Raw genomic sequence first — 53,058 nt, forward strand, 5'->3', positions numbered from 1 at the left:
TTACGCTTGCAAGAAACGCAAGAAAGGCGGTTGCGACAAGTCGCGCGAAAATAAGGACGATTTGGAAAGGCGCGTTACGCAACAAGTCTATGATTTTTTGAGCAACCGAAAGAACGCCGAGAAAGCCGCGAACGACACAATAGCGTATTACGAAAAGCGCACGGGCGACGACGGACTGAAAAGCATTGACACACGCATAGCCCAAGCGCAAGCACAAGTCGAAGATTTGACGAACGCATTTATAGAAGCGAAAAGCCCGCTTTTGCGTGCGGGCATTGAAAAGAAAATGTCGGACTATGAGATTATGCTTGCCGACCTACAAAAGAGCCGCGCGCAAATATTGTTAGAGCGCGGGCGCAAAGTAACCGCGAAAGACATTTTGCTGTTTATCGCCGATTTGCTCAAAGGCAACCCCGACGACAAAGAATACCAGCGGAAAATCATTGACAACCTTGTTTCAATGGTGTATATTTATGACGACGACAAAATAAAGACGGTCGGCTATCTTGATTTCGGCGTTGACGAGAGTATTGAAAAGATACGGCTTGACGAAACAAACGCTGTCGTGGAGCGGCTAAAAGCGTGTTCAAACTCTAACACCCATACTCCACCACCTAAAACCTAAAACGAACCGCTAATTAAAGTGTTCGGGTTAGGTTTTTTCTTTGCCGTTATTCGATCTCTGCGTGTAGCGGCGCGTTAAGCACCCGTCACAGCGCCATATCTAATTTTCCTGTCCGATACACTTGAAAAAATTGTTCTTTTGTGTTATAGTTTATTTGCTTAATAAAGCTATAAACAGCTATTTAGCGAGGGAAATGGGGCAGTATGAAAGTAGTTACTTTATGTGGCAGTATGAAATTTGCAAAACAAATGCAAGAAATTGCGAGGGAACTCGAAGTTAAACACGGGTATTGTGTTCTCACGCCGGTTGGAGGAGAAAAATTGAGTCAATTAGGCAAAATAGAAATAGAAAAATTAGCACAGGCACATTTCAAGAAAATTAAAATGTCCGATGCTGTTTATATCGTAAACATAGGCGGATATATAGGCGAGTCGGTTTTAAGAGAATTGCACTATGCTAAAGAGCATAATAAGGAAATTTTTTATCACGAAAATTGATTTTAAGCAAAAGCGGTGAGAACGCACGGCAATGCGGTTTAAATATTGATTGACAAAGTCTTGTTTTTGTTTTATATTATTTTCGATGTAAATATAAAAAATATTGCGTTGAGAAATGCGCGTATTAAATATTTGTTTAAAGGAGTTTGAATGGTTATAGCGGTTATAGGAGAGAATTGCAGCGGCAAATCTACTCTTGCAAACGAAATACAACAAGCAATCGGTGCGGAAATAATCACGGGTAAAGATTATATCAGATTGGCTAAATCGGAAAGCGAAGCCGAGCGGTTGTTTGTGGCAAAGTTAAAGAACGCCATTGACGGAGGAAATATTATTTATGTTATTTCCGAAAAGAATCAATTGGATTTTCTTCCCGACGGGGCGGTCAAAATACTTGTCAAGGCGGATATAGAAACTATTAAAGAACGGTTTAAGAAAAGAATGCGCGGAAACTTGCCTGCGCCCGTCGAACAGATGCTTATAGCCAAACACGGCATGTTTGATAACGGTACTTATGATTTTACGTTCGACGGCTCGTCGTCGGATTATGTCGAAATTTGCGACGCGATAAAGCGGTTATAGTAGTTTAAAAAAATCTATAATAACGGAGGGAATTATGGACGTTTACAAGGATTGTCCGAAGTTTGAGAATGATAGATACATACTGCGGTTGACCGTGCGCGGCGACTGTGACGGGTTATTAAAAGTGTATTCGGATAAAAAAGCCGTGCCGTTTTTTAACAGCGACAACTGTCACGGCGACGATTTTTATTACACGACTGCGGATCGCATGCTTCAAGCGTTGGACTTTTGGGAGGAGGCGTACTCCAAGGGTTGGTTTGTGCGTTGGTCTATAATAGACAAGGCGACGGGCGAGGCGGTAGGCACTATCGAGGAGTTTCACCGCGACGCAGACGATTACTTTACAAATTGCGGTCTGCTTCGGCTGGATTTGCGCAGTGATTACGAAAAGGCGGCGGACATTAAAAGCATACTTGCGCTAATCGTGCGTCCGTCGTTCGATCTGTTCGGTTGCTCTATGGTCGCTACGAAAGCCGTTCCGTTCGCGGTCGAGCGCGTCGCCGCGCTCACTGGCTTGGGTTTTACCGCGCGCGACGAAAAGCTGAAAGGTTTTGACGGCACGCTTTACGGCGATTATTACGCGCTGGATAAATAGTAAATAAAGTCTTTGATTTTTTAAGCGTTTAGTGATATAATGTTAGCGGATCATGAACGTCGGCGATATAATAGAAACGGAAATAATATCCAACGGTATGGACGGCGAGGGCGTTGCGCGCGAGGACGGCAAGGTCGTGTTTATACCGTATACGCTTAAAGGCGAGCGAGTGCGAGCGGTCGTTAAACAGGTTAAAAAGAAGTACGCCGCGGCTTCGGTCGTCAAGATTTTATCGCCGTCGGCTCAACGAGTCAAGCCGGACTGTCCGCATTATTACAAGTGCGGCGGGTGCGATATGGGGCACGTGTCCTCGCAATTTCGGCGCGAAGCGTTGCTATGCGATTTGGAAAACAACATCAAAAAGATAGCGAAAATCGATTATACGCCGCGCGAATTTGTCGCTTGCGACGGCGGCGGCGCGTGCCGTAATAAGCTGTCTATGCCGTTCGGGTTTGCGGACGGTTCGGTTGTTTTGGGGCTTTACAGGCACAATACGCACGTTGTAGAGCCTGTTGAGTGCGCAATGTCGGGCGCGCTCGCGCGTTCGGTCGCTCAAACCGTGTGCAAATTCGCCAACGCCGCGCGGCTTTCCGTGTACGACGAAAAGAGCGGCAACGGACTTTTGCGGCACCTTGTAGTGCGCGAAATATCGGGGCGCGCGTCCGTTACGCTTGTCGTAAATTCAGACCGCACCGCGGTGTGGGAAAAGGATCTTGCGAAACAACTGCCCGACGCTGTTGACTTTTTTATAAGCCCCAATACGCGTCGCAATAACGTGATAATGGGCGATAGCGTCAGGCTTGTCAAGGGCAACGCGCGGCTCGCCGTGGATGTGCTCGGCGTAAAAGCCGAGTTGTCGCCGCTGTCGTTTTTTCAGGTCAACGACGAAATGCGCGACAAACTTTACAGAGCGGCAATATCCGAAGTGCAGTCGGACACGCTTATAGACCTGTACAGCGGCATAGGCATTACGAGCAATCTCGCCGCAAAAAAATGCAATCGCATTATAGCAGTCGAGTGCGTTCCGCAAGCCGTAAAGGACGCGGACTTCACGGCGCGGCTTAACGGCAACTCTCATAAAATAAAAAACGTGTGCGGAAAGGTCGAGGACGTTTTGTCGGAATTGCGCGACGAAATTCGCGGCGCGGACGTGCTTATCGACCCGCCGCGGAAGGGTTGCGGCGCGGACGTCGCGGCGAGCATTGCGGCGGTGCGCCCCAACAAGCTGATATACATTTCTTGCAATCATGCTACCATGTGTCGGGATATTCGCGCGTTTTTGGACGTTGCGCCCGAATACAAATTGGCGGACTGCCGCATATTCGACATGTTCCCGAATACGCACCATACCGAAACGCTTGCGGTTTTGGTTAAAAAGAACGGTTGAAATAAACACAATAGGAGGTTTAAAATATGTACCTCAACGACGAAAAAATAAATTGCCGCTACGACAGAGGTGACGACAGATTTTCGTACCGCGTGGGCGCGATCATCATCGAGGACGGCGCGGCGCTTTTAGCCACTAACGACAGTGCGGACTATTACTATTCAATAGGCGGCGGCGTGCACTTCGGCGAAACGTCGCGCGACGCGGTGTTGCGCGAGGTCAAGGAGGAAACGGGCGTCGATTACGAAATAGACAGGCTCGCTTTCGTTCATGAAAACTTTTTCACGGAAAAGTGCGGCATGCACAAGGGTAAGCGTTTTCACGAACTGTCCTTATATTATCTTATGAAACCGCGCGGTACGCGCGTCATTGACTCCGACAGCTATTGTTCGGACGGCAGGGAGTACTTGGAATGGGTACCGTTGGAAAAAATCAAATCTCTTAAAGTGTTTCCCGACTTTTATGCCGAAAAATTAGGCAATCTTCCCAAAGACGTGCAAGCGCTTGTTTCGCGCGATGTTGACTGATACGTTGTTGCGCATTATAAATTGTATCGATTTATTGTTACATGGAATTGTCGGGGTGGGATAACCGATATTCGCGACGGTCAAACGATTGACAATATTGTCGAATTACTATAAAATTATTAGCGGTGGGCGCACGTATTGCGGCTGCCGCTAATATATTTTCGGGCGGAAGTTTTATGGACGTTTACGAAAAGTCTTTGCAAAAGCATTACGATTGGGCGGGCAAGCTCGAAGTTAAACTTCGCGCGCCTATCGAAACACTGGACGATCTTGCGTTGTGCTACACCCCCGGGGTGTCGCGCGCGTGTACCGTTATTGCGGAAGATCGCGATAAGGTTTTCGATCTTACGCGGCGGCACAACACGGTCGCGGTAATCACCGACGGCACGGCGGTTTTGGGCTTGGGCGACATCGGACCGGAAGCGGCTATGCCCGTTATGGAAGGGAAATGCGCGCTGTTTAAGGCGTTTGCGGACATTGATGCTACGCCCGTTTGCCTCGACACCAAGGACGCGGACGAAATCGTCAAAGTGGTTGCGGCAATTTCCAAGAGCTACGGCGGAATTAACCTCGAAGACATTTCCGCGCCGCGCTGTTTTGAAATAGAGCGGCGATTGAAAGAAATTTGCGATATTCCCGTATTTCACGACGATCAGCACGGCACTGCGATTGTCGCGGGCGCGGCGCTCATCAACGCTTTGCGGGTGGTGGGCAAGAACATTGCGGACGTGCGTATCGTCATTAACGGCGCGGGGAGCGCGGGCATAGCGATAGCAAAGTTTTTCCTTGCGCTCGGCGCGGGCGACGTTGTGTGCGTGGATAAGTGCGGCGCGCTGTGCGATGGCGAAAGTTATTCCAATCCCGCGCATGCGGAAATTTCCAAGCTGACCAACAAGAACAAACTGCGCGGCGCGCTTGCGGACGTTATTCGCGGCGCGGACGTGTTTTTGGGCGTGAGCGCGCCCAAGATTGTCACGGGCGAAATGATTAAAAGCATGGCGAAAGACCCTATTGTATTTCCGCTTGCCAATCCCGTGCCCGAAATAACGCGCGACGAAGCTATTGCCGCGGGCGCGGCGGTGGTCGGCACGGGCGCGTCCAATCAACCCAATCAGATTAACAACGTGTTGATGTTTCCCGGGATTTTCCGCGGCGCGCTCGACGTTAGGGCAAGCGACATCAACGAGCAAATGAAACTTGCGGCGGCGAACGCTTTGTCGTCGCTTGTTTCCGACGACGAGCTGTCGGCAAACTACATACTGCCCAATCCGCTCGACAAGCGGGTCGTTAAGGCTGTTGCGGCGGCGGTGAGCAAAGCGGCAAAGTCCGGCGGCGTGGCGCGCAAGTAGCGGAACGATAGGAGAAATTATGAAAGCGGTACTGTTCGATCTCGACGGCACGTTGTTGCCCATGGATCAAGACGTATTTAACAAAGCGTACTTCGGCGCGTTGTCAAAAAAACTTGCGCCGCGAGGGTATGAACCTAAATCGTTTATCGACTCGGTTTGGGCGGGCGTTATCGCTATGCTTCGAAACGACGGGAAATATACCAACGAGCAGGTTTTTTGGCGGACATTCGCGGGTTTGCTCGGCGATCGCGTTTTAGCCGATAAAAAATACTTCGACGAGTTTTATAGCGTCGATTTCAATAATCTTAAATCGGCGTGCGGGTTTAATCCCCAAGCGGGCGCGACTGTAAAGGCAATTAAGGCGCGCGGATATAAGATTATAATTGCGACAAATCCCGTTTTTCCGCGGATAGCGCAGGAAAACCGTTTGCGGTTTGCGGGCGTCGATTTGAACGACGTCGATTACATAACGTCTTACGAGCAATCGCATTACGGCAAGCCGAATCCTGAATATTATGCGGAAATTTTGCGGCATATGGATTTGCGCGCCGACGAATGTTTGATGGCGGGCAACGACATGACTGACGATATGGTTGCCGAAGATGTCGGCTTTAAAGTGTTCCTTTTGACCGATTGTCTTATAAACCACGACGGGAAAGATATTTCGCGCTACGCACGCGGCGGCTTTGACGATCTTTTGAAATTCGTCGATACTCTGTGACGGGTTTGCCTGCGGTGTGCGCATGATTAAGCGGGGAATCAAGAACTATTTTGTCAGCCTCAAATATGTGTTTACGCCGCTCGGTGCGTTTGCGCTCGGTATTGTTTTGGGGTTGAGTATTTTTGTGCCTTGCGTTATTTCCGCGGTGTCCGCGCTTTGCGACGACGTTGTCGAGATAGTCGGGGCGGTGGAAGTCGATTTCGATTCTATGTGGGCTTATATCGTTTCGGCGGTGCGCGCTCTCGATTGGAGCAATCCGCTCGAAGCGTTGAACACTGTTTTTACGGAGAAGTGGTTGACCGACACGCTTAACGGGTGTTTGGATAAGCTGTTGGGCGGAAAAACGGCTGTCGAGGCGCAAATTGCGGAAGCGGTAAGCGTGTGTCTGTCGTCAGTTCTGCTCGGCGCGATTGCGTTTGCGGCGTTTTCGGTTTTGGGGCTTGTCGGCGGGTTTTGGTTCACCAAATGGATTATTCGCCGAAATATAGCCAAACGCGGTATTTGGAAGTTTGTGCTTATGACGCTTGCGGACGCCGTTCTGTCCGCGGCGTTGATTGTAATAACGGCATGGCTTGCCGCCATGTGGTGGGCGAGCGCGTTTATTTCCGCGGTGGCGACCGTGCTGTTGGTGGGCGCGTTCGCGCTTGTCGAGGCGTATTTTGTTCACGGCAGAAACAAAGTGCCGTTTAAACAGGTTGTTAATTTTAAAAATCTGTTTAAATTGTTGCTGACAAACGTTATTGTTTTTTCGATTGCGTTTATAATTACAATCGTGTTGGTCGCTTTTAATGCCGTCGCGGGAATTTTTATAGGCGTGGCGTTTATTGCGATTGCGTTTATCGTTACGGGGCTTAACGCCGAGTCGTATGTCAAGGCGATCGCAGTCGAGGCGGCTGAAGCGGACGAAGAAGTCGATAAAAAAGTCGCGGCATAGCCGTTAGGCAACGGGTAAAGACTTGCCTGTCAAACAGTTGTAATTTTTCGACCGATGTGTTATACTTATTATCAGTCAGGTGGAAATTATGGATAACAAAGTAATTTACGACGCAGAAGATACGCAGTTGATTCAACCTGTAAAGACTTACAAAATGATCGCTTTCCGCGGGAAAGTGGTTTTCCCGGGGCAGGCGGTGCATTTCGATTTGGTACGCGACAAGTCGTATACCGCGATTAGTCAAGCCGTCGAGTCGGGGGAAAGCGTGTTTTTGGTCGCGCAAAAACGGGCGACTATGGTCAATCCCGCGCCGCAGGATATTTACCGCGTGGGCGTGCTTGCTACCATCAAACAGGTTCAACGCTTGCCGGGCGACGCTATGCGCGTCGTGTTTATCGCGGGTCGGCGCATGCAGATTGACAGCTACGTTTCGCTTAATCCGTACTTCGAGGTCACTCTTAAAGAATACGATTACGACCCCGACGAACCCGTTTACTTCGAGGCGATAAAACGTCGGCTCGACGAACAGTTTAAAGAGTACCGCCGTATCGATACAAAGATGCCGGGGGATGTTTTGAGTTCGCTCTCGGTTGACGACGGCGAGAAGTTTGTGTCCACGATTGCGAGCTATATTTTCTCGTCGGACAGCGAAAAACAGAACGTGTTGCAGACCAAAACTCTGTCGGCGCAGTACGAGCTGATTTTGACCTCTCTTGCCAAGGAAACGGAAATACGCGCCATGGAGAAGCGTATTACCGCGCGCGTGCGGCAGAACATAGATAAAAACCAAAAGGAATACTATATCCGCGAGCAAATTCGCGTGCTTAAAGAGGAGCTGGGCGAGGATGCGGACGAAATAGACGAACTGCGCGAAAAACTGCGCGGCATGAAAGACGAAATGCCGCAGACCGCTTACGAAAAAGCCGAAAAGGAAATTTCGCGGCTGGAAAAAATGAGTTCTTCAACGCCCGAAGCGAGCGTCGCTCGGTCGTATATAGAACTTCTTTTAGACATGCCGTGGCAAAAGTCTACCGTTGACGATATTTCTTTGGACTTCGCGCGAAAGGTGCTTGCCGAAGATCATTACGGTTTGGAAAAGGTCAAAGGTCGCATACTCGAATATCTTGCGGTCTTTAAGTTGACGCAGAACCTCAAAGCCCCCGTGCTGTGCTTTGTCGGTCCGCCCGGAGTGGGTAAGACGTCCATTGTGCGGTCGATTGCTCGCGCGGCGGGCAAGGAACTTGTTACAATGTCGCTCGGCGGTATTCACGACGAGGCGGAAATTCGCGGACACCGCAGGACTTACGTTGCGGCTATGCCGGGGCGGATTATCAACGGCATACGTCAAGCAAAGGTCAATAATCCCGTGTTCCTGTTGGATGAAATAGACAAGATGACGGCGGATATTCACGGCGACCCCGCATCCGCGCTCTTGGAAGTTTTGGATCCCAACCAGAACAATAATTTTAAAGACAACTACCTCGACATGCCGTTCGATTTGAGCAAGGTCATGTTTGTCACTACCGCCAATTCGCTCGACCCGTTGCCCGCGGCGCTCTTGGACAGACTGGAAGTTATCGAGCTGTCGGGCTATACTTACGAGGAGAAACTGCAAATCGCAAAGCGGTACTTAAAGCCCAAAGAAGTAAAAGCCAACGGACTGTCGGACGTTAAGGTCGATATGAGCGACGCGGTTATTTCGCATATTATTTCGTCGTACACGCGTGAGAGCGGCGTGCGCAATCTCGAACGGGAAATTGCGACCGTCATGCGCAAGATCGCGCTTAAAGTGGTGGAACAGGATCAAATCCCCGCGACGTTTAAAGTAAGCAAAAAGGACATAGCGGAATTTTTGGGTCCCGCAAAATACAAAGAAACTTCCGCCGTCGAAACCGACGAAGTCGGCGCGGCGACGGGGCTTGCTTGGACGAGCGTGGGCGGCGTTACGCTGTCTATCGAGGCGGCTATTATTTCGGGCGGCAAGGGCGAATTAAAGCTGACCGGCAGTCTGGGCGACGTTATGAAAGAATCGTGCCTCGCGGCGCTGTCGCTTGTTCGATCGCGCGCTGCGGAATACGGCGTTAAAGAAACGGCGTTTTCGGAGAACGACGTGCACTTGCATTTCCCCGAGGGCGCGACGCCAAAGGACGGACCGAGTGCGGGTATTACCATTGCTACCGCGCTGATGTCGGCTTTTTCCAAAAAGGCGGTTGCGCACGACGTAGCTATGACGGGCGAAGTCACGCTTCGCGGCAAGGTGTTAGCGATAGGCGGGCTTAAAGAAAAATCGCTCGCGGCGTTCCGCGCGGGGTATAAACGCTTGATAATCCCCAAAGAGAACGAAAAGGATTTGACCGACGTGCCCGACGAGGTCAAACAAAAAGTCAATATTATTACGGTCGAAAATATCGACCAAGTTTTTGCGGCTGTGCTCAAATGAGGGTTAAATCCGCAAGGTTTGTAAAAAGTTGCGCCGACCCGTCTGCGGCGGGCGAGTTTGCGCCGCAGATTTGCGTTGCGGGCAGGTCGAATTGCGGAAAATCGACTTTGCTTAATATGCTCATGGGCGCGCGGCTGTGCAAGACGAGCCAAACCCCCGGGCGCACTCGGCTTATCAATATTTTCGAGGTGACGGCGGATATTCCGTTCTTTTTTGTCGATCTTCCGGGGTATGGTTACAGCAAGGCGCACCGCAGTCTGTCCGATGAGTGGAACGAGCGCACCGATAAATATTTTAAGTGCGGTAACGACATTGCGCAAGTGCTTTGCCTTATGGACATAAGGCGGGAAGAACCGTCCGACCTCGACAAGGTTTTAATAAACTACTTGCGCGATTTGGGTTTGCCGTTTACGGTCGTGTTGACCAAGGCGGATAAGTTGAGCCGCGCGCAGACGGGTAAAGCTGTTATCAAGATAGCCGCCGCGCTCGGGTTGGCGCGCGACAATCTTATAGTCACGAGCGGCGAGAGCGGCGCAGGCAAGGACGCTTTGCTCGATCGTATACGTAGCGTTTTGGAAGTCAATCAACCTTTGTAAGTTTGTTTATGTTACATATTCGATAATTTATCGAGAGTGCGGTTAAGTTCCGCGCTCTTTTTTTGCTTATCTGCAATAATTCAACTAACGGTAAAGCGTATTCAACCGATAGTTGAGTTTAGGATATATAAGCGAACTTTACGATTGCCGCAACGGGAAAATGCTCGGTAAGTGCGCCGCGGCGAGAGTGACGCTCACGTCAAGACAACGTCACGGTTGATTCGATTATAGCGTTTATAGGCGAGGCAGTCAAGTTCGACTGATATTGCAAACGCGAATATTACAGGACACATAACGGCAACCGTTTGCATATATATTGTATAGCAAAATTGTATGCGGAGGCGGTATGGCGGTTAAAGCGGGTTGCGACGGGAATTTTCAGGACGGACTGTGCTGTCGCATGGTCATAGAAACCAAGCGCGTGTTTGACGGTTGCGCGTTTACGGACGAAAACGTTTCGTTGGCGTTGACCACCGAACAGCAAATTCCGCAACAGGCGGTGTTTGTGTCGGCGCGCGTTATCGACAGCGAGCTTATCGACTATGTCGTCACCAACGGCGCAGACGGGTGTTGCAGGGTGTGCGGCGATATTGTTACGCGTTTTGCCGTTACATATTCGGTCAACGGCGTGCTAACCACCGTGCAGGCGGTACACCGCGCAAGCAGGGAAGTATTATTGCATTTGCCGAGCGCCGATTCGCTCGTGCCGTATTCGATAGAGGTCAAGTCGTATATGTCGGTTGCGAGCGGCGCGATTATCGGTCCCAATGCAGTCGGCATTTCGGGCTGTCTGTTACAGATTATAAAAGTCACCGCGCCCGTCGATATTCTTGTGCCGACTTACGGATATTGTAAATATCCGCCTTGCACCGGTTGCGTTTGTCAAGGCATAAGAACGCGCATGTTCCCCTCGTTCGACGGTAACGATTGACGCAGTCCGCAAAAAGTCGCACGGCGCGATTTTGCGGCGGCGCGGCGGCGTTTTGCGGTTGTTCGATTGACTTTGCGCGCGCAAGGTGATATAATGCGCGTATGAATATTTACGCAATTTCCGACTTGCATTTGTCGATTAACAATCCCAAGCCAATGGATATATTCGGCGCGGTTTGGGATAACTATTTGGACGATATAGAAAAGTCGCTCGACGGAGTTCAGCCCGACGATCTCGTTTTAATCGCGGGCGATTTAAGCTGGGCAATGACGCTCGACGCGGCTGTGCCCGATCTTAAATACATAGGCGGAATTTCGGCGGGCAAAAAGATTATCACGCGCGGCAACCACGATTATTGGTGGAAGGGTATTAACGCCGTTCGCGCCGCGTTGCCCGAAAACGTGTTTGCTATTCAAAACGACTGTATGAAGTTCGGCGACGTTATAGTGTGCGGCAGTCGAGGTTGGAGCGCCGACGACAAGTCGGAGGACGGCAAACGCCTGTACGCGCGCGAACTGTTGCGCATGGAGATGTCGCTTCAAGCCATGAAAAAAATGCGCGGCGAGGGCGATCGCGTTATTTTTATGATTCACTATCCGCCGTTCAACGTGCGGTTCGAGGACACACCCGTCACCGAACTTTTTGAAAAGTACGGCGTGGACGCCGTCGTTTACGGGCATTTGCACGGCAAAAACTGTTACGCCAAAAAACTGATAGACAAACACGGCATTAAATACTATCTTACGTCATGCGACCAAGTGGCTAACCGCGCGGTCAAAATAGAGGTTTGATTGCATTTAATTACGCCGTTTACGGTACGAGGAGCTTTTATGAAAGAAAAGGACAAAAAACTCACCGACATTATTGACGGAATGTCGCTCGAAGATAAAGCGTTGATGCTTACGCAATATCCGATTGACAGCATTTGCGGCAACAAGGAAATTGTGACGGGCTGTTGGGATATGGACGGCATGACGAACGACATGATTATGCGCGTCGGCACGGTCTTGAACGTGGCTAACGGCGAAACAGCCGATCGTATTCGCGCTATCCGCAAAGAAAACGGAATAGACGATCCGCTCATGTTTATGCTCGACGTTATTCACGGCTACCGCACGATTTTTCCTATTCCGCTTGCCATGGCGTGCAGTTTCGACACGGAACTTGTGGAGGAGTGCGCGCGCATTGCCGCGGTCGAGGCGGCGGCGGACGGCGTGGACGCGACGTTTTCACCCATGGTGGACCTTGCGCGCGACGCGCGGTGGGGGCGCGTTATGGAAACTGCGGGCGAGGATCCGTATCTCGGCGGAGAAATGGGCAAAGCCTATATTCGCGGTTATCACAACGGCGGGCTTGCGTGTTGCGTCAAGCATTTTGCGGCTTACGGCGCGGCGGAGGGCGGCAGGGATTACGACACGACCGACGTTTCGGAGAGAAATCTTAACGAATACTATTTGCGCGCGTACTGCGAGTGCGTTAAAGAAAAGCCGGAAATGTTTATGTCGTCGTTCAATCTTCTCAACGGCAAACCGCTGTTGGCTCACCCCGAACTCACCGTAGACAAGCTACGCGACGAATGGGGGTTTGACGGCGTGCTCATATCCGACTACAACGCGGTGCGGGAACTCAACGTTCACGGCTATGCGGCTACGCCGCGCGACTGCGCTTTGACAGCGTTCAATGCCGAGCTTGATATAGAAATGTGTTCGCCGTGCTATGCGAACAATTTGCCCGACCTTGTGCGCGAGGGCGTTGTTGACGAAAAGTCGCTCGACGAAAAAGTTTATCGCGTATTAAAGATGAAAGACCGTTGCGGGCTGTACGACATCGATAAATCGACCGACACCCAAAAACGCGATAAAATTACGCTGTGCGAGGAGTTTCGCGCCGCGGCGAAAAAAGCGGAGGAGCGGTCGTGCGTTTTGCTCAAAAACGACGGCGTTTTGCCGTTGAAAAAGAGCGCGAATATCGCGCTCGTCGGACCGTTCGCCGACGAAAAATACATATTCGGGCATTGGGCGTCTACTGGTCGCGCCGACGACGTTGTGACGGTAAAACAGGGAATAGAGCGCACTCTCGGTCGCACCGTAGAGAGCGAAAAGGGTTGTTCTTACGACTTGCTGTCCGACGACGAGAGCGGTTTTGACGCCGCGGTGCGGTTTGCGCAAAATTCGGACGTGATAGTTGCGTGCGTGGGCGAACACATGTACAATTCGGGCGAATCTCATTCGCGCGCCGACATTGCTTTGCCCAAGGTGCAGACAGCGTTGTTGCGCAGGCTTAAAACGCTGGGCAAGCCCGTCGTACTCGTCGTGTTCGGCGGCAGACCGCTTGCGCTCACGGATGTGTTGCCGCTTGCCGACGCGGTGTTATATGCGTGGCAGGGCGGCACGGAGTGCGGAAGCGCGATTGCTTCGCTGTTGTACGGCGACGCTGTGCCGAGCGCAAAAACCGTCATGAGTTTTCCGCGCAGTTCGGGACAGTGCCCGATTTACTACAATCATTTTCAAACGGGCAGACCGCGCGCAAGCGGCAAGCCCGCCGTGTTGAGCGGAGATATTTGCACGGTAGGTTACGACGACGAATATAACGATCCGCTGTTTCCGTTCGGCTACGGCTTGTCGTACACGACGTTCGACTATTCGGATTTAAAACTCGACAAAGCCAAAATGCGCCGCGACGGAAAAATCGCGGCGACTGTTACGGTGAATAACACGGGCGATCGCGACGGCACGGAAATTGTGCAGTGGTACATACGCGATAAGTTCGCGTCAGTCGTCCGTCCCGTAAAGGAGCTTAAAGGCTACGAACGCGTCGAGCTTAAAGCGGGCGAGAGCAAAACCGTGCGTTTTGAAATAACAAAAGATACGTTGGCGTTTTTCACCGACGGCGGAGCGTTCGACGCAGAGAGCGGCGACTTCGATTTGTTTGTCGGCGGCAATTCGCGCGACTGTTTGCAAACGGGATTCTCGCTCGTCGATTGACGAATAAAATAAAAATCAAGAATACGAATTAAAAATAAAAGTTTGCTTTAAGCAAACTTTTATTTTACGTGAATATTTTTTGTGGTGGAGGAAATGTTATTGCAATTTATATCCCGCGTGTTTGAGCGCGGTGACGACGCGCTCGCCGTGCTGTTTGCCCGACACTTCGCAGGTGATGTGCAACAGCGTTTCGTTAAGCGACAGTTCCGTATTGACGCGGTCGTACTGTATGGCGATTACGTTCGCGCCCTGTATCGCCAAAATTCGGCTCACCGCTTCGAGCGACCCCGGTTTGTCGGACAGCGTTACCGACAGGCGTATCTGCCGTCCGCGGCTTATAAGCCCGCGCTCTATTATTTTGTGTATAAAGCTGACGTCGATATTTCCGCCCGACAACAGGCACACCGTGGTTTTGCCCTTTAAAAAAGGGTAGCGCTCGCAAAGCACCGCGGCAAGCCCTGCCGCGCCCGCAGGCTCTACAATTTCCTTGGCGCGCTCTATAAGCGAGATTATTGTCGAAGCTATTTCGTCGTCGGTCACGGTCAAAACCCCGTCGGCGTATTTGTCGATGTATTTCATAGTTGCGTCGCCGGGGCGTTTTACGGCTATGCCGTCGGCAATGGTGTATATGCTGTCCAGTGCTATTACGGAGTTTTTATAGGACGCGGCAATAGCCGCCGCGCCCGTTGCCTGCACGCCGTAAACCTTTACGTCGGGGCGCAAACTCTTTACTGCAAACGCCACGCCCGCGAGCAGTCCGCCGCCGCCTGCGGGAACAAGCACCGTTTCGACCTGCGGCATGTCATCCAGTATTTCCAGCCCAACCGTGCCTTGACCGGCTATTATATCCTCGTGGTCGAACGGGGGAATAAACACGCCGCCGACGTCGCGGCACGCGGCAATAGCCGCCGCTTGCGCGTCGTCGAACACGTCGCCGCATAGCACGACTTCCGCGCCGTAACCCTCGGTAGCGGCAATCTTGGCTATCGGCGTGGACAGCGGCATATATATAACAGCTTTCACGTTGCGCCGCGCCGCGGCATACGCCACGCCCTGCGCGTGGTTGCCCGCCGAACAACTGAAAACCTTGACGCTTGGATCAAGGTCGAGTTTGCTTATCATGTTGAGCGCGCCGCGCACCTTAAACGAACCCGTTTTTTGCAGGTTTTCGCATTTTAAAAACACTTTACCGCCCGCAATGCGTGAAAATGTTTCGGACATTTCCAGCGGGGTATGGTGAACCGTTCCGTCAAGCCGAGCTCGGGCGTCGTAAATATCTTGCAATTTCATAGCGATTGTATTATAATACAGTGCGGAAGATATGTCAAGACCTATCGCGCCTCGACGGCTTCCCGCGCGCGACGTTATTCTCGGTTTGCGTCGCATTTTCGGGCGCAAGTGTCGCGTTTCGACACTATAAGATAGGCTATTAAGTCGAACATTGTGTTATATATGTGCGACTGATACAAAAAATAAGCTAATTTTGGTCAAAAAGGGTTGACAGTGGTCATGGTGTGTGGTACAATACTCTCATATCGGGCATATTTTGCCGAGAGGAAGTACCAAATTGTTTTACGGGCAGTTTCATCACCAATTAGACGATAAGGGACGGTTAAGAATACCGCCCGCTTTTCGCAAGCTGCTCGGCGACAATCCCATGATATTTTGCAGTTTCGAGAAGTGCTTGTTTCTGTACAAGGGCGAGGACTTTGACAAGCTGGTAAAAGAGCGGTTTATGAACGCAGACTTGCTCGACACCGATATGAACGACATAAAGCGCGCGATATTTTCGTCCACGCAACCTCTTGCCGAGGACAAGCAGGGCAGGGTTTCGCTCAATCAGGCGTTTATAGAACAGTGCGGAATGGGCAAGAATCTTATATCGATAGGCGCGCTCGACCGCGTGGAAATTTGGGACGAGGACGTGTACAAAGAACACATGCAGTCCATCGACTACAAAAAGATAGTTGCGCCGTTCACTGCGGCGAGGAACGGTAACGGTTGATGTATCACGTTCCTATAATGCGCGATCGCATTACGCAACTGTTGCAGGTTGAGCGCGGCGGACTGTACTTGGACGCGACGCTCGGCGGCGGCGGACATTCGCAAGCCATACTCGACGCGGGCGGTCGGGTGGTCGCAATAGACCGCGACGACGACGCGATTGAATATTGTAAAGCCCACGTCACGGGCGACATTACGTACATTAAAGGTCAATACGAAAACGCGGCAACTTTGCTCGAAGGCGTCGGCGTAACGAAAATAAGCGGGGCGGTCATGGACTGCGGAGTAAGTTCGCACCAACTCGACGCGCCCGACCGCGGATTTTCGTACATGCACGACGGCGCGCTCGACATGCGCATGGACAGGCGGCAAAAATTTTCGGCATACGACGTTATTAACGGGTATTCCGAGGAACAGTTGACCGACATAATTCGGCGTTACGGCGAGGAGAGTTTTGCTCGGAGGATTGCGGGTGCGATAGTAAAGCGGCGCGCGCAACAACCGATTGAACGCACGGTCGAGCTTGCGGAACTGATCCGCGCGTCGGTGCCGTATCGCAAGAACGGTCACCCCGCAAAAAAGACGTTCCAAGCTGTGCGCATAGAAGTCAACGGCGAGCTAAAAGGGCTGTACGACGCGATTTGCGGCATTTTCGGGCTGATAGAGCGCGGCGGACGGTTCGCGGTGCTGTCATTCCACTCGCTGGAAGACCGCATTGTAAAAGCCGCGTTCAAGGAGTTTGCAACCGACTGTATATGTCCGAAGCGTATTCCTGTATGCGTGTGCAACCACCTCGCGACGGGCAAGACGGTGTGCAAAGAGAAACCGTCCGAACAGGAACAGACCTTAAACCCACGCAGCGCCAGCGCGACGTTGCGAGTAACCGAAAAACTTTAAGGAAGGTGTAACATGATTACAACCAAACGTCAGATAAGAAGAGATACCGACCGCTTCGGCGGGTACGGAACGGAGAGCGCACGCTCTGCGGTTATTTCCGATTACGACAATATCGGCAACTTTGCCGCGCCTTCCGTCGAACAAAACCGAAACGTCGGCAACAGCCTTATCATGACCGACGCGGACGTCGATATAAGAAACGCGCAACCCCAAACCGCGCAACCGACATATACTACGCTCAACGTCGCTCCGCCCGTTACGGAACGCCCGATCGCCGCGGAAGTCCCGCCCCGTCCCGTAAGAGAGCAAGCGCCGAGAGAGCGCGAGGACATTTTGCCCACGGTCAAAACGCGCAAGTATGCTACCGAGAACCGCGCGGAGGAGGAGAAACCCGCCGAAGCCGCGGTGCGTCGCGAACATCGCGCGCTCCAGCCGCGCACCAAAGTTTTGCTTTGCGTGTATGTAGCGGTCGCGCTCGTGCTTGCGATAGCGGTTATTGCGACGGGCGTATCCATTTCGAGAGCGACCGCGCAAGCTGATTCGATGATCTTGCAAATCAATCAAAAACAAGCAATTATAGTCGAACAGGAAAAAGAGCTTGCAACTGCGCTCGACGCGGACGCTATTCGCGGCAAAGCCGAGCAAATGGGCATGGTAAGCGCGGGCGACCCGACGTACACCGCGCCCGACGCGCCCAGCTATGAATATCCTGAAGCGGACGAGCATACCAACTGGTTCGATAAGTTGTGCGAATGGACGTCCAAAATATTCGGTTAATCAAGCAAGTTAATAACAATTATAACTTACAGCCGTCGCTTTATTACAGCGGCGGTTTTTGTATTGTTGCGGCGTTGGTTTTGTCGCTGTTTTGTGCGGCGGGGTTGCGGTGAAAAATGTTGCGGACAGTCGGGTTTTTCGGTTAATCGGCTCGCGGTAAAATAATCGGGCGCGGCGCGGCATATACATAGCCGATAGAGGTGTGTGTATGAAAGCAAGCGCGTCGGTAATGAGGAAAAGAATACTTGTAGCGTTTATCGCGCTCGCGGCGGTGTTTATTGCGCTGTTCGGGCGGCTGTTCTATTTGCAGATAATAGACGGCGGGTGGTTGCGCGCAAAGGCGGCGGAACAGTGGTACCGCGATTTGCCGCTAAAAGCCGCGCGCGGAAAGATTTTCGATTGCAACGGCGAAACGCTTGCCGACAGCAAGGACGTGTTTACGCTGTACGCGCGCCCCAACGCAGTCAAGGATAAGACTGCGGTCGCGACGGAAATCGCAGAGGCGCTTGACATGGAATATCAGACGGTGTTCGACAAACTAAATACCAACGTCGGCGAGGTCACTGTTAAGCGCAAGATCGACGCGCAGTCCGCTTACGAACTGCGCAAAAAGAACATAAGCGGGCTTTATTACACTCTCGACACGCAGCGAAACTATCCGTTCGGCAATTCGCTCGCGCAAATTTTGGGCTTTACGAATATAGACAATGCGGGGCAGTCGGGCATCGAAAGCTATTACGACAAGTATCTTACGGGCGTGGACGGGTTTGCATATACTTCCACAGACATGGCGGGGCGCGAATTGGAGTCCAGCGTTACGAAGTACGTGCCGAGTATTCCCGGGTGCAACGTCACGCTGTCGGTGGACAGCAATATACAGAGCTTTGCGGACAGCGCGGTGATAGCGGCGGCAACCGAGTTTTTGGCGAAGTCCGCGTCGATGATTGTCATGGACGTGAACACGGGCGGCATACTCGCCATGTCCAAAAGTCCGTCGTTCGACCTTAACGACCCGCCGCGCAACGACCTCGATCTTTTGAACGAGCTGTCACGCAACACGATGATAGTCGATATGTACGAACCGGGGTCAACTTTTAAAATTTTCACGACCGCCGCCGCGCTCGAAGCGGGCGTTGTGGGCGATAACGATACATTTTTTTGCGCGGGATCGAGAACGGTCGACGGGCAACGGATACGCTGTTGGCGATCGATAGGTCACGGCAGTCAACACCTTGCCGAGGGCGTTAAAAACTCGTGCAACTGCGTGTTTATGGACTTGGCGTTGCGCCTCGGCACGTCGCGCTTTTATTCGGCATTGCGAAATTTCGGCATGGGTCAAAAGACGGGCGTTGACTTTACGGGCGAGAGCAGCGGCATGATGATGAAAGAAGACAACGTCAAAACGGTCGATCTTGCGCGTATCGGCTTCGGTCAAGCGGTGGCGGTAACTCCGTTACAGCTAATAACGGGCGTTTGCTCGGTTATAAACGGCGGCACGCTGTATAAGCCGTACTTGGTTGCCTCGGTAGATTCATACGACGGGAAAAACCTCGCTACGCGCGAGCCTCAACCCGTCCGTCGAACGGTAAGCGAAGCTACGTCGCAAAAAATGCGCGACTATCTTGTGGGCGTCGTCGCGAACGGCGGCGGAAGCAAAGCGGGCGTTGCCGGTTACTCTGTCGGCGGCAAAACGGGCACGGCGCAAAAGTATGCGGGCGGCACGATAGCGCAGGGCAAATACATTTCGTCGTTTATCGGGTTTGCGCCCGCGGAAAATCCCAAGTACGCCGTGCTCATGATAGTAGACGAACCGCAAGGCTATATGTATTACGGCAGTCTTGTCGCCGCGCCGTATGCGGGCAATGTGTTCTCCAAAATTTTCGACTATACCGCGCTCCCGCCGTCTATGCTCGCCGAAATAGAATACGCGATTATGCCCGACGTCATAGGCAAACCCGTCGTGGACGCTGTAAAAGAACTGGAAGACGCGGGTTTGCACGCGGAGCTTGTGGGCGAGGGCGAAAAAGTTACGGCGCAAACGCCCGTGCCTCAAACCAAAATCGCCAAAAACGACGCCGTGCTCGTCCGCGCGGAGTAAATAAGGTTTATATCGATTGTTATACAAGTGCGGCTTTACCCCCATCATTTCGACCGAAGCGAGGAACGAGCGGAGCGGAGAAATCAAGGCGTTAGCCGCACTTATGGGATAGTAGGGGGTGTGGGTGTTGGTAATTGTCGCGCTACAATGCGGCGGTTCGCCTTGATTCCTCGGCAAGCTCGGAATGATGGGGGTGTGTGGGCTTTATCTCTCTAATTTTAACCGATAAATATCACAATGCGAAAAACCCAACAGCCGTGAAGACGAAACTATCGATACAAACGTCACTCCGCTTTGATGCGGTGTCGAAATATGTTAATGTTTGCAAAACTGTGCCGCGCCGATATTTGGCGGGTACAATAGACATATACTAATGTCAGGGAGCGGGAATATTATGCGCTTATCGGAATTGGAATTATGTGAGAGCGGCGACGTCGCCGACATAGAAGTTACGGGGCTTGCGACGGACAGTTCGCGGGTCGGCGCGGGCTGTGTTTTTTTCTGTCTTGTCGGCAAAGAGAACGACGGGCACACGTTCGCGGCGGACGCGGTAGCGCGCGGCGCGGCGGCGATTGTGGTAGAGCGGCGGTTGGCAATAGACGTGCCGCAGATAGAGGTTGACGACGCGCGGCACGCGCTCGCAATAGCGGCAGCGGCGTTTTACGGTTATCCGTCCAAACGCCTTAAAATGATAGGCGTAACAGGCACGAACGGCAAAACGACCACGACGTATATTATAAAAAGCATAATAGAAGCGGCGGGGCACAGTTGCGGACTGATAGGCACCAACGCAATAGAGTATTGCGGAAACAAGTTCGACGCGGGACTGACGACGCCCGACCCGATAGATCTACATTCCACGCTTAAAGACATGGCGGACGCGGGCGTGGAGTATGCGGTTATGGAAGTATCGGCGCACGCGCTCGCGCTTAAAAAGATAGACGGCATTATGTACGAAGTCGCGGCGTTCTCCAACTTTTCGCGCGACCACCTCGACTTTTTCGGCGATATGAACAGTTATGCGGCGGCGAAAAAAAGCTACTTCACGCCCGACCACGCGCGCGCGGCTGTCATCAATGCGGACGACGGACTGGGCGCGGAAATAGCGCACGAAACCAAACTTCCGACCGTGACTTACGGCGTGGACAATCCGTCCGACGTGTTCGGTATCGATCCCGAAATGAGCGCATACGGACTGTCGTATCTTATAAACATGTCGGACAGCGTGGGAAAGGTCAAGTTCAGTCTTACGGGCAGGTTCAACATGTACAACACGCTGTGCGCGGCGGCGGTCGCGCAGTCGCTGGGCTTTACTCTCGCCTCGGTGATCGGCGGCATACGCAATATAAAGAAGATCGACGGTCGGTTCAACATAATAAACACCGCCAAATGCAGTGTGATTATCGACTTTGCGCATACCGACGACGGTATAGCGAATATCCTCCGCGCAATCCGCGAGTTTGCGCCCGCGCGCATAATAACGGTGTTCGGCTGCGGCGGCAATCGCGACAAAACCAAACGCGCGGTCATGGGCAAAATCGTTTCGCAAATGAGCGATTGGTGTTTTGTCACGAGCGACAACCCGCGGTTCGAGCCGCCGCTCGATATAATCAATCAGATAGTCGGCGGTATCAAAGAAATAGGCGGAACAAACTATACGCCGGTAGTTGACAGAAAGGAAGCGATCCGCGCCGCCATAGAAAACGCGAACAAGGACGATATTGTGCTTATCGCGGGCAAGGGTGCGGAACGCTATAACGACGTTATGGGCAGACGCCAACCGTACAACGACGAGCAATACGTGCTCGAAATAGCGGGGGAGTTCGGGTTTTGATTGCTGTAATCTGCGGATTTCTGACCGCGTTTGCGGTCGGCATGCTGTTAATCCCGATAAATATTCGGCTGGTAAAACGACTGAAAGCGGGACAACCCATACTGTCGTATGTGGACAACCATAAAGCAAAGCAGGGCACTCCGACTATGGGCGGCGCGTCGATTGTGCTTGCGCTGTTGCCCGCACTGTTCTTTACCCGTCACGGCGACAAAACGTCCTACGTCATTTTAATAGTGACAGTCGGTTACGCGCTCGTTGGGTTTATAGACGACTTTATAAAAGTGCGGTACAAGAACAACAAGGGTTTGTCCGCAGTACAAAAAATTATATTTCAAGTCATGCTCGCGACGATCGTTGCCGTTTACGCGTACTATGCCGAAAACGTCGGATCGACTGTATACGCGCCGTTCATGCCCAAACAACTCGAACTCGGTCGGCTCGCGCCCGTCTACTATATTTTTATATTCTTGGCGTTTACAAACTCGGTCAACCTTACCGACGGACTGGACGGGCTTGCCGCGTCGGTGACGGCGACCAACGCATTGTTTTGCGCGGTGATGCTGGGCGTTGCGTTTTTCGCGGGCGCGCTTGTAGGCGACGGCGCGTTCAATATGATAGTGCTGTGCGCCGCGCTCGTCGGCAGTCTTTTGGCGTTTTTGTGCTTTAACACTCATCCCGCAAAAATATTCATGGGCGATACTGGATCGCTCGCGCTCGGCGGGTTTTTGGCATGCGTGGCGGTGCTCGGAAAAATGTCGCTATCCATGTTGCTCGTCGGCGTTATGTACGTGTTGACCAGCCTGTCGGTTATTATCCAAGTCGTGTATTTTAAACTCACGCACGGCAAGCGCGTGTTTTTAATGGCTCCGCTCCACCACCACTTCGAGCGCAAAGGCGTGTTCGAGGGCAAAATAGCGGTTATATATACGCTCGTAACATTTGTTTGCGGCGCAGTGACGGTCGCGCTTATGCTCGCACTGTACTGATTGCAAGCGGTCGAAATTATACGGTTAATAATATAACGTTAGCTTAAATCAACAAGCCTAACGTTATATTTATTTATAACATAAAAAGCCGATAGCGCGCCGTCCGATATTCTAAAAAACGGAGCGCGCACATACAATACTGTATGGGAATTTTCGACGGAAAGCGGTATTTTGTTTACGGCGACGGGCTGTCCGGTCGCGCGGCGATCGGCGCGATAAAAAAGTGCGGCGGGCGGGCAAAACTGTATGCCGACGCGGACGGGCGGTTCTGCGAACCCGCAGACAAAAGGTACGACGGGGCGGTGATAAGCCCCGGGATAAGACCGACGCACGCCGTTTACGAGTATTGCGCGCGGCGCGGCATACGTCCGACGGGCGAGGCGGAAATAGGTTTTAAGATAGCGGAAGAACGCGGTATGCCCACCGTGGGCGTAACGGGTACGAACGGTAAGACCACTGTCACGAATTTGATTGCGGCAATGACGGGCGGCGTTGCGTGCGGCAATATAGGCTATCCCGTGTCTATAGCGGCGCTCAAACCGCAAAAGCCTATCGTGTGCGAACTGTCCAGTTTTCAGCTTTACAGCTCGGTCGTCGCACCCGACGTTGCGGTCATAACCAACATAGCGTCCGACCATATCGATTGGCACGGTACGGCGGCGGAATACCGTGCGTGCAAGTGCAACATTGCGGCGCACATGCGCGGCGGGTATCTTGTACTCGGCGAGGACATCCCCGTCGGCGCGCTTGAAACGCTTGAAACCAAAGCGCAGATAGTGCGGTGCTCGACGACAAACGTTTGCGACGGCGCGTATATTTCGGGCGATAATTTTTATTTCATGGGCAAGCGCGTTTGTCCTACCGACTATCTGCGGTTGCAGGGCGTGCACAACGTAAAAAACGCATTGTGCGCGATAGCCGCGGCTATGTGTATGGGTGCGAGCTCGGGCGACGTTACGGCGGCGCTGTCGAGCGCGGAACTTTCGCCGCACCGAATACGCGACGTGGGTGCGGCGTGCGGCAAACGTTGGATAGACGATTCCAAAGGCACAAACGTCGCGGCGTGTCTTGCCGCCGTCGCGCAAACGAGCGGAACGGTTTGTCTTATCCTCGGCGGACGCGGCAAGGCGACAGATTTTTCGGAACTGTTTACGGCAATAGACACGGCGCGCGTGACAGAAGTTGTAGCAATGGGCGAAACGGCGCAGGCGATACGCGACAGTGCGGCGGGCATTGTGCCGTCGCTCAAACTGACTGTTGTAAACGGGCTTAACGAAGCGGTTAAGATCGCGGCTAAATCGGACGCGCAAACAGTGTTGCTGTCGCCCGCGTGCGCGTCGTTCGACGAGTTTAAAAGCTATGCCGAGCGCGGCGACAGGTTCGCGGCGGCGGTAAAGGCAATCGGCGGCGAAGCATGAAAAAAAGAAACGCTTTTAACATAAGCGGAACGCCGCGGCTTACCGTCGGCAAGTCGGACGTGATGTTGATAACCGTCACCGCCGCGCTGATATTTTTCGGTGTTTTGATGGTGTATTCGGCGGGGTCGTACACTGCGGAACGCATTTACGGCACGCGGTTTTATTATGTGTACAAGCAGTTGACGGGCGCGGCGCTCGGCTTTGCGGCAATGTTTTTATTTTCGCGCATCGACTATCACGTGTTGCATAAACTTCGGTATGTCATTCTCGCGCTGTCGGTGATACTTTTGGCTATAGTGTTTCTGCCGGGGGTGGGCATCACAAACTACGGCGCGCGGCGGTGGATAAACCTGCCGTTCTTTACGATACAGGCGAGCGAAATATCCAAGTTCGGGTTTATAGTGTTTGCGGCGGCGTATATAGGATCGCGCGAGGATAAGATAACCACGTTTAGAGGAATCCTGCCCGTCGTGCTCGTCGGCGGGATAATATGTCTGCTCATTATCCTCGAACCTAACATGTCCGTCACTATCTGCATGGCGTTGCTCATGATAGTCATGCTGTTTTTGGGCGGCGCGAAAATCAAACATCTGTTGATGATAATACTTCCGCTGATTGCGGCGGCGGTGGTGCTTATACTCGTCGAACCGTACAGGTTTGCGCGGCTCATGGCGTTTATCGACCCGTGGCAAAGCCCGCTCGAAGAAGGGTATCAGCTTATACAATCCTATTACGGACTGGGCGCGGGCGGATTTTTCGGCGTGGGCTTGTTCAATTCGCGACAGAAATATCTGTTTTTGCCGTTTGCCGAAAGCGACTTTATATTCAGCGTAATAGGCGAGGAGTTCGGACTGCTCGGGTGCATGGTCGTGCTGTGCGCATATCTGTTTATAATACGCCGCGCGCTTAAAATATCGTTGGGCGCACCCGACAGGTTCGGCGCGTTGCTTTGCTCGGGTATAGCCGCGATAATAGCGATACAGGTAATGGTAAACGTCGCGGTCGTTACGGGCAGTATTCCGCCGACGGGCTTGCCGTTGCCGTTTATAAGCAGCGGAAGTTCCGGACTTATCGTGTTTATGTCGAGCATAGGCGTACTCAACAGCGTAAAGCGCAGAAGTCACAAAAGCAGTGATTTTATGTTTGTAAAAGGCAAGGGGCATAATTCGCGTAAACGGTTGCTTTTTCGTAAGCGAAGCGGTATAATAACCATGTGAAATACATGGGGCAGACATTTTCATACCTGAAAAAGAATTTCTGGTTGCCCGTCGTCGCAATGGTAATCCCGTCGATAGTCGCGTGTTTTTTGTCCACGCCGTACTGGGAAGTGTCGTTCGTGGCGGCGTTCGACTATGCTCCGTATCTGTCCGCAAGCCAAACTTTTCGCATACTGTTCGGCGATTCGTGGCAGTATTTTTGGCCTGTCGTCGTGGTTGCGATAGTTCAAGTGTTCGGGGCGGCGCTCGTCATGTCGGGCATTGACCGACATTTCCGCACGGGCAGGCTGTCCTTGCGCGACCCGTTGCGGCTTATTAACAATTCGGTTTTTCCTATAGCGATCGGCGTAACCGTCATGAGCGCGGCGTCTATCGTTTGGCGATTTTTATTATTCGGACTTGTCATGCTCGTACAGGTTTCCGCGGAAGCAATGGCGTTTCCCGCGGGCGCGGCGCTTGCGGTAATTTCCGCGCTTGCCGTGGGCATGTTCATTATCCACGGGCTTATAATAACGCCTATGCTGTTCTGGGCGCCCATCATGTTCGTATACGGCTATCGTTTTCGCGATGCGGCGGCGACGTCGTTTAAGCTGATAGCGGGCAAAAAGATATTTCGCGGGCTGTTTATGCCTATGGTCTTGCTCGCGGGCGTGCAACTGCTCGTCGGGTTTTTGCAAGCTCCGACCGCTGTCGCTTACGTAGTAAACTTTTTCGTGTTTCTTGCGACAAACGTGTATGCCACAGTGTATACCGTGCTCACTTTTTACGGCATAAGCGAGCTTGACCGACGCGACATAGAGCCGTACCGAAATATCCCGTTGCCTGTATTGCATAATAAACAGGAAAAGGAAAACGCCGACAAGCAACCGCAAAAACCCGATAATAGGCAGGCGAGCGCGGACGCGGACGGCGAAAATGCCCAAAACGCGAGCGCAAAGCCGCCGCGCGCGGTAAAACAGAAAAAGCCCGACAACAACGGTTCGGCAAAGAAAAAGCGGACGGCGCAAGCCGCGCCCGCCAAAAAACGCGCCGCGTCGAAATCCAAAGAACAAAAGGCGGACGGCGATGGCGTTTAAGAATGCGTTTAAAAATCTAATAGCGCACTTCGGCATAGTGTGGTCGCTGTTGCTGTATATACTGATCTGCTCCGCGGGCATAGTCGGATTGAGTTTGCCGTTTATTCTGCCGATAGCAAATGCGTTTGCCGATGCGGGCGTGTTCGACGGCATACGCGCCGCGTTTTCCGCGCTGTTCAACGACGGCGGGTGGAACGGGCTGTGGGACGGACTGTACAACGTGTATTTGTCTGTCGTAAACGTTTTTGAGAGCAACGGTCGCGTCGCGTCGTTGACCATGCTTTTCCTTATATTCATAGTAATAGTAGCGTTCCGCTTCTTTTTCGGGCTGTATGAAATTCCGCTCGCAACCGTTCTGGACGGGCGTATGTCGTGCAACGCGCATTACGGGTTTGGCGGCAAGTTCTTTTCCATGCTGTCCGTGTCCGCCAGATATTCGCTTGCCAAAATGCCCATAACGATAGCGTTCGACGCGGCTATGTGGGGCGTGGTGTACGGCGTGACGGTGGGTATAGGCATGAGCGTCGCGCTCCCGTTCGTCGTAATTCTCGTAATTGTCGCGTTCCTGTCGTTTAAAAAATCAATGCTCGCATGCTGGGCGCCGTGCGTTGCCGACGGCACGGGCGTGATTAAAGGCTTTGCGCGGTCGGTAGAAATCTGCTTCAAACGCTTCGGATCGATTTTCTCCACGTACTTGGTGACAATCTTGGTCATATTCGCGTGCGGCTTGTTTATAACCGTGTTTACGCTCGGCGTGGGACTGATTATAGCAATACCGTTTTCGGTGGCTTGCTTCGGCTACCTCGACGCGACCGAGTATTACAACAAAACCGGTAAACGATATTATATCGACAGCGTGGTATTCACTCCGCCGTCGGAAAATACGCTGTAATAATATCGCGCAGTATAATTTAAACCCAAACAAAAAGCGATCGCACGTAAAACATGCGATCGCGGTTTTGTTTATTTGGGATAGATAAAAGAAAAAACTAAATTTTCCGTACTTTTATAATGTTGTCGCAAGCGCAAACCTTGGCTAACAGCTTGTCGTCAACGTCGCTTTCGAGGTCGAGTATCGTATAGGCATAATCGCCGCGCGACTGCGAAACGAAGTTTTCGATATTTATGCCCGCGCCCGAAACGATGTCCGTTATCGAGTTGAGCACGAACTTGACGTTGCGGTGAATAACGGTTATGCGGCGTTTGCCGACGCGCGGCGCGGAACAGGCGGGGAAGTTGACCGAGTTTTTGATATTGCCGTTTTCTATAAAGTCAACAAGCTCCTGCGCCGCCATTACCGCGCAGTTGTCCTCGGCTTCTTCCGTGGACGCGCCGAGGTGCGGGATAACCGTCACGCCTTGCACGTTCAAAAGTTCGGGCGCGGCGAAGTCGGTAATATACGAGTGGATTTTGCCCGACTTGATTGCCGCGATAATGTCGGCATTGACGCAAAGCTCGCCGCGCGACAGGTTGACTATATTAACGCCGTCTTTCATTTTGGCAATTGTCTTGGCATTAATCAGTCCGCGCGTGCCGTCGGTCAGCGGTACGTGCAAGGTGATATAGTCCGCGTCCTCGAAAAGGTTGTCGAGGCTGTCTATCTTGGTTATGTTGTGATTGAGCTTCCAAGCGGAGTCGATGGAAATAAACGGGTCGTAACCGAGCACGTTCATGCCCAGCCGCACGGCATTGTTGCCGACCTGAACGCCTATCGCGCCCAGCCCGACCACGCCGAGCGTTTTGCCCATAATTTCGTGACCCGCAAATTGCTTTTTGCCTTTTTCGGCTTGCTTGGCTACGTCGTCGCCTTTAAGCGTTTTCGTCCACTCCACGCCGTCGATTATTCCGCGCGAGGCGAGGAGCAATGCGGCGAGGCAAAGTTCTTTTACGGCGTTGGCGTTAGCGCCGGGGGTGTTAAAAACAACCACGCCGCGATCGGCATAGTCCGCAACGGGAATATTGTTTACGCCCGCGCCCGCGCGCGCTACCGCGATAACCGATTCGGGCAACGCGTAGTCGTGCATGGAGAACGACCGAAGCATAACCGCGACGGGCGAAGTCGAGTTTTCGACAAGTTTGTAATTTTTGCCGAGCGTTTTCTCCGCGAGCGGGGATATTGCGTTAAGTTTGAGAATATCTTTCATGTCTGCTTCCTTTTTCGCGGCGGGTTACGCCTTGTTTTCCTTTTTGAATTTTTCCATAAACGCGATAAGCGCGTCCACGCCCTCCGTCGGCATGGCGTTGTAAATGGAAGCGCGCATGCCTCCTACAAGCCTGTGTCCTTTGAGCGATACCAGTCCGTTTTCTGCGGCTTGCGCGACAAACTTGTCGTCGAGATCTTTGCTCGGCGAAACGAACGGCACGTTCATTACGGAGCGAAACTCCTTTTGCACGGAGTTGACGTAATAATCGGAGCTGTCGATATAGTCGTACAGCTTGGCGGCTTTCGCTTCGTTTATCTTTTGCGCCGCCGCCACGCCCCCGTGTTCTTTTAAGTTGTTAAGCACTTCCATAACGACGTAAGTCGAAAAGCAGGGCGGGGTGTTGAACAGGCTTTTGTTTTTGACCTGATTGTCGTACCGCAACATTACGGGGCATTTGGGATCGGCGCGATCTGTAAGATCGTGACGGACTATAACTACGGTCACGCCCGCGGGACCTATGTTTTTTTGCGCGCCCGCATAAATAAGCGCGTAATCGGAAACGTTGACTTCCTGACTTAAAATCATGGACGACATGTCGCATACGAGCGGTATGCCGTCGGTGTCGGGCACGGAAGTATAACGCGTGCCGAAAATGGTGTTGTTGTAGCAGATATGTACAAAATCCGCGTCGCGGCGGAACATGCTCGGGGCAAGGTCGGGAATATACGTAAAGTTCTTATCCTCGGACGACGCGGCAATCGCCGCGTCGAGGTGAACCGCGCCTTCCTTATAGGCTATTTTGGAAAAATTGCCCGTAACCACGTAATCGGCTTTGCGGTTTACCGTGCCGATATTGAGCGGCACCGCCGAAAACTGATTGGTCGCGCCGCCCTGCACGAAAAGTATATCGTAACCGTCGGGCACGCCCATGAGTTCGCGCAACAGCTCTTCCGTCTTGTCGTTGATTTTCATGTACGGTTTGGAACGATGGCTCATTTCCATAACGGACATACCCGTGCCGTCGTAATCGATCAAATGCTTGCGCACCCGTTCGAGCACTTCGGGCGGAAGCGTCCCGGGTCCCGCCGAAAAATTATAAACTCTCATAAACTACCTCTGCAATATTAGTCTTATGACGATTATAGCATAATAGTTGACTAAAATCAAATAAAAACGGTTGCAACTTTTCGCGGCGGCATACAATGTATATAAAACATATGCGCGACAAACGCGAAAGGCGGGCGAGCGTGCGTATAGGCGTTGACCGCAAAAAACCGCATATATAGTAAAATTGCCTATTTTTACCTTTATAATCGCGCGCAAATATGAATAAACTATGAATATAGTACAAAAAATTGCGCAATTTATGGGTGGTTTATATTGACAATCCCGCGCAAATGTATTATAATTATGCAATGAATAATGTCGAATAGTATACATATTCGGCATTATCACCGACTTTTTCGGCAAAACATTTTCAAAGAAGGGTTGACGATCGATATGAAATCGACTAAACATTCAAGGAATTTTACAGCGCGCTTGGCGTCGATTGCTATTACCGTAGCGTTGATTTTGAGCGTGGCGTTCTCGTTCGGCTTTATAAACAAGCCGAGCGTTGCGCGTGCGGAAGAACAGGACGTCACACAGTCCGCCGAAAAAACGGTAAACGGCATAAGGTTTGTACAGGTCGCGGCGGGCGAGGACTTTGCGATAGGTCTTACGTTTGACGGCAAGCTGTACGGTTGGAGTCTTACGGGCGGCGACGGCGGTAACACCGGCGCAGAAAACACGGTCACGCTCGGCAAATACTATTCCTCCGTTCCCACGGAAATAGGCGTAACGTTCAGACAGGGTCCCGGCGTTTCGGGCAACAACAAGTGGGGCGAGCCCAACTATATGTCCGACAAAGACAGTAGCGGCAACCCTATTACAGATAAAATTACGAGCATAGCCGCAACTCGCACCACAGCGGCGTTCATTACTGAAAAAGGTTATATCTATACATGGGGCAAGGACAGTAACGCCCAAAAAGAAAATGTGGAAAACGTCGTTATGGAAGAACGTAACGCTTTTCCGCATTACTTGCTTTTGCGCGAAGCGGGCAACAATGACCCGTGGCATACTCCTTTTATAATCAATTACGGTTATTATGACGAAACGGGCAACCCCGATACCGCGCTCGACTTTATCACCCCTACAGGCACAAAAGGGCTTACGTTGTGTTCCATTGCCGCGGGCGAGTATAACTATATTTTCGGATTTGCCAAGGACGTTAATTTTTACACTTACGCTTGGGGATCTTTGATGTATTCCGTGCCCAACATTATAGTAAATGCGGGCGGCTATACTTATGATCTTTCCCATGAGTTGAAGGGCGGCAGAATACGTAAAGTATATAAGACGAGCTATGCCAACACCGCAACAAATACGACAGTCGTCGCGGGCGGCTACACGGTCGGCGTAAACGGTTCGTCGGCTGCGAACGGAACGTCGTTGCAGTTGCGCGGCAAAAACTTCCTTACTTCGGCTTACGACTCGGCAACGGGATATATCTATACCAACGAATTGCTCGACGTTACAGGCGGAACAATAAACAGCGGCGCGGCTACTTCCAAAATTTTATATTCGCAAAGCAGTTCGGCATACAACCTCGAAAAAGGCTTGGCGGGCGCGAACGGCCGTGCGACGCAGTCCGATACTTACGACGCGGGCATCGATATTTTCCAATATTACGGCAGACAGAAATCTAATGTCGAACTCAACTTTTCGGTTGACAGCGCGGTAGTTAATATAGTCAACGCGCAAGGCGCAGCCCTTAACGGAGCGAATAACGTCGGCGCGTACAACTATGCCGTTGCGCTCGGCAACGACGTAGGCTACGGCATTAGCGGTAAAAAACTTTACGGCTGGGGCGACAACAATAAAGGTCAGCTCAAAGGTTTTACAAGCGCTAACACCGCCACTCCCGTGCAAATTCTTTCCGACAAAACGTTTAAATCCGTTGCGGCGGGCAAACAGCTCACCAAAAGCAAAAAAGCGTTGTATGCCACCGACTCGCTCCAAATCGAGAGCGGCTCAGTCACAGGCTTTATCTCGGACGTGCAAAACTCCGCCGAATACATCACGGGCGCGTTGTCCGAGGACGGCAAGCTGTACGTGTGGAGTAACTTCGACAGCGTTTCGGGCGAAACCGGTTACAGTGCGTCGCCCGTACAAATAAAATTCGGCAATGTCGAAAACACGACGGGCACGACCGCGAGCGAGTTTGCCGCGGTATATTCGGGTTACGGCAATAATCTGTTTGCCGTTACCAAGCTCGGTAAACTTATTCATATAAGCTACGACCAAAAGAGCAATACGTACAAACAAAAATTGTACGACGAATTCCGCTCTGCGGACGGCTCGGCTATAACCAACTGGTCGGTCAACTCCAATAACACGGTCAAGTTCAACACCGTGCCCGCTACGGCGGAAAACTCCGCGCCGAGCATCGGCGACGCCACTTTTTACGTTTGGCAAGCGGACAGAACGTCCGCCGCAAGCGAGGGCGACAACACAGTTTGGATCAACAGCAATAACGGTGCCGGTGCGTTCGACGCGCTTGTGTCCAAAAACAATATCGGCGACGTTTACAGAATTTTGACGTCCGCCGACGACGGTATGACTTTCTTAAACGACAAAAAGGAGAATAAGCCCGAGTCGTTTGATCCCGTATATTCTTATGACGGCAAAGTCATGACGGAAAGTCAACGCGCAAACATGTTCAAAGCGCAAATCGTAAACACCGATACGGACAAGGGCGTCGGTATTAAAATCACTCCGTTGCGTTCGTCCAAGGGCGAAAAAGTAACGCTGGAATTTTACGTTGCGCGTTTCGGAAGTCAAGGCAACTTTGAAACTTCCGCAAAAGGCAAAGCCATTTATTACGATTACGAAAAATGCAAAATCGAGTTTACGATTGCGGACACCCCGACTATCGTCGATTACAAATCGTTTGCCGACGTGATAGGCGAGGACGGAGCTAACAAGGGCAATTCCAATATCCCGTTGCTCGATCCCAATAACGACAACAACAAATACTATTCGTTGGCGGTGCAAAACGTGTCGCTCGGCGTCGAGGAATTGATCAAATATCTTACCGCCAAAAATTCGGTAGACGCAACGTTCAAAGCAGACGCAATAACGGCAATGTCTAATGCTGATAGCGGGTTCCCCGCATTGTCCAAGGTTAAGAACGGCAATCTTAACTACTACTTGGGTGAAAACGAAACGTCCGCGACGGACAATAAATATTACACCGACGTTTATAAATACATCTTTTCCGACCGCGACGCGGACAGGGTAATTATATCCGATACGAGAGGTATCCAGCTCAACGGTTTGGCGGGCGCAAGCGTCAACGCAATCAACTGCGTAAAAGTTCCCGTAACCGTCAAAATCGACCTTAAATCGACTTATGGCGTGGACGTTGGGTGTATAAAGGCTTTTGCGACAGACTTTAACAACGTTTACGGCTTTTATAACGTGGTGTTCGCGGAGGACAATTCGTCCGTAAGTTTGACATACGACGTCGTGCGTTATACCGCTGTCGGTTCGACGGGCAATATCGTATACAACGAAAACAATATCGCCGATTACAGCGCTAAATCGGATAACGCGCACGTGCGCACTACAATCAACGCGCAGACTTCCACCAAGTATAAAGGCACGGCGGGCGACGTAAATATCGACATCGCCAAAACGACTAACGTTGCGTCCGTGTTTGCGCAAGCGTCTTTGCGTCTTACGGATACAAAAGATTATAACGGCATTTACGGCAGTGCGGAGGCGGGCGCAAAAAATAAACTTACCGTGACTTATCCCAACAGGATTTATGTCGGCGGCAGTGCAAAAATAGACCTGTCGTCGTATGTAAAGAACTTGGGCAACAGTATATACTTTACCTATAACAATAAAATTACCGAATTCGACGCTTTTAACAATAAATTCCCCGACGAAACCGCGGGCACTGGCAGACCTTACGTAAAACTTACGTCGAGAGACCTTACCGTGTCGCCCACGTCGGATTGCACAATCAACCTTGACGTTACTGTCCAGCGTTTTGCGGACTCGCGCAATACGCCGTTTGCGGACGACAACGAAAAGGTGGTAATAACGTTCATTTTCGATAAAATAACGTCGTTCACTTTCGCCAAGGAAGCTAACGTCACTTCGGTGTTTACCATTAAAAAGACCGAGCAAATCAGCTTGTTCGGCGGCGCGATAGACGGCACGCAGTACAACAAGTTCGCATCCATTAACGGAATAGGCGACGACGCTATCAAATCGTCGCTCGAAAGTCAAATAGTCATTTCCGATATTCAATCGTCGGGCGACGGCATTTATACTGCGGAAGCCGCGCAAGGCGCGCCCGCGGTCGTAATCAAACCCATTTCGTCGGGCTCGGGAATTATAAGTTTTGTCGCAACGGTTTACGGACAAAGTTTGCATTTCAAGGTTGCGATTAACGTGTCCTATGTTACTGTGCTTGACAGCGATTTCGATATAAGCCTTGTCAGCGACGAATATGTGTATGTAAGTAATTTGCAGACAGAGCTTAACGACGCCAATAAATTCAACTCGCAAATAGGCAACTATAAAGTGTTGTACGGCGATATAAGCGAAAACAAAGACGCCGCAGGCAAAAATATCTACAATGCCGTGTATTTCACCGAAAAAATGTACGGCACCAAGGAAGAAAGCATCGGCTATCCCGCTTTTGTCAAGAGCGTGACGTTCGAGGGCGTTTCTTCGGCGCAACCTTATATCAGAATCGAACCGAGCGCAAGCGCGGTCAGCAACAGCGGCGAGTACTATATGCACGTCCGTTTTGTAAACGCCAACGTCGAAAAATATGCGGACGCGCCCAACGGCAGTATTTTGGAAGTGGTGTTCAAAATAAGCTCGGGCAAAGTAGTCGTTCCGCTTACGGGCGATAAGGTAGTCAATATCGACTGCAAGACGGGGCGCAAACAGGCTGTCGGCGGTATTTGGTACACGAGCGGCAGCGGCGTGGATACGGTCGCGCACGTTTCGGCAAAAGAATTGCTTGACTTCCTCGGCGAAGAGGATACGATGAACTATCAAATATACTTTATTTCGGCGGATAGCGCCGCGACAAAGTATTTCAACTACGATTACCGCAAGGGCGATAACGAAATTATAATCACGCCCAAATATAACACGCCCGTCCTTAAAGACGGTCCGCAGTCGTTCGCGGTAAGCGTGTCGGTATACAACGCCGAAAAAGCTCGCTCGCTTATGCTCTCTTTCGACGTTACGATCGACGGCATTTTGACGACGCTTCCAGTTACTACCAACGAAGACGGTGTAATAGGTTACGGCAATATATGGTTGTACTCATTTATAATCGTGTTCGGTGTATTGCTCATAATCTTTATTATCCGCATGGTAGTGTACTGGAAAAAACGCGCCAAACAGCGCGCGCTCATCAAACGCAATCAGGAACTTATCCGCATGCGCGACCGTATGCACAACAAAGCCAATATTGCGTCCAAAGAGCAGGTCGTCCGTACCAAGATGAAGATGGAAGACCCCAAATACGCCAAGCTGTTTAACGAAATGCGCAAGAACAAGGAGAACGAGAGCGGCGTAGTGCTCGAAAACTCCGACCTTGCGGCAATGGCTAAATCCAAATCCAAGAAAAAGAAGAAGGGCGGCAAAAAGTCCGTTGCGGAACTTAAAGCCGAGTTGGAAGCCAAAAAAGCGGCGTTTGCCGCGGCGCAGGCGCAAAGCGTTCAGCCGGTCAATCCTTTCGGCGGCGACGCTATGTCCGACGCTTCGTTTGACGGAGGCGGCGCGGCGTATACCGCGCCTGTGGAGGAATTCGCCGACGGCTTCGGCGGCGCGGACGGCGGCTTTGCCTCGCCCGACATTGACGGTAAAGAAATAATATTCGACGCGTCCGATATAGGCGATGGAATGTAAGGAGGGCGCAAGAATGAATAAGCAATCGATAAAACTTAAAATTTCGACGTTTGTAATAGCCGTTATAGCAATCCTTACGGCATGTGTGTTATTGTTCCGCAGTTCTCCCGTAAAAGCGGAAGGCAACAATGCGGGCAACGGCGAGGACAACCAGATCGAAATAAGAATGGATGTAAACGGCGAGGACGCGCGCAATAGCGCGAGCGGCGGCGATAACTCTGTCGATAAAATATCCACCAATAACGGTTTGCATTTTAAAGTCCGTCATATATCGGCGGGACCCGTTATCGAAAAAATCGATCCGACTAATAACAATTCTTATATATTTGTCGAAAACGGTATAATAAACGGAAGCAAAAGTTTCGACGTCGCTATAGAAGATGCGGGTGGCAGTATAAGCATTACCGCGCGTAGCATCAATCTTGCCGGCGGACATTTTTCGGCAAAACTGCGCAACATAGATACAGACAACTATCCCGACGATATTAAAGTAGCGTATTTCCGAGTCGTCGTAGAGGATACGTTCGTACAAATGAGCGGCGCGTCGGAAGCTGTGTATGTCGGTTACGAACTCAACCCCGCAGGCACAAAAGAAGTGCTCAACGGTACGGAAGTCGATTCGTTTGCCAACGGCGTGCACAAGTCGATAGCTACTTTTGCCAACTATTCCAACGTTTCGTTCGACCTCGGCGAGCTTTTGCAGAGCAGGGCTTTGTACCGCGGCGCAAACAAGATTAAAACAAGCGACGATACGTTCTGGACGCTTTCGTCCGTTTCCAATTTCGTAATTACGGAAGCGGGTTTTGCGGAAGTGTCGGGTATCTTTGAAAAACCGATTATAGCCAACCCCACGACGAGCGCGCGCATTGCGCCGTCCGTTATGGGCAAAATAACCATTACGCCGTCCACGGTCAGCAAGTATGCGGAGGATAAGAACGGCGCGGACTTCTTTGCGGCAACTCACGACTTCCGCATTAAGTTGAGCGAAATAGGCAACACGTCCGTAAGTTATACGGTCATGATTCCCATATCGTTCAATCCCGCCAACCCGCAAGTGCGCGACGATATATCCAAATCGGCGTTCAGACTTAACGTTACGTCCAACTATTTGCGCGTGTACAACAACACGTCGGGCGGGAAGAGCATTTACAAAGACATTACGACGGGCGAGCCTGTGGACGCCACGCCCGACGACTACCGCGCGATTGTTATATCGCCGCAGGATCTTGTTGCTTATGCTTGCCCCACGACTTACGACGAGCTTGTTTTCGACCACGAAAAAACTACAATCAACGGCTCCGCTCAGCTCGACGAGCAGGACGGCTGTTCGATAGAAATTGAGGGCGAAGGTCAAAACTATCCCAAGCAGTACAGAATAACCGCGCAAAAGAGCAGTCTTGCCAACAGCAACTTCGTCTTGCGGTTTGAGGTTCGCTATCAGACGGTAGAGAACGGAACGACGGTTAAAACTACTATACCCGTCGAACTCGCAGTGGAAACTTACGGCGGATATACGATAGCGTTTGCGCCGATAAAGGGCAAAAAATCGGTATCGTACAACGCGCTCACCTCGGAAGTGTTTGCGGAAATGCGCTCGCGCGGATATATGCTTACCGCCGCCAAGAGCAACAATCAAGATTTGATGTACGCTAACTTCTCCAATAACGTGCTTACGCTCGATCCGCAGGTGGAAAAGATAAACGGCAGGGCAACCGTATCGGTCAGCCTGACGTTTGTCAACAACAATCGTCAAACTATTACTTTCGATTCGGAGTTTGTTCAGATAGACGTAAACGCGGGCAGTCTGTTCGCGCGGTTCGAGGACTGGCAAGCGTGGCTCATAATCGCCGCGTGTATCCTCGGCGGACTTATTCTTATTCTGCTTATCGTATGGTTGTTCATACACTCCATATCCAAGCATAAGCAGGACGAACTTGCGACGCAAGCGCCGGTATCTTCGTACATCGTCAAGCTCAATTCTACGATTGCGGCGACGCAGGCTCAACAGCGCATGGCGCAAACCGCCGCGCTGTCGCAGGCGAGTTCGCAAATGTTGCTCGGCGCGGGTCCGACAAGCACAGCCGCGCCCAATCCCGATACTCTCGCTTTGGCGTCGGGCGGAATACCGTATATTCCTTCCACGCCGTCCACTCCGCTCATGAGCGAACCGCAAGCCGCGGTGCCGCCCGAGCCAGAAGAGAACTTGGAAGAACTCATCGCCAAGTACATCACCGACGAAGAGCTTTTGGAGCGCATATTCACCGAGAAGTACGAGCCGAAGGGCATGATACGCCGCACGTTCTTCAAGTCCAAGGACTTGCAGGCGCGCGAGCTTGACAAAGAGAAAAAACGCATTATAGAACGCTACAAAACGCCTATGCCTATGGACGAGGCGATTATGAGCGAAACCGAAATCAAAAAGGCGGAGCAAGCCTCCACGCCGTCGTCTGTGTCCGCGCCGCAGGAATCCGAGCCGCAGACTCAAGTCGAAATGTTTGTGCTCGACTTCGATCCTGACGCGCCGTTGTACGTAGAGGAAGAAAAGCCGCACGACGAGTTCTCGGAAGAGAAGATAGACATAGACGCTTCGCCGGAAGAGAGCAGACTCAAAGCCGCGGAACGCCGCAACGATATTCTTATCAAAGAGCTTGCCGAGCTTAAATCGCGTATCGGCAAGGTCGAAACCGAACTCGACAAAGCTAAATCGCTCGAAGACGAATTGCGCGAAAAAATCGATAAGGCGGAAGCCGACGACGCGCAGTTTGCCAAGGACATCGAAGACCTTGAATTCCAGCTTGCGTCCGCAAAGAACAAGGACAAAGACAGAATTACGCGCGACATCGGCATAAAAGAGGAAAAGAAGACGCGCAACCTCGGCGAGCTCGAAAAACTGCGCGCGGAACTCGACGCATTGCTCGGCAACAGCGAGCGGCTTAACGACGTTTCGTCCAAGCTCACCGATACTCAAACTCAAAAATCCGAGGAGCTCGAAAGCGTTACCGCCGAACTCGAAAAGGCGAAAGCGGAGTACGAAGCGTATCTCGACCGTCTTGCCAAGGTACAGGCGCGCCAAGCGCTCGAAGCGAAGATCATCGAGCTTACGCCCATGTTGGAGGCGGTCAACAATTCCGATTACGAGTTGCGCAGACTGCAAGCCGAAAACGAAAAACAGGCGAAAGAACGCGAATCGCTTAAAGCCGAAGTTGCCGCCGCCAAGTCGCAAATTCTCGGCGCTACCGATTTCGACGTAATCAACGATCTCAACACGAAGATTTCGGAAGTGAACGCGCAGTTGTCCGACCTCGAAAAGGAAACGACCAAAACCACAAAGCGCAAGTCCGATCTAAATATCGAGTTCAATTCGCAACGTCGCAAGGCTAACGAGTTCGTGCAGAAAAACGATATACCGCTCGACGACGTTATCAACGCCGAAAACACGGTACTCGGCAATATCGAGCTTGAACTGTTAAAGTCTTCGCGCGAAAAGGACAAAGCGGACGCCGAAAAAGAGGTTGCGGCGGCGCAGGCTGTATACGACGATCTCACCGCTTCGTCGGATGAAATCACGTTTATAGCGATGGAAGTCGCGTCCAATATCAAAGCTATCGAGGAAGAGCTTGCCGCAATGCAAGCCGAACTCGACGCCGTCAATGCGCAAATGGAAAGCGCGACGGACGACGAACGGCTTATGCTTATAGTCGAGCAGGGCGACAAGTCCGACAAGATCGAAGAAATTAAAGCCAAGCTCGAACAGGAAAATATTGACGGCACCAAGCGCAAAATGGAAGCGCAAAGCGCATACGACGCCAAGCTCGAAGACGCGCGGCACAACTTGGACGAAGCCAACGCTACGTTCGCCAGGGCGTGCGCGTCCTATGACGAACTTGTCAATAATGCCAATCCTCTCGACCTTATCATGTCGGGCAGCGGTATTATCAGCCAAGACCAAAAGAAGATCGAGTCCGAAAACCTCAAAAAGCAACTCGAACGTTCCAAGAACGAAATCGAACAAGCTCGACTCGCCGCGGAAATGGCGCAAATGGAAGCGGAGCAAGCTCGCGTTGACGCTATGCGCGCATCCGAGGAGGCTCGCGCCGAAGCGGAACGCGCCGCGCAGGAAGCTATCGAACGTGCGGAACAGGCGAGAATTGAGGCGGAAGAAAAGGCTCGCGCCGAAGTAGAAGCCGCGGAGCGCGCAAGACAGGAGGCGGAAGAAGCCGCCGCCGCGGAAGCGGAAGAAGCGCGTCGCAAAGCGCAGGAAGCGGAGGAAGCCGCAGAACGAGCCAAGCAGGAAGCCGAAGAAGCCGCCGAGCGCGCGAAACAGGAAGCGGAAGAAGAAGCGGAACGCGCCAAGCAAGAAGCGGAAGAAGCCGCTGCTGCGGAAGCGGAAGAGCAACAGCGCAAAGCCCTCGAAGAAGCGGAAGAAGCCAAGCGTAAAGCTATGGAAGAAGCCGAGGAAGCTCAACGCAAAGCGCAAGAGGATGCCGAAGAAGCCCAGCGCAAGGCTATGGAAGAGGTCGAAGCGGCTAAACGTCAGGCGCAGGAAGAGATCGAGGCTATGAAACGCAAGGCAGAAGAGGAAGCGGAAGCCAAACGTTTGGAGGAAGAGAACAAGCGCAAGGAAGAAGAAGAACGTCAAAAAGCGGAGAACGAGCGCAACGAAGCGTTAGCCAAAAAGATAGCTATGCGCAAAGAGCAGATTATCGCTATCCGCAACGAAATGAAAGAACTCAAAGGCGACGAGGACGCCAAAAACCTGCGCGAACGTCTGTACAATATTCAGCTCACTTACGACGAGGACGAACGCGGTTGCGTCGAGCTCATGGACTTCTACAACAAGACCATGGACGATATACAGAACAGCGGCGAGATCGCAAGGCTTAAAGCGGAAAACGCCAAAAAGCCGCAACGCGTGGTGCGCAAAGTTACGGAACGCGTAAACCGCATAGCCAAGCGCAAGCCCGGTGCACGTCCCGCAGGCGCGCGGCGACCGGCGGGCGCAAGACCCGCGCGTCCCGCAGGCGCAAGACCGGCAGGTGCAAGACCTGCAGGCGCAAGACCCGCGCGTCCCGCAGGCGCACGTCCCGCACGTCCGTCAGGTTCGAGACCGACGCGTCCGTCGGGCACAAGACCGCCCAGACCCAGACCGTAATAGGCAAACGCCGGAGCGGAGCGGCTGAATAAAGCCACTCCGTTCACGCGCGTAATACAGGTTCTACACCGCTTTTCGGAGCGGAATGAATACAGTTTCAAAACAACACAAGTGCGAGGAACATTTATGAACAATCAGGACAAGACTGCTTTTTCGTTGGATGACGACGAAGTCGTAGAAGAAGAGTTCATCGAACGCGACGAAGAGTACGATGACGGCGAGGATTACGACGAGGAGTACGACGACGAAGAAGAATACGACGACGAGGGCTACGACGACGAAGAATATGAGGAAGAGGATTACGGCGACGAGGACTATGACGACGGTTACAACGACGATTATTACGACGACCGTCTGAACAAAGTTCTCGACGAGATTGCGGAACTCAAACGCGGCATGATGCCCGCGCCCGTTCAGCAACAGCCGCAACAGCCGCAGGCGCCTCAACCCATTATGCCGCCGCAGTATATATATCAGCCGTCCGCGCCGCCCGCGGGTAGCGAAGTTGTAATGTACAACGAGATTTCTCGGTTGCGCGACGAGCTCGCAAAAAACCAGAGCAGTCTTGAGATGCAGAAAGAACTTTCGCGGCTCAAAGAGGATATGGTGCGCGACCAGAAAATAGCTGAAGCGCAGTATAATGCGGAAATCCAACGGTTGCAGAGCAGAATAGACGACCTACTAAAAAACGGGTCAGGCCCTCAAAGTGAATTGCCGGAAGGTCAGGAAACGGCACACCTTGAGGGCGGTAAGACTTCGTTGGAATTAGATAGATTACTGTCTATCAACGAGAACGTGCTTCGCGCAATGCGCGACAGCGACGCGCGTATGCAGTCGGAATTAAGCCAGCTCAAAAAGCAGTTGGACGAAATCCCGTCGTTAAAAGAACTTAACGGCGCGGTTTCCGCCGTCAAAAAAGCGGCGAGCAACGTTGACGGCATCAATTCCGAAACGTTAGCCAAAATCATAAACGACATAGCGGCTCTTCGTACCGTTATCGACGAAAAAGGCGGAGTAGCCGCCGCGCCCGTATCGGCGCCTATCATAACCGCCGCGGCGGTCAAATCGGGCGACGTGGACGCGAGCGAGCTTTTACGTCAGCTTTACGATATTAAAAATACGCTCGGCAGTTCGTCCGAAGCGGAAGTTAAGCGCACGCAGGTTTTGTCCGACCTCGTGAGCGACTTTAAAAAGGTCAATTTCGACGTTCACTCGCAATCCACATTATATAAAGACAAGCTAGCCGCGGTTTACGGCTATGCCAAAAAACTCGACGAATGCAACGATCAAGACGCTGTCGATCTTATCAATGCTACCAACGAAATTATTGCCGAGCTCGCTTCGCAACAGCTTACGCGCTCTACGTTTGCGGACGTTGCGGCGTATTGCTCGGAGAGCGGCGTTGCGCCCGTTTCCACGGCAATGCGCGACGGCGCGGAGCGGTTTTTTAACATAAAAGACAAGCTCTCTTCCGCACCCGTCCGCACGGTGGGCGAATATCTTTCCGACCTTAACGCTGTTGTCAACGGCTTGCAGAACAATCGTCGCAATGCCGAAAACGCGCAGACCGTCGCAAAGATAGGCGAGGAATTAAAATCCGAAACGCCGGACGAAGATTTGCTTAAATCTTTGACTAACGAGCTTTTGAACCTTAAAGTTTCGGACGTTGTGGAACTTCCCGATGTGGACTTACCCAAAGCGTATGTGCCCAAGCATGTCGGCGCGGAGGAAAACATTTTCGGCAAGATTGCGGAACTCAAAGCCGCGTTGCTCGAAAACATCGCCGCGCGCACGGAAGCCGTAGCGGCGCAAGCGAACAACGAAACTGCGGAAAGCGCGCCCGCGCCCGTGCCTGCGACTGCGCCCGCGCCGGTAGAAATCGCATACGACGAAAGCAAGATCAACGAATTGCTTGCCGCGTTCGAGGAGCTTAAAGCCGCGCTTGCCGCAAGTTCTAACGGTTCGGACGTTATGGGCGCGCTCGAAGAAGTGCGCGCCAACTACCTCGACGTGTCCAATAAGCTCGTCGATATTACCGAAAAAATACAGCAGCCCGTGTCCGTAGAAGTGGATTCCGCTACATCGGGCATGTCGGATGAGGAATCCCAACAGGCGCTCGACGATCTTGCGTATATTCGCGCCAAGCTCGACGAACACGAGGAGTTTATCAGTCAGATAGGCGAGCTTCGCGCCGAGATAATCGGCATGGGCAACACCGTTGACGTTTCCGAGCCTGTATCCGATCAGATAAATTCGTTACTTGCCGAAATCAATACGCAGTTCGACAAGCTGTACGAAGATTTGTCCAACGTGTTGATTGAATCGGAAGCTAACATTGTCGGACGTTTGGGCGATAACGGCGAAAATCCCGCCGAAGCTGTGGAAAACGCTAAAGCGGACATACTCGCCGAAACGCAGGCTATAAAAGATTCGATCATGACGGTAACCGACACGCTGTTCGCGTTGCCCATGAACGACACAATCGATGCGTTGCGCGCGGACATACTCGCCGAAACGCAGGCGATTAAGGATTCGATCGCGAGCGCGAATAGCGGCGCGACGGACGATACGCTTATCGATTCTATCGAGCAACTTCGCGCGGACGTAACCGCGTTTGTTGACAGCGTTGCGGCTAATACGGAACTTGCAACCGCGGACAGGCAGAAACTTATCGACGACGTGTCTTTCCTGCGCGAGCAAGCCGAACTTGCCATTGCGGAAAGCGACGTTCCGACGGACGACGCCGCCGCGGCTACCGCAGACAGCGACAGGCTCACTGCGTACCTCGACGATATTTCGGCGCGCGTTGCGCAAATTTCCGTAATAGCGGACGACGCGACTGCCGTCAAAGAAACGGTCGGCGTGCTCAACGACAATGTCGCCGCCGTATCCGATAACATTATGACCGTCGCCGAAAACATGACGACGATCAACGACAATATCGCCGCAGTCAGCGAGGGCGTCACCGCTTTGAGCGACGCAGTTCACCCGATAGCCGACGACGCACAAGCCGCGCGCGATGCGGCGACGGCGGCGCTCGACGCGCTCGCTCCCATCGCGGAGCAGTTAAATTCCATACTCGATAGGCTGGACGCGCCCGCGGAAGCGGAGTACGACGAGCAGGCAGAACAGACGGAAGAAGTACCCGCAATAGGCGCGGGAGTTTCCGCGGAAGAGCTTGCGGAGCTTAAAGACAGTCTTAATACAATACTCGACACATTGCCGTTGTTCCCGCAAGCGGACGACGTAATCACTGCGCGCGACAATACCTTTGCGATACTCGATTCGCTCACGCTCATGCCGCAGGCGGACGACGTATCTATTACGCGCGACAACGTTTCGGCAATGCTCGATATTGTCACGGCTCTTTCCGATAATCTGGATGCGGCAATCGGCGCGGCAGATTACGGTAAGATTGCCGAGGACGTTGCGGCTTTGCGCGAGTCCGCCGACGTGACGGCGGAGGACGTCAAGTTTATCCGTCAAAAACTGGAAGAAACGCCTGTACAGTCCGACGAACAGGTCGAAGATCTTGCCAACATCATGCAGGATATAGGTCTTGTTCTCGACAAGATAGAAGAGTACGAGCGCACTTCGGTTGCAAACAAACAGGAAATTATCGACGCGGTCGGCGGCATACGCGAAGAATTCCACATAAACACTCTCGACGAAACAATGTCCGCCGCGGGCATAGACGGCGAAACGCGCGACGCGCTTGTCGGTGAAATTACCGATATTCGCGAGCGGTTAGGCAGTATCGAAAGCGCGACGCAGTCCGCTTCCGAACTGAACGCGGCGAGTTTGGACGGAATAAACGCACAGCTTGCCGACTTGCAGGCTATACTTGTAGACCGTCTTACGGGCAATGCGGAACAGTCCGAACCGACGGACGGCGCAATGTCCGACGACAATATGCAAGCGCTTATCGACGAGCTTGCGGCAATCAGGGAAAAACTTGACGCGGGCACCGAATACGATACCGTCGAAGAAATCCTGTCGCTACGCGAGGACATAAAAGCCGCGCGCATAGTCGATCAAGACGAGGTTACGGGCGAACTCGAAGCTATAAAGAACGAACTGGCTTCCATTTCTTCGGGTAATATTCTCGACGAAATCCGCGCGTTGCGCGAGGACATTATAAATCTTCCCGCCGCGGATGGCGCGCAAGCCCCGACGGACGGCGAAATAAATCTTGTTCTTAACGAAATCGTGTCGTTGCGCGACGAAGTGTTTGCGTTTAAAGACGAAGTGCTTAACGCGACCGCGATTGCAGAAGAACCTCAACCCGACGGCGAAGAAGCGCCCATGGCTATGGATTCGGCGGACGATTTGGGGCTTATTATCGACGAGATTACGGCTTTGCGCGCCGACCAAACCGCGCTTACCGATAATATCGACGAGCTTAAAGACATTATCAGCCGCAGAACGACAATCGGCGTTGCGGACGGCGAGGAACAGGACGGAGCCGCGCCCGTTGCGGGCGGATTGGACGTCGTGCTCGACGAAATTATAAACCTTAAAAACGACATCGACAGGATAGAGGAAAGCATCGGCGGCGATAGGCTCAACGCGGTTGCCGAACAGGTGGACGAAATACGCGCCATAATCGACGAACTGCGCGGCGGCGAAGTTGCGGCTGAACAGGCTGTCGAGGAACAGAGCGTTGCGGTTGATTTGACGCCCATAATGGAACAGTTTGACGCGCTCAACGCGGCTATCGACGATATTCGGCTCAACCAAGAAGCGGGCGGAATAGAGGGTACCGACGGTGCGGTGCAAGGCACGCTTGCCGACAGATTCGACGAGCTTCGCGCGGAACTTGCGGACGTGAAAGCCGCGGTTGCGGACATTGCGCCCTCCGATTATTCGACCGAAATAGACGAACTGCGTGCGGAAATCACCGCGCTTCGCGCCGAAAACGAACAGCTTAAACAAGCAAACAGCGACGTTATATCTGCGGAGCTTGCGGAACTTAAAGAAGCTATACGCGACATGACATTGGCAACCGCGCCCGTGCAAACGGGCGACGGCGAAGCGTCTTACGCCGCGCTCATAGACGAAATACGCGGACTAAAAGACCAAGTGGCGGCGGTTTCCGTCGCGCCTGCAACGGCGACGCTCGACGAAGATACCGTTGCGGCTATCCGCGACGCGCTCGCGGCGCAGTCCGCGCCCGCATACGGCAACGAGCTTGCCGAAATTCGCGACGAAATAGCGCAGTTGCGTTCGCTCACTGCGGTGTCTGCGGGCGGCGACGGGCTTGCCGAGGTAGCGGCAATGCGCGACGAAATAGCGGAACTCAAAGAGATGCTTGCTTCGTCCGACCACATGGTCGGCGTGGCGGAGGACATTACCGCTATCAGAACGGACGTTCAGACTTTGAAAGAAGAACCCGATCTCGGCGTTATGAACGAAATTCTTGCTTTGCGCGACGAGTTCCAGACATTGCGCGAGCAGATTGAGGACGTAAAACGCATAGCGGGCGAAACGGACAGCGCGGCGGACGATACGCTCATGAACGAGGTACAGTCTTTGCGCGATCAGCTGTTTGCTATCAGCATGGCTAATGTCAACGACCCGTCGTCCGGCGAATCCAATTACGAAAGCTACAACAATATAATCCTCGACGAGCTTGCGTCGCTCCGCGATCAAGTGAACGTAGCGGGTAGTTCTGTGGACTTCACCGCCGTTACGGACGAGCTCGAAGAGCTTAAAACGGTTATCGAACGTCGCGAACAGCTTTACGACGCGCTCGCAGAACGCGTTGCCAAGCTCAACAACGACGCGACCAATAACAAGATACTCGACGAGCTTGCGTCGCTTCGCACGGACATGTCCAATCAGCGCGACGCCGACTTGACGACATTGAACTTTATGTCGGAAATGGCGCACTTGCTCGAACGTCAAAACCAATATCTTACGCAGAACGCAGGGTCGAAAATAAGCGACGAAATAGAAAGCCTTAAAGCCGAAATCGCTTCGTCCGACGCGGTCGCGGAAGAAGTTGCCAAACTGCGCGAAATCATGACGCAGTCGGGTAGCGCGTCAGATAACGAAACTATTTTGAACGAGCTTGCCGACCTGCGCGAGGAATTGAGCAGTGAAAAACCGAGCCGCGAAAACGAGTTGATTTTGGACGCTATCGCAAGACTGCGCGACGAAATTACCGTGCTTGCCGAGCACGAGAAGATCCGCGACATGAATTCCGACGCAGATTTGTCCGACTCGCTGTCCGACTTGAAAGAACAGTTGAACGAAATTGCGGGAATTGTCGAGCCTGCGGAGCGTAAACAACCCGTAGAGGAAGAAAAGCCGCAGGAAGTAAAACCGGCGACAGGCGGCGCAAAGCGCGGCAGAAAGCCCGGGTCGAAAAACGGCACAAAGTCCAAGTCGAGCAGTAGCAGTAAATCTGCGTCGTCCAAGTCGTCTTCTTCGGCTTCGACAAAATCGACGGGCGGCGCAAAGCGCGGCAGAAAACCCGCTAACAAGACGGTAGTCGAACACAGCGTCGAAACGACCCGCACGGTGGTTAATCCCAATCCCATTACGACGATAATTGAACCTGTAACAACGTCGCTCGACTTCGACGCGCGTATCGACGAGCAAATGAGCAGGCTTGTAGGCGAAAACGAAATGTCGTTGAACTTGAAAGCGACCACTACGACCGACGCAATGGATGTTGCGGATAAGCTCGCCAAACAGGTTGCAAACAAGCTCATAATGGAGCAGCTTGTGGAACAGCTTGGCGACGGCGGCGTAAGCGTAGAACGCGTTGACGAAATTTTGCGCGACATACTGCCGCAAGAGTTCACGACGATAGCCGAAACCGAAGCGTCCGACAAAGTAAGACGGCTTGCCAACAGGTTGGTTCTCGATAAACTCCGCGCACGTCTTAACGGCAAGCGTATCGACGACGAGGACTGATAAATTCTAAAACTTAATATCACGTTACAAAACGCGTCGCGTAATCGGCGCGTTTTTGTGTGGATTAAAACCGATAGCTTTTTTGCGGTAAATAATTGTCCGTGCAACGATAACGTTGTGTCTTGCAACACGGACTTGCGTTTAAAAATGACTAACAGATAAGGACTATTATATTTTGGAATAATTAAAGAAAATGAACGGACGGACAATATTATTGTCAGTCCGTTTTTGCGTGCAGGATTACAGCGGGGATTTATCGCTTGTCGCATTACGGGTTATCTGCGACGATAAGCGGGTAACGCTTCGACATACATAATCATATACTAAAAATGTAATAAGAAGGTGGAGTGTATGCAAAAACTGATAATCGACGGCGGCTTGCCGTTAAACGGAGAAACAGAAATACAGACGGCGAAGAACGCGGCATTGCCGATTATCGCCGCGTGTATACTTACCGACGAACCCGTCACAATCGAAAACTGTCCGCATTTAAACGACATTGACGCAATGCTTAACATCATGCGTCATTTGGGTTGTACGGCGGAGTTTTTTGGCGACAATTTGACGGTTTGTTGCCGTGACGTCGCGCTAAACGTCATAAATTCCGATTTAACGGGCAAATTGCGTTCGTCCATATTTATACTGGGGTCGATACTCTCGCGTTGTAGGAGAGCTTATATAAGCCACCCCGGTGGGTGCGAAATAGGTTTGCGCCCCATAGATTTACATATTTCGGGACTTAAAGGTCTGTCGGTTAAAATAGTGGACGACTGCGGCGTTATATGTTGCGACGGCACGGATATGAAAAGCGGAGTGATAAATCTTGACTTTGCTTCGGTGGGCGCGACAGAAAATCTGATGATGGCGGGGGCGTTGCTCGACGGCGAAACGGTAATCGTAAACGCCGCGCGCGAGCCCGAAATCGTAGACCTTGCGGAATTTATAAATGCTATGGGCGGCGACGTGCGCGGCGCGGGCGGGTCGGTTATCAGCATTCGGGGCGTAAAAAAATTACACGGTTGCGCATACACGCCTATGCCCGACAGGATATGCGCGGGCACTGTGCTCGCGGCTGTAAACGCGACCGGCGGGAGCGTTACAGTTAAAAACGTAGTGCCCGATCATATATTCGGAATTACCGAACGGCTTAAAAAGGCGGGTGCGCGATTGTCGGTGCGCGGAAACGCAGTCCGAATAACTGCCGACGCAAGACCGCGTCCCATACATAAACTTGAAACAAACGTTTATCCAGCATTCCCGACGGATATGCAACCGCAGTTTTGCGCAATGCTCGCGCGGGCGAGCGGCAGTTCCGTCATTGTCGAAAATCTGTTTGAAAACAGGTTCGGTTACACGTCGGAACTTGTAAAGATGGGCGCGAGCATAACCGTTAAGGACAGGATCGCCGTTGTAAACGGCGTGTCGAGCTTGCATGGCGCGACGCTCAAAGCATGCGATCTTCGCGGCGGGGCGGCGTTGGTTATTGCCGCGCTTGCCGCAGAGGGGCGTTCCGTTGTATACGGCGTGGAGCATATAGACAGAGGGTACGAATGTATCGAGCGCACTTTTGCGGAGTTGGGCGGCGCGATACACAGGGCGGAGGTATAGCGCTCGGCGATTGAACTGTATGCTGTTAAATTTTATGCAAACACTTGATTTTTATTTAGCCGTTTGATATAATTTAACTATGCGCAACAAGAGGTTAATTGTATTATTGTCTGTGGTAACGGCGCTCGTCCTTATAATAGTGACGTGCGGCGCTACTTTTCTTGTGCGCAGTGTTGACGCATACAGTTATTACGGCGACGTTGTTATCGACGGGCGCAATTACGACAGTCTGGTTATAGAAGCGGCGGGAATTAAAAAGAACAGTTCTATGTTTTTCCTTGACGAAACGGCGGTTAAAAATCGCGTCGAGGACGCATATCCCAATATTCGCGTCGTCAACGTCGAGCGCAAGTTCCCGGACAGAGTAAGCATAAATTACGTAGTTTACGAAAATTCTTTTCAGTACAAAAACGGTGATCGGTACTATCAGTGTTATGCTTCGGGCAGGATAGGCGGATCGTCGGACGGAAAGATGAGCGGGTATTTTACGTTAAAACCGCGAGCGGCTACCTTCACGGCGCGCGGCGATTACTTCCAAAATGCGGACGGACCCGATCGCAAGACCGTAGATGCGTTTATCAGATTTATGTACACAAAAGGGCTTAACGACAGACAGATTAACGAACGAATTGATTTCGTCGATTTGACGCGCGAGGGCTATGTTTATATCCGCACGACGGCGGGCTGTTCGATAGAGCTTGCGGGCGGGCTGTCCGAGTTTAACGATTTGATGGCGCGCGGTTGGAATATTTTTGTGGATACCAATCCCGATTCGCCCGTAACGTCGCGCGTGTCGGGGCTTATTAAGGCGTGGATCTCGCGTGCGGACGGCGGCGCGGGCACCGTCAAGAGTTCATACGTAAAGGTGGGCGCGGAAATCGGGCGGAACGAGGACGGCACCATTAAGTACTATTCGGACGCGAGTTATTACGCCGAAAACTATATGCCCGAGTTCAAGAGCGGCGGCGCGTCGGTGTAAATTTGCCGAATGTTCGACGTATACTTGACAAACGTTGCGCCGTACTGTATAATCAAATCGGTAGTCGAAAATAGGGGTTCGTTTTGAAACAAAGCATTGCAATATTGGATTTCGGCACGAGCAAAGTTACGGTTTTGGTCGGAAGTCGCGGAATAAATAACTCGATATGCGTTGAGGGTATCGGGGTAAGCGAGTATGCCGGATATTCCGGCGGAAAGTGGCTGGACGCCGAGCGCTTGCCCGTTGCGGTCGCGCAAGCGGTTGCGGCGGCGGAAAGTAGCGCGCGGGTCAAGCTGGACAAGCTGTATATAGGCGTGCCCAACGATTTTTCCATGTGCAAAGTGGGCGATTTGTCCATTTCGCTCAATAAAAAACGTCGCGTAACCGAGCAAGACGTTGTCGCATTGCGTGACAGCGGCAATATGTACGGCAACGACGAATATTGGACTGTTATCAATATTCAACCCATATATTTCACGCTCGACGACGACAGAAAACTCGTCGAACCCGTGGGGCTTACTTCTACCAAGCTCGGCGGGAGTATATCGTATATACTCGCGCAAAACGAATTTATCGAGGTTGTGGACGCGGCGGCAAACGCGGCGGGCGTGTTTGAAACGGAATACGTATCGGCGGCGCTTGCCGAAATTCTTTTTCTGTTCGACGATTACAAGCGCGACAACTGCGTCATGCTCGCCGATATAGGCGCGTTCGGCACTGCGCTCACGATAGGGCGCGGCGACGGGCTTTGTCGGCAGTATTATTTTTCGTGGGGCGGGGCGCGCATTACGAGTGCGCTTGCCGAAAAAATGGAACTTTCGCCCAAGGCGGCGGAACTGTTGAAACGCAAAGTAATTCTGTCGCTCGAACCCGAATATATCCCGCCCGACAGCAAAGCGGCGGAATATGACGGCGACGTTTTGCAGAGTGTCGATCAGGTTACTGTCGTTCAGACTGAATACGAAGTGGAAATCGACAACGACATTTACACATACGGCGTTGCGGAAACCAACCTGATAGTGCGGCTGGAAATAGAGCGGCTTGCAAGATATATCACGAAAGCTCTTAAAAGTTGCGATTACGATTATCCCGAGTTTACGCCGTTGTCGATTACGGGCGGCGGACTCAATTATATACGCGGCGCGGCGGAATATCTTGCGGAGTGTCTTAACCGCGAGGTCAATACCGTAGAACCGTCTTTGCCCATGCTCGACCGTCCGCAGTTGTCGTCGGCACTCGGACTTTTGGACATGGTGTTGACAAGCGAGCAAGGCTCTATCGGACTGTTCGACAGATTCCGTCGCTGGCTCGCCAAACGATAAGAAATAAGGAGTTAAAAATCATGACTTTTGAAAACATACGCAACGGCGGCAATTCCGCAGCTTCGGACGAAACCAATACTTCGCCCGTCAAGGTCGTTATTATCGGCGTGGGCGGCGGCGGAAGCAATGCCGTGGATAACATGATAACCGCAGGCGTAAACGTTGATCAGTTCATGGCTATCAACACCGACAGACAAGCGCTCCGCGTGTCCAAGGCTAAAAAACGCGTGCAGATTGGATCCAACATAACCAAAGGTTACGGCGCCGGCGCAAACCCCGAAAAAGGCAGGCTCGCCGCGGAAGAGTGCCGCGAAACGCTTAACAACCTTATCAAGGACATGGACTTGGTGTTTATTACCGCGGGCATGGGCGGCGGCACCGGTACGGGCGCGGCGCCCGTAATTGCGGAAATCGCGCATAACCTCGGTAAACTGACCATTGCGTTTGTCACAACCCCGTTTAAGTTCGAGGGCGATATTCGTATGCGCAACGCGCAAATGGGCATAGCCAAGCTCCGCGAGTTCGTCGATTCGATAATAATAGTCCCCAACGAGAAGCTCGCGTGCGTCGCAAAAGACATGACCACGCAGGACGCGTTCAAATACGCCGACGACATACTGCGTCAGGGCGTTCAGGCGACTACCGACCTTATTGCCAACCCCGGACGTATCAACGTCGATTTTGCTGACATACATACCATACTCGAACAGGGCGGCGATTCAATTATGGGTATCGGCAGAGCGAGCGGCGCAAACCGCGCTATCGAGGCGGTTAAAAAAGCCGTCAATAACGCCGTGCTCGACACGTCTATCGAGGGCGCGACCCGAGCCATCGTCAATATCGAGGGCAGAGAAATCAAGATGGACGAGGTTACGCAAGCCGCCGACCTTGTTAAAGACATCTGCGCCAAGGACGCGAATATAATATTCGGTCATGCGATTGTTCCGTCGTTAAAAGACGAAATGCAGGTTACTATTATTGCGACGGGCTTTAATAAAACCGCGCCCGCCGCGCCGCCGCAACAAGCCGCTTACGCACAGCAACCCGTGCAACAGTATCCCGCGCAGGGCTACGGCGGACAGAACATGTATCAACAGCAGGGCGGCATGTATCAGCAACAGCCGCGCCCGCAGAACAACGGATATGCGCCGCAAAACGGCTACCCGCAACAGAACGGTTACGCGCCGCAACAGGGCGGAGTACAGCAGTCGTTTTTCAATCAACAACAGCCCCGTCAACCGCAACAGCCGCCGCGCCGTGCGGAAAACAACGGGTATGTGAGTCTCGACGAGGATAACGACAATTCTTGGCTTAAAAAACTCAATAACAGAAAATAACGAACATGGTTCGCTATAAGCAAAGCCGTCCGTAATAACGGGCGGTTTTTCTCTTAGTGAATTTAACCACTGGCTATGCCAGTGGGCATCATAGAGCTTTAGCTATGGGGATAGACAAAAAAAGTCCTCC

General features: G+C 52.2%; 34 protein-coding genes (1 of these 34 running past the window's edge). 31 read left to right on the forward strand and 3 right to left on the reverse strand.

Annotated features, from left to right (window positions below; all coding sequences use genetic code 11):
* The 14 genes from NFR57_RS03055 to NFR57_RS03120 form a co-directional block, all read left to right on the forward strand.
* Positions 1 to 625 carry the 3' end of a recombinase family protein gene (locus NFR57_RS03055; RefSeq protein WP_251182354.1) on the forward strand. Its footprint begins 926 nt before the window's first position, so the window shows 625 of its 1,551 coding nt (coding positions 927-1,551); its start codon lies beyond the left edge, outside the window; the stop codon is at positions 623 to 625.
* A gap of 203 nt (positions 626 to 828) precedes the next feature.
* On the forward strand, positions 829 to 1,122 hold the full coding sequence (locus NFR57_RS03060; protein WP_251182355.1) for a hypothetical protein: 294 nt from the start codon (positions 829 to 831) through the stop codon (positions 1,120 to 1,122).
* Positions 1,123 to 1,272: 150 nt separating this feature from the next.
* Complete coding sequence (locus NFR57_RS03065; protein ID WP_251182356.1) at positions 1,273 to 1,704, forward strand: nucleoside/nucleotide kinase family protein; 432 nt, start codon at positions 1,273 to 1,275, stop codon at positions 1,702 to 1,704.
* A 34-nt stretch (positions 1,705 to 1,738) separates the two neighbouring features.
* Entirely contained in the window at positions 1,739 to 2,299 is a 561-nt protein-coding gene (locus NFR57_RS03070) for a GNAT family N-acetyltransferase (protein WP_338022263.1), read from the forward strand.
* 52 nt (positions 2,300 to 2,351) lie between these two features.
* The gene (rlmD, locus tag NFR57_RS03075; protein WP_251182357.1) at positions 2,352 to 3,686 is read left to right on the forward strand and encodes a 23S rRNA (uracil(1939)-C(5))-methyltransferase RlmD; all 1,335 of its coding nucleotides are present in this window, start codon (positions 2,352 to 2,354) and stop codon (positions 3,684 to 3,686) included.
* A 26-nt stretch (positions 3,687 to 3,712) separates the two neighbouring features.
* Positions 3,713 to 4,213, forward strand: coding sequence for an NUDIX hydrolase (locus NFR57_RS03080; protein WP_251182358.1), 501 nt, complete (start codon positions 3,713 to 3,715; stop codon positions 4,211 to 4,213).
* Between the two features lie 176 nt (positions 4,214 to 4,389).
* Positions 4,390 to 5,562, forward strand: coding sequence for an NAD(P)-dependent malic enzyme (locus NFR57_RS03085; RefSeq protein WP_251182359.1), 1,173 nt, complete (start codon positions 4,390 to 4,392; stop codon positions 5,560 to 5,562).
* A 19-nt stretch (positions 5,563 to 5,581) separates the two neighbouring features.
* Complete coding sequence (locus tag NFR57_RS03090) at positions 5,582 to 6,283, forward strand: HAD family hydrolase (RefSeq protein WP_251182360.1); 702 nt, start codon at positions 5,582 to 5,584, stop codon at positions 6,281 to 6,283.
* Between the two features lie 22 nt (positions 6,284 to 6,305).
* Positions 6,306 to 7,217, forward strand: a complete 912-nt coding sequence (locus NFR57_RS03095; protein WP_251182361.1) for a hypothetical protein — start codon at positions 6,306 to 6,308, stop codon at positions 7,215 to 7,217.
* An 88-nt stretch (positions 7,218 to 7,305) separates the two neighbouring features.
* Positions 7,306 to 9,657 carry an endopeptidase La gene (lon, locus tag NFR57_RS03100; RefSeq protein ID WP_251182362.1) on the forward strand — a complete coding sequence of 784 codons (2,352 nt, stop codon included), beginning with the start codon at positions 7,306 to 7,308 and terminating at the stop codon, positions 9,655 to 9,657.
* Complete coding sequence (yihA, locus tag NFR57_RS03105; protein WP_251182363.1) at positions 9,654 to 10,253, forward strand: ribosome biogenesis GTP-binding protein YihA/YsxC; 600 nt, start codon at positions 9,654 to 9,656, stop codon at positions 10,251 to 10,253. The genes lon and yihA overlap by 4 nt, the downstream gene beginning before the upstream one ends.
* A 346-nt stretch (positions 10,254 to 10,599) precedes the next feature.
* Complete coding sequence (locus tag NFR57_RS03110; RefSeq protein WP_251182364.1) at positions 10,600 to 11,184, forward strand: hypothetical protein; 585 nt, start codon at positions 10,600 to 10,602, stop codon at positions 11,182 to 11,184.
* A gap of 101 nt (positions 11,185 to 11,285) precedes the next feature.
* Positions 11,286 to 11,975, forward strand: a complete 690-nt coding sequence (locus NFR57_RS03115) for a metallophosphoesterase (protein WP_251182365.1) — start codon at positions 11,286 to 11,288, stop codon at positions 11,973 to 11,975.
* Positions 11,976 to 12,014: 39 nt separating this feature from the next.
* Positions 12,015 to 14,168, forward strand: coding sequence for a glycoside hydrolase family 3 N-terminal domain-containing protein (locus NFR57_RS03120; protein WP_251182366.1), 2,154 nt, complete (start codon positions 12,015 to 12,017; stop codon positions 14,166 to 14,168).
* 96 nt (positions 14,169 to 14,264) lie between these two features.
* Here the strand turns inward: NFR57_RS03120 and ilvA are convergent, their stop codons facing one another.
* Entirely contained in the window at positions 14,265 to 15,458 is a 1,194-nt protein-coding gene (ilvA, locus tag NFR57_RS03125; RefSeq protein WP_251182367.1) for a threonine ammonia-lyase, read from the reverse strand.
* A 226-nt stretch (positions 15,459 to 15,684) separates the two neighbouring features.
* On the opposite strand from ilvA, the gene NFR57_RS03130 reads away from it, so the two are divergent.
* The 10 genes from NFR57_RS03130 to NFR57_RS03175 all read left to right on the forward strand — a co-directional run bounded on the left by NFR57_RS03130 (position 15,685) and on the right by NFR57_RS03175 (position 27,367).
* Positions 15,685 to 16,173, forward strand: coding sequence for a division/cell wall cluster transcriptional repressor MraZ (locus tag NFR57_RS03130; protein ID WP_251182368.1), 489 nt, complete (start codon positions 15,685 to 15,687; stop codon positions 16,171 to 16,173).
* Positions 16,173 to 17,069, forward strand: coding sequence for a 16S rRNA (cytosine(1402)-N(4))-methyltransferase RsmH (gene rsmH, locus NFR57_RS03135; RefSeq protein WP_275557170.1), 897 nt, complete (start codon positions 16,173 to 16,175; stop codon positions 17,067 to 17,069). The genes NFR57_RS03130 and rsmH overlap by 1 nt, the downstream gene beginning before the upstream one ends.
* Before the next feature lie 12 nt (positions 17,070 to 17,081).
* Complete coding sequence (locus NFR57_RS03140; RefSeq protein WP_251182370.1) at positions 17,082 to 17,846, forward strand: hypothetical protein; 765 nt, start codon at positions 17,082 to 17,084, stop codon at positions 17,844 to 17,846.
* A 208-nt stretch (positions 17,847 to 18,054) separates the two neighbouring features.
* The gene (locus NFR57_RS03145; protein ID WP_251182371.1) at positions 18,055 to 19,944 is read left to right on the forward strand and encodes a penicillin-binding transpeptidase domain-containing protein; all 1,890 of its coding nucleotides are present in this window, start codon (positions 18,055 to 18,057) and stop codon (positions 19,942 to 19,944) included.
* Between the two features lie 394 nt (positions 19,945 to 20,338).
* Complete coding sequence (locus tag NFR57_RS03150) at positions 20,339 to 21,778, forward strand: UDP-N-acetylmuramoyl-L-alanyl-D-glutamate--2,6-diaminopimelate ligase (RefSeq protein WP_251182372.1); 1,440 nt, start codon at positions 20,339 to 20,341, stop codon at positions 21,776 to 21,778.
* Positions 21,775 to 22,764 carry a phospho-N-acetylmuramoyl-pentapeptide-transferase gene (gene mraY, locus NFR57_RS03155; protein ID WP_251182373.1) on the forward strand — a complete coding sequence of 330 codons (990 nt, stop codon included), beginning with the start codon at positions 21,775 to 21,777 and terminating at the stop codon, positions 22,762 to 22,764. Before NFR57_RS03150 ends, mraY begins: the two co-directional genes overlap by 4 nt.
* A gap of 143 nt (positions 22,765 to 22,907) precedes the next feature.
* Complete coding sequence (gene murD, locus NFR57_RS03160) at positions 22,908 to 24,182, forward strand: UDP-N-acetylmuramoyl-L-alanine--D-glutamate ligase (RefSeq protein ID WP_251182374.1); 1,275 nt, start codon at positions 22,908 to 22,910, stop codon at positions 24,180 to 24,182.
* Positions 24,179 to 25,399, forward strand: a complete 1,221-nt coding sequence (gene ftsW, locus NFR57_RS03165) for a putative lipid II flippase FtsW (RefSeq protein WP_251182375.1) — start codon at positions 24,179 to 24,181, stop codon at positions 25,397 to 25,399. The genes murD and ftsW overlap by 4 nt, the downstream gene beginning before the upstream one ends.
* 5 nt (positions 25,400 to 25,404) lie before the next feature.
* A complete protein-coding gene (locus NFR57_RS03170; RefSeq protein ID WP_251182376.1) occupies positions 25,405 to 26,475 on the forward strand; it encodes a hypothetical protein in 1,071 nt (356 codons plus the stop codon).
* Positions 26,465 to 27,367: a hypothetical protein gene (locus NFR57_RS03175; protein ID WP_251182377.1), complete on the forward strand. Its 903-nt coding sequence runs from the start codon at positions 26,465 to 26,467 to the stop codon at positions 27,365 to 27,367. The genes NFR57_RS03170 and NFR57_RS03175 overlap by 11 nt, the downstream gene beginning before the upstream one ends.
* A gap of 97 nt (positions 27,368 to 27,464) precedes the next feature.
* Here the strand turns inward: NFR57_RS03175 and NFR57_RS03180 are convergent, their stop codons facing one another.
* Together NFR57_RS03180 and serC are read right to left on the reverse strand one after the other, a co-directional pair.
* Positions 27,465 to 28,619 carry a 3-phosphoglycerate dehydrogenase family protein gene (locus NFR57_RS03180; RefSeq protein ID WP_251182378.1) on the reverse strand — a complete coding sequence of 385 codons (1,155 nt, stop codon included), beginning with the start codon at positions 28,617 to 28,619 and terminating at the stop codon, positions 27,465 to 27,467.
* 24 nt (positions 28,620 to 28,643) lie between these two features.
* Positions 28,644 to 29,726, reverse strand: coding sequence for a 3-phosphoserine/phosphohydroxythreonine transaminase (gene serC, locus NFR57_RS03185; RefSeq protein ID WP_251182379.1), 1,083 nt, complete (start codon positions 29,724 to 29,726; stop codon positions 28,644 to 28,646).
* Between the two features lie 393 nt (positions 29,727 to 30,119).
* Here serC and NFR57_RS03190 point away from each other — a divergent pair, with 393 nt between their 5' ends.
* The 7 genes from NFR57_RS03190 (at position 30,120) to ftsZ (ending at position 52,928) form a co-directional block, all read left to right on the forward strand.
* Positions 30,120 to 35,606: an RCC1 domain-containing protein gene (locus NFR57_RS03190; protein ID WP_251182380.1), complete on the forward strand. Its 5,487-nt coding sequence runs from the start codon at positions 30,120 to 30,122 to the stop codon at positions 35,604 to 35,606.
* A gap of 13 nt (positions 35,607 to 35,619) precedes the next feature.
* The gene (locus NFR57_RS03195; protein WP_251182381.1) at positions 35,620 to 40,758 is read left to right on the forward strand and encodes a coiled-coil domain-containing protein; all 5,139 of its coding nucleotides are present in this window, start codon (positions 35,620 to 35,622) and stop codon (positions 40,756 to 40,758) included.
* 126 nt (positions 40,759 to 40,884) lie between these two features.
* On the forward strand, positions 40,885 to 47,682 hold the full coding sequence (locus tag NFR57_RS03200) for a hypothetical protein (protein ID WP_251182382.1): 6,798 nt from the start codon (positions 40,885 to 40,887) through the stop codon (positions 47,680 to 47,682).
* Between the two features lie 351 nt (positions 47,683 to 48,033).
* Complete coding sequence (murA, locus tag NFR57_RS03205) at positions 48,034 to 49,290, forward strand: UDP-N-acetylglucosamine 1-carboxyvinyltransferase (RefSeq protein ID WP_251182383.1); 1,257 nt, start codon at positions 48,034 to 48,036, stop codon at positions 49,288 to 49,290.
* 79 nt (positions 49,291 to 49,369) lie between these two features.
* Positions 49,370 to 50,269: a cell division protein FtsQ/DivIB gene (locus NFR57_RS03210; RefSeq protein WP_251182384.1), complete on the forward strand. Its 900-nt coding sequence runs from the start codon at positions 49,370 to 49,372 to the stop codon at positions 50,267 to 50,269.
* 83 nt (positions 50,270 to 50,352) lie between these two features.
* On the forward strand, positions 50,353 to 51,591 hold the full coding sequence (locus NFR57_RS03215) for a cell division FtsA domain-containing protein (RefSeq protein WP_251182385.1): 1,239 nt from the start codon (positions 50,353 to 50,355) through the stop codon (positions 51,589 to 51,591).
* 20 nt (positions 51,592 to 51,611) lie between these two features.
* Complete coding sequence (ftsZ, locus tag NFR57_RS03220; RefSeq protein WP_251182386.1) at positions 51,612 to 52,928, forward strand: cell division protein FtsZ; 1,317 nt, start codon at positions 51,612 to 51,614, stop codon at positions 52,926 to 52,928.
* Positions 52,929 to 53,058: the final 130 nt, after the last annotated feature.

The organism is Anaerocaecibacter muris (genome assembly GCF_943192945.1).
GTDB classification, from domain to species: domain Bacteria; phylum Bacillota; class Clostridia; order Christensenellales; family Pumilibacteraceae; genus Anaerocaecibacter; species Anaerocaecibacter muris.

Excerpts from the sequence above, each read along its gene's own strand:
- ilvA (WP_251182367.1), bottom strand. The coding sequence starts at position 15,458 with ATGAAATTGCAAGATATTTACGACGCCCGAGCTCGGCTTGACGGAACG.
- NFR57_RS03195 (WP_251182381.1), top strand. The coding sequence starts at position 35,620 with ATGAATAAGCAATCGATAAAACTTAAAATTTCGACGTTTGTAATAGCC.
- ftsZ (WP_251182386.1), top strand. The coding sequence starts at position 51,612 with ATGACTTTTGAAAACATACGCAACGGCGGCAATTCCGCAGCTTCGGAC.
- NFR57_RS03180 (WP_251182378.1), bottom strand. The coding sequence starts at position 28,619 with ATGAAAGATATTCTCAAACTTAACGCAATATCCCCGCTCGCGGAGAAA.
- NFR57_RS03150 (WP_251182372.1), top strand. The coding sequence starts at position 20,339 with ATGCGCTTATCGGAATTGGAATTATGTGAGAGCGGCGACGTCGCCGAC.
- NFR57_RS03095 (WP_251182361.1), top strand. The coding sequence starts at position 6,306 with ATGATTAAGCGGGGAATCAAGAACTATTTTGTCAGCCTCAAATATGTG.
- NFR57_RS03120 (WP_251182366.1), top strand. The coding sequence starts at position 12,015 with ATGAAAGAAAAGGACAAAAAACTCACCGACATTATTGACGGAATGTCG.
- NFR57_RS03175 (WP_251182377.1), top strand. The coding sequence starts at position 26,465 with ATGGCGTTTAAGAATGCGTTTAAAAATCTAATAGCGCACTTCGGCATA.
- NFR57_RS03090 (WP_251182360.1), top strand. The coding sequence starts at position 5,582 with ATGAAAGCGGTACTGTTCGATCTCGACGGCACGTTGTTGCCCATGGAT.
- NFR57_RS03115 (WP_251182365.1), top strand. The coding sequence starts at position 11,286 with ATGAATATTTACGCAATTTCCGACTTGCATTTGTCGATTAACAATCCC.
- rlmD (WP_251182357.1), top strand. The coding sequence starts at position 2,352 with ATGAACGTCGGCGATATAATAGAAACGGAAATAATATCCAACGGTATG.
- NFR57_RS03085 (WP_251182359.1), top strand. The coding sequence starts at position 4,390 with ATGGACGTTTACGAAAAGTCTTTGCAAAAGCATTACGATTGGGCGGGC.
- lon (WP_251182362.1), top strand. The coding sequence starts at position 7,306 with ATGGATAACAAAGTAATTTACGACGCAGAAGATACGCAGTTGATTCAA.
- serC (WP_251182379.1), bottom strand. The coding sequence starts at position 29,726 with ATGAGAGTTTATAATTTTTCGGCGGGACCCGGGACGCTTCCGCCCGAA.
- NFR57_RS03200 (WP_251182382.1), top strand. The coding sequence starts at position 40,885 with ATGAACAATCAGGACAAGACTGCTTTTTCGTTGGATGACGACGAAGTC.
- murD (WP_251182374.1), top strand. The coding sequence starts at position 22,908 with ATGGGAATTTTCGACGGAAAGCGGTATTTTGTTTACGGCGACGGGCTG.
- yihA (WP_251182363.1), top strand. The coding sequence starts at position 9,654 with ATGAGGGTTAAATCCGCAAGGTTTGTAAAAAGTTGCGCCGACCCGTCT.
- NFR57_RS03170 (WP_251182376.1), top strand. The coding sequence starts at position 25,405 with ATGGGGCAGACATTTTCATACCTGAAAAAGAATTTCTGGTTGCCCGTC.
- NFR57_RS03080 (WP_251182358.1), top strand. The coding sequence starts at position 3,713 with ATGTACCTCAACGACGAAAAAATAAATTGCCGCTACGACAGAGGTGAC.
- NFR57_RS03060 (WP_251182355.1), top strand. The coding sequence starts at position 829 with ATGAAAGTAGTTACTTTATGTGGCAGTATGAAATTTGCAAAACAAATG.
- murA (WP_251182383.1), top strand. The coding sequence starts at position 48,034 with ATGCAAAAACTGATAATCGACGGCGGCTTGCCGTTAAACGGAGAAACA.
- NFR57_RS03140 (WP_251182370.1), top strand. The coding sequence starts at position 17,082 with ATGATTACAACCAAACGTCAGATAAGAAGAGATACCGACCGCTTCGGC.
- NFR57_RS03065 (WP_251182356.1), top strand. The coding sequence starts at position 1,273 with ATGGTTATAGCGGTTATAGGAGAGAATTGCAGCGGCAAATCTACTCTT.
- NFR57_RS03190 (WP_251182380.1), top strand. The coding sequence starts at position 30,120 with ATGAAATCGACTAAACATTCAAGGAATTTTACAGCGCGCTTGGCGTCG.
- ftsW (WP_251182375.1), top strand. The coding sequence starts at position 24,179 with ATGAAAAAAAGAAACGCTTTTAACATAAGCGGAACGCCGCGGCTTACC.
- rsmH (WP_275557170.1), top strand. The coding sequence starts at position 16,173 with ATGTATCACGTTCCTATAATGCGCGATCGCATTACGCAACTGTTGCAG.
- NFR57_RS03145 (WP_251182371.1), top strand. The coding sequence starts at position 18,055 with ATGAAAGCAAGCGCGTCGGTAATGAGGAAAAGAATACTTGTAGCGTTT.
- NFR57_RS03110 (WP_251182364.1), top strand. The coding sequence starts at position 10,600 with ATGGCGGTTAAAGCGGGTTGCGACGGGAATTTTCAGGACGGACTGTGC.
- NFR57_RS03210 (WP_251182384.1), top strand. The coding sequence starts at position 49,370 with ATGCGCAACAAGAGGTTAATTGTATTATTGTCTGTGGTAACGGCGCTC.
- NFR57_RS03070 (WP_338022263.1), top strand. The coding sequence starts at position 1,739 with ATGGACGTTTACAAGGATTGTCCGAAGTTTGAGAATGATAGATACATA.